A 57537-nucleotide genomic window follows, 5' to 3' on the forward strand; every position below is an offset into this window, starting at 1 on the left:
GTCCTCCCAGCCTCGGCCGGCGAACTGGACCTTCACGCTGCCGACTCCCCGCCTGACCTGGCGTCGGGGTCGATCAGGTCGTGCATCTCCCCACCCCCGTTACGCAGCTCCTCGACGGCTTCATTCAGACGGCGCGCGTTGGCGGGGCTGGCCATCAGGTAGGCCGTCTCCTTCAACGACTCGTACTCGCGCAGCGAGATGATGACCGCGGCCTCCCGGCCGGAGCGGGTGACCACCACTTCCTCGGCGTCGTCCACGACATGGTCGAGCATCTTGGCAAGGTTCTGCCGGACTTCTGAGTAGGGAACGGTGCGCATGCTGCTGCCTCCCAGACGTTACGTACAATAAATTGTACAAGTTTGCCGGGGGCTGTTCGTCAGATGGTCCGACGTCTGGCCTTGAACTGTCGATCAGGCTCAGGAGCGGCGTGGGCGTAGCGGGAGCGGAATACCGGTGATCGTGGCGAGGTGGTTCGCATGGTGGTACCTCCGGCCCACGCACGTCTCTGGCCTGCGGCTCTTGGCTGCTCGTCCGCCGTCACGCGAACCGGCTGGTCGATGATGGGCAGACACCCTGCCTTCGTTGGTCATCGACGAGGTTGGCGTCGCGATGCTGGTTGACCGGATGTGGCAGATGCGGGGCAATGTCACGGCGTACGACGCGGCTTACGTCGCGGCGGCGGAGCTGATGGCCTGCCCACTCGTGACCGGTGCTGGTCGGCTCGCCAAGGCCTGTTGTCACACCTTGAGGACGTCCACGTCGTACAGCGCTATCGACGCGTCACGGGAGGCGAGGGTCAGCCCTTCGGTGATTGCCTGGGCCACCAAACCCCTATCGGGCTGGCAAACCACTCGACGAGCCCTTCGACGGCTTCCACTCCGCCCGCCGCGGCACGTACCGAATCATCTACCGGATCAACGAAGCCAAACGCGTCGTGGAGATCCACTCGATCCGCCACCGGCGCGACGCCTACCGCTTCTAGGCCGCGATGGAATCGCGCTTCATTCGGGCCGGCCTGCCCATTCGCAGCGGTATAGGCGACCATCGAGGAGGTGGCGGCCGCGACCGGGCCCTCGCCGTCCGGCGGGCCACCGGCGATGGTCACCGACTGGTTCGCATGGTGATGCCTCCGGCCCACGCACGTCCTTGACCGCCGGTCGGGCCGACGGCTCGCCCGAGGTTGGGGAGCGTCCGGCGCAGCGCGTACCTCACGCGGGCGTCCATGTCAGCGAAGAAGCAGGTCCGCCGGGAGTGACTCCGCATCCGGCAGGCTTTCCGGATCGACGAGCCACTGGACGATCAAGCCACTGATCAGCGCGTAGCTGAGAGTGCCCTCGGCCCGTACCCGGTCAGGGTCCGCCTCCGGCTCGGTGCCGAGCACCAGGCGCGCCAGGGATGCTCGTGCGTGCTCGACAGCATGGCGTAGCCGCGCGCGCACCTCGACGTTGTCGTCGGCTCGGGAGCTGACGGGTTCGGCGAGGCCACCGCGTACGACAGTCGAGATCCTTCCTGGTCAACGTGGCGAGTCCGGGCGGAGATGGTCGCGCAGGAAGGCGAGGATCTCGCGGCGCGCCGCCCGGGCGGCCGGGACCAGGCCGGGGGTGCTGAGAAAGCTGTGCGTGGCCTTCGGATAGCCGGTCAGGCGGGCTTCGGTGCCGTGCTCACAGAGCCGCTCGACGTATCGGCGTCCGTGGTCCGCCACCGGGTCCAGGGCGGCGGTGACGACAAGTGCCGGAGGCAGGTCGGCGAGGTCCTCGAACGTCACCGGTGACACGGTGCGCGGATCGAGCGTCGACGGCGTGCTCAGTGTGCGGGCGGCCCGCAACCGCGAGAGCGGGAGCGCCGGATTGTCCGCGTTCTCCTCGATGGAGGGGTAGTCGAACATTGTCTCGGTCCAGTCCGTGGTCGGGTAGTTGAGCACCTGGGCACGGAGTGGTGGGCCAGCCTTGCGGGCACGCAGGGCGACGAGCGTGGCAATCATGCCGCCGACACTTTCGCCCATCAGCGCGACGGCGGTGGGATCGATGCCCCACCGTTGCGGGTCGCCGACGATCCGGTCGAGCGTGTCGTAGCCGTCCTCGATCGGCTTGGGCAGCACATGCTCCGGGGCGAGACGGTACTCCACCGCGACGACCACGGCCGGACAGCGGGCCGCGAGGTGGCTGTTGAGCCAGTCGTTCTGGGCCGCGGTGCCGCCGATGAAGCCTCCGCCATGGAACGAGACGATCAGCGGTAGGTCCCGTGCCACGGCTTTCGGCCGATGCACCCGCAACGTCAGGCGTCGCCCGGGAAGATCGATAGCGGTCTCGGTGATCCGGGCACCTCGATCCGGTGGACCGGTGATGATCCGTCCGACCCGAGACGACGCCGCGCGGTTGGTCTTCTCCCGGACGGCGATCACCTGATCGTCGGTCATGGCTTCCCAGTCGTGGCCGTCCCTGAGAAGTCGGGTGCCCAGTGGTGCCCTAGCTGTCATGTCGTCGTGGATCCAGGTGTGATCGCCACCGGCTGTCTCCTCATGTCTGTCGTCGGTTCGCGGGCCCGTGCGCGCCGGGTCCGCCTGCTCGCGGGTCAGCGCGCACAGGACTGCCACCATCGCCGGAGCGCGGCCGGAGCGTATTGGAGAAAGGTTCCGCCCGGGCGGCGTCAACCCCGGAGCGCCCGCTCCCGCGCGGGCCACGCCAGGTCGTCGACCGTGAGCCACGGCGCGTCCGCCACCTCCGTGGGTGTCATTCCGGTGAAGGACATGACGTCCCGGCAGAGGTGGGACTGATCGACGAAGCCGCTCTCCGCCGCCACCAGGGCGGCGCTGTGCCCCGCGGCGAGGCGGTGCGCCACGTGGTCGAAGCGGATCAGCATCGCGGCGCGCTTGGGTGTCAGGCCGACCTGGGATCGGAACCGGGACCACAGCCGCCGACGGCTCCATCCGACCTCGGCCGCCAGCCGCTCGACGCGAGCCCGCCCCCGGCTCCGCGCCATTTCCCCCCAGACAAAGGAGACCTCTGGATCCACCGCTGGACCCGCCTCCTGGCGTCGAGCGAGCGCGGCGTCCATGACGGTGAACCGCTCGTCCCACGACCCGGCGGCGCGCAGTCGTTCCCGGATCCGTTCGGCGTCCCGCCCCCACAGGTCGTCGAGGGCGATCAATGCCGAGCCCTGCTCGGCGGAGCCGCCCAGCGCCGCGTGCGCGACCACCGGCGAGAGCCGTACCTGCAGGTGGTCGACGTCGCGCCCGCCAGCTCGAACGCTGCCCGGGGCCATCCGGACAACGACGCTGTCCCGCTTCCGCGCACCGCTCGCGTCATCGACGAGTTCCACGTCGCCGAAATCGATGAAGACCGTGAACGCCGGGTACGGGACCACCCGGAGACTGACCGGATCGTCGGCTCGACCGCGGAACCCGGCCATACTGACGCCCGCCACGCGTCCCGGCCGCGACGGGACCGCGACGTCGAGCATGGCGTCGGCGACACGGACCAGACCCACGGGTGGCACGTCGCGGCAACCTCATTCGTCGTGGTGGCGGTGCCCGGGAAGCCTCCCGAACGTGGCGTGGAAATCGTATCGCCGCCCGGTCCGCGGTTTCGACGGTCACCACGAAACCGCGGATCCGCGGCAACCCCCACGAGCTATAATCCGTTGCCGCAAGGCGTTGATGGGGACCGGTAGCGCCGCACGCCGTCCCTTCGCCGGAGTCGAAGCAATGTCCGACGGAGGATTCGGTATGTACAACCCGGTGCCCAACCAGGTGGACCTCACGCGCCTGGAACACGGGATCCTGGATTTCTGGCAGGCACGTGGTGTCTTCGAGCGCAGCCTGCGGCAGTCGGCGGGCCGCCCGGAATGGGTGTTCTACGAGGGCCCGCCGACCGCCAACGGGATGCCCGGCGCGCACCACATCGAAGCCCGCGTGTTCAAGGACGTCTTCCCGCGCTACAAGACGATGAAGGGGTTCCACGTCGCCCGCAAGGCGGGCTGGGACTGCCACGGCCTGCCGGTCGAACTGGCGGTGGAGAAGGAACTCGGATTCTCCGGCAAGCAGGACATCGAGGCGTACGGGATCGAGAAGTTCAACGCCCGGTGCCGCGAGTCGGTCACCCGGCACACCGACGCGTTCGCCGCGCTTACCCGCCGGATGGGCTACTGGGTCGACATGGACGACGCCTACCGCACCATGGACCCGGCCTACATCGAGTCGGTGTGGTGGTCGCTGCGGCAGATCTTCGACAAGGGACTGCTCGTCCAGGACTTCCGGGTCGCCCCGTGGTGCCCGCGGTGCGGCACCGGGCTGTCCGACCACGAGCTGGCCCAAGGGTACGAGACGGTCACCGATCCGTCGGTGTACGTCCGGTTCCCGCTGACCTCCGGCCCGCTGGCCGGCCGGGCCTCGCTGCTGGTCTGGACGACGACTCCGTGGACGTTGGTGTCCAACGTCGCCGTCGCGGCCCATCCGGACGTGGTGTACGTGGTGGCCACCGACGGCGTGGAGCAGGTCGTGGTGGCGGAGCCGCTGCTGCCCAAGGCACTCGGCGAGGGGTTCACGGCCACCGGGGAGACGTTCACCGGGCGGCAACTGGAGCGGTGGACGTATCGCCGGCCGTTCGACCTGGTCGACGTCCGCGACGCCCACTTCGTGGTCAACGCCGAGTACGTCACGACCGCCGACGGCACCGGACTGGTCCACCAGGCGCCGGCGTTCGGCGCCGACGACCTGGCCACCGGCCGCGGGTACGACCTGCCCATGGTCAACCCGGTACGGCCCGACGGCACCTTCGAGGCGGACCTGCCGCTGGTCGGCGGGGTGTTCTTCAAGGAGGCTGACCGGGTGCTCGTGGCCGATCTGCGGGAACGCGGGTTGCTGCTGCGCTACCTGCCCTACGAGCACCCGTACCCGCACTGCTGGCGATGCCACACACCGCTGCTCTACTACGCCCAACCGTCGTGGTACATCCGTACCACCGCGATCAAGGATCAGCTCCTGCGGGAGAACGACGCCACGAACTGGCAGCCGGAAACCGTCAAGTACGGCCGCTTCGGGGACTGGCTCACCAACAACATCGACTGGGCGTTGTCGCGCAGCCGCTACTGGGGCACCCCGCTGCCGATCTGGCGGTGCGACGAGGGTCACCTCACGTGCGTCGGCTCGCTGGCCGAGCTTGGCCGGCTCGCGGGCCGGGACCTGGCCGCCCTCGACCCGCACCGGCCCTACATCGACGAGGTCACCTTCGCCTGTCACTGTGGCCGGACCGCCACCCGGGTGCCCGAGGTGATCGACGCCTGGTACGACTCGGGCGCCATGCCGTTCGCGCAGTTCGGCTACCCGCACCAGAACACCGAACTGTTCGCCAGGCGCTACCCGGCTCAGTTCATCTCCGAGGCCATCGACCAGACCCGCGGCTGGTTCTACACGCTCATGGCGGTCTGCACGCCCGTCTTCGGCAGGTCGTCGTACGAGAACGTGGTCTGCCTGGGCCACATCCTGGCCGAGGACGGACGGAAGATGTCCAAGCACCTCGGCAACGTCCTGGACCCGATGGCGCTCCTGGAGGAGCACGGGGCGGACGCCGTCCGGTGGTTCATGGCGGCGACCGGCTCGCCGTGGTCCGCGCGTCGCGTCGGGCACACCGCGATCCAGGAGGTGGTCCGCAAGATCCTGCTCACCTACTGGAACACCGTCGCCTTCCAGGCGTTGTACGCCCGCCTCGCCGGCTGGTCACCCTCGGCCGCCGACCCGCCGCCGGCCGACCGGCCGCTGCTGGACCGCTGGCTGTTGTCGGAACTCCACCTCCTCGTCGGTGAGGTCGACGCGGCGATGGACCAGTTCGACACCCAGCGGGTCGGTCGGCTGTTGTCGGTCTTCATCGACGACCTGTCCAACTGGTACGTGCGCCGGGGCCGCAAGCGCTTCTGGCGCGGCGACCCCGCCGCGCTGGCGACGCTGCACGAGGCGGTCAGCATGCTCACCCTGTTGCTGGCACCTGTCACTCCGTTCATCACCGAACGGGTGTGGCAGGACCTGGTCGTCCCGGTGTCGCCGGACGGACCCTCGTCGGTGCACCTGGCCGACTACCCGGTGGCCCGAGTGGAACTCGTGGACCCGGCGCTGTCGACGCGGATGACGCTGGTGCGTCGCCTCGTCGAATTGGGTCGGGCGGCCCGGTCCGAGGCGGGCGTGAAGACCCGCCAGCCGCTGTCGCGGGTCCTCGTCTCGGCACCGGGCTTCCAGGATCTGGACGAGGAACTCCGGGCGCAGGTCGCCGACGAACTCAACGTCGGGCAGGCACAGCCGCTGACCACCGTGGGCGGGTCGCTGGTGCGCACCACCGCCAAGGCGAACTTCCGTACCCTCGGAAGGCGCTTCGGCAGGCGGGTCCAGGCCGTCGCCACGGCGATCGCCGCGGCGGACGCGGCTGTACTCAACGCGGCATTGCGCGCGGACGGGTCGGCGACGCTCCTCGTGGACGGTGAGCAGGTCACCCTCGGTCCCGATGAGCTTGTCATCACCGAGACACCTCACGAGGGCTGGGCGATGGCCAGCGAGTCCGGTATGACGGTGGCGCTCGACCTGCGGCTGACGCCTCAGCTTCGCCGAGCCGGGGTGGCACGCGACGCGATCCGCCAGATCCAGGAGGCCCGCAAGTCGAGCGGTCTCGAGGTGGCGGACCGGATCGTGTTGCGCTTCCGCGGTGACGACGCCGACACGGTCGCGGCGCTCACCGAGCACGCTCCCCTGATCGCGGACGAGGTACTGGCGACGGACTTCGCCGAGGCCGAGCCCGACTGGCCGAACCCCGTTCCCGTTACGGACGAAGGGCTGGGGCTGACCTTCTGGCTGCGGAAGGCGTGATGTCGTCGGTTGAGCGGCCATCCACCCGTCGATCGGCCAGGTCGGCCAGGTCGGCCAGTTGATGGTCGCGCCGTGGGCCAGCCGATCACGGTAAGGGCCGAGATGCGTTCCGTGCGTTACGCTGCTGGCCTCTTCGAGGAGGTGCCATGACGAATCCGCTCGTGCGGCTCCGCCCTGCTCAGCTCGCCGACGCACCCGATGTCGCGGAGATCTGGCGGCTCGGCTGGGTCGATGCCCACCTCGGCCGGGTGCCCGCCGAATTGGTGGCGGCCCGGGACGAGGCCACGTTCCGAACCAGGGCCGAGCAACGGGTCGGGGACACCACAGTCGCCGTGGTCGGTGCGGCGGTCGCCGGCTTCGTCATGACCGACGGCGACGAGGTGGACCAGGTTTACGTGGCCGCGGAGCATCGCGGTGCCGGCGTCGCTGGCGCACTGCTGGCGGAGGCGGAGCGCCGGATCAGAGCCGCCGGCCACGGGATGGCGTGGTTGGCGGTGGTGCCGGACAACGCCCGTGCCCGGCGGTTCTACGAGCGGCACGGATGGCGGGACGCCGGCCCCTTCGCGCACGCCGCGCCGGGCCCCGACGGTCCGATCCCGGTGCCCTGTCACCGGTACGTAAAGCAGTTGTCTCGACCGGACGCCTGACGGCCAGCCACGAGCGGTACACGGTTCACTCGCCCGCGTCACGCGGGCGTGATCTCACCGAGAGCGGCGGGGCAGGCGGCCCCGGCCGGGCGTCGCGTGGTGCCGGTGTGGTGCTCAGGTCGGCGAGGACGACGCCGCGAACCCGGGACAGGGGCAGATAGCCGAAGTCGCGCGAGTCATGGCCGCCGTTGTCGCCGTAAACGACGAGGTGCCGGCGGGGGACCCGACCGCCGGGCACCCGCGCCGGCACCCCGTCCGGCGTACGGTCGCCGGGGCGCGCGACCACTCGCTTGATCAGCCAGCCGGGGGCGGCACCCGGCGCGGGGGCGAACACGACGACGGCGCCGGGGCGGCGCAGCGCCAACCGCGGTACGCGCAGCACCAGCACCCGGTCGCCGTGGTGGTAGGTGGGCTCCATGCTGATGCCCACCACGCGCACCACCACGAACATGGCTCGGCCCAGCAGGACGACAGCCACCACCGCGCATGCCACCGCCACGTACATCATGCGACCCTCCCCGCGTAACCTGCGGCCTGGAGACCGAACATTCGCGCGTATCGACCGCCCTCGGCCAGCAACGTGTCGTGGTTGCCGCACTCGACCACCCGGCCGTCGCCGAGCACCACGATCTGATCGATGTCCCGCACGGTGTTCAGCCGGTGCGAGACGACCAGGCTCGTCGTCCCGGACCGGTAGGTCCGCAGGCGGCGCTGCGCCTCGTATTCGGCCTCCGGATCCAGCCCGGTCGAGGGCTCGTCGAGGATCCGCAGGTCGGCGTCCTCGCGCAACGCCGCTCGGGCCAGGGCGATCCGCTGCCACTGACCCCCGGAGAGCGGCACCCCCACGGCGCCGTCGTCGCCGTCGCCGAAGGCGCGGGTAAGCAGCGTGTCGTAGCCGGATGGGAGTGCTGCGAGAACGTCGTCGACGTCGGCGTGCCGGGCGGCGGCTCGGATCCGTTCCATCGTGGGCGCGCGTCGCACGTCGCCGAGGGCGATGTTGTCGGCGGCGGTCAACTCGTACGTCATGTGGTCCTGGAACACCGTGCTGATCCGACGCCGCAGTTCCTCGACGGGCAACTCGCGCAGGTCGACGCCGTCCCAGAGGATGGTGCCGGCGACCGGATCGTACAGCCGGCAGAGCAGCTTGACCACTGTGGACTTCCCGGCGCCGTTAAGGCCGAGCAGCGCCGTGCTGCGGCCGGCCGGGATCGACATCGTGAGGCCACGCAGGATCCACGGATGCCCGACGTCGTACCGGAACCAGACGTCGCGCAACTCGATGCCGCGACGTAGGCGCGGCACGGTCCGGGCGGGCGGCCGGGGGTCGGGCAGGTCGACGGGCGCCGTCACCACCCGGTGGTAGCTGGCGAACAGCCGCAGCGCCTCGTGCCCGGACGCGATCTGGCTGGTCACCGAGGTCAGGGCGCTCTGGACACCGACCAGCGCCGCGGTGAGCACGGCGAGGCTGCCCAGCCCGGCGCCGCCGGTCACGATCCGGTGCACGCCCAGCCCCAGGGCCAGTCCGGAGACCAGCGCGGTGAGCAGTGACAGCCCGGCGGCGGTGCGTGCGGCGTAGCTGTCGACCACGCGCTCCTCGCGGTCCGCGGTGCCGATCTCGGAGTCCATTCTGGAACGGAGCGTGTCACCGGAGCCGAACAGCCGGATCTCCTTGGCCGCGCGCGGATCCGTCATCAGCGTGCCGTAGAAGATCTGCCGCCGCCAGCGCGGAGCGGTCCGCGTGACCACCTCGGTGCGTCGGCGGGCAACGGACAGCTGGGCGAGCAGGTTGGGGACTGCCGATACCGCCACCACGCCGGCGAGCAGCGGTCCGATGGTGGCGAGCGCGGCCAGGAACCCGCCGATCAACAGCACGTTCTGCACCAGGCTCAGGGCTGCGGTGAGTGCCTGGTACGGCACCGTCATCGCCGCGTGCGAGGCCACATGGACGCGGTCACGCTGGACGGGATCCTCCAGGGCGGCGAGCCCACGCATCCGGTTGATCCCGGCGAACAGGCCGTCGTGCATACGTCGACGCAGCTGGCGCGCGGCCTCCGCGTCGAGGTACTGGCTGACCGGTGGGATCAGGCCCATCGCCGCCCCGGTGGCCCCGACCAGGACGGCGGCGGTCAGCACCGACACCCCGCTCACGCCGGCCAGCCCGTCGAGCAGCAGCTTCGTCGCCCAGGCCACCGCCACGGGACCGAGGCCGGCGACGACCGCGAGCACCAGGCGCACCACGATCAACAGTCCAGCCGACCGCCAGATCAGCGTGACGAGCAGGCGGGCGCCGGCCATTCAGGCGGCACCTACGCGGGCCGGCGTCACCGATGCCGCGGGCGGCAGCTCCCGCGAGGTGACCGTGCCCGCCTCGTCGATCACGAAGAACGTCGGGAACGTCTCCACCGCGAAAGCCCGGGTCATCGGGCCGGTCCGGTCCACCGGCTCGTACACGGTGGTCGCGGGTCCGGCGGCGGCCGTCAGCGCGTCGACCGGGTCGGCGCCCTCGATGATGACCGCGATCGCCCGCCCACCGCGCTCGATGGTGGCGCGCGCCGCGGCGGCGAACGTCGGCGCCTGCTCCAGGCAGCTCGGGCAGTCGGAGGACAAGAATCCCACCACCGCCGGCCGACCCCGCAGGTCGCTGTCGGTCACCGTACCGCCGCCAGCCGCCCCGCCGGTGAAGGTCGGCAGCGCCGCGCCCTCCGGCAGGCCACCCAGCACGTCGTAACCCAGGCGGCTCGGCGGCGTCTGTTCGTACCCGCGCATCCGACGCACGATCGCGGTCGTCAGGATGAGGTTCAGCAGGCTGACGGCGCCCACCAGCGCCAGCGCCGCGACAAGGAAGGGCATCAAATCCTCCAGAAAGGACGTTTTCATAAGGGGTGCGGGCGCGGCACGTCGCCGCCAGGTCCTCGATCAGGGATCGCCAGTACGCCGACCAACGCGCCGCGGCGCCGGACGTGGCGCCAAGCGGATCGACCAGGGCGGTATCCCCCGTCGCCGTGCCCGCCGCGCCCTGCCGCCGAGGCGACGAGGAGCGCGACATCGCGGACGACATGCCGCCACCGGTACGCCGCCGGGCACCGGGCCGAGGCCGTAAACGCCGTGACCGTGGTCCGGCGCCGCGGCTCGCCGGCGGCGGCCGTCGGGAGACGACCGCCGCCGGTGGGTGACTAGCCGCAGCTGTTGACCCATTCGGTGCAACCGCAGCTCGGACCGCCGTAGTTGCAGCCGGTGCAGCCGGTCTTACAGTTCTTCCAGCACTGCGCGCCGACCCTCTTGCAGATGTGGCTCGCCCTGGCCTCGGCCTTGGGCAGCATCGCCTGGAGCATCCGGTCGCCGAACGCCCGCATCGATCGAGCCATGCGCAACTCCCTTCCCCGTCCGGGACAGGCGTCCCGGTCATCGACGATCATTCCTGGGACGGCAGTTACACCGGCTATTCGTCGGCTATACATTCGTTACGCGCGCGGGGGCGTGTGATCGAAAGATCCATGGGGGCAGGACCATGCGGTACATGATCCTGGGCACCGTCGAGGTGTCGGCGCACGGACGGCCGATGGTTGTCGCCCGCCCGCAACGGCGGGCCTTGCTCGCTCTGCTGCTGCTCAACGCCAACCGCACGGTGAGTCCTGACGCGGCAGCCGAGGCGCTGTGGGGGCCGGCGGCACCGAAGACCGCCCGGGCGCAGGTCCACTCCGCCGTCTACGCGCTGCGCGCCCAGCTGCGCGACACCGGATTCGATGATGCGATCCCGTGGCGCGCTGGCGGCTACACGATCCACGTCGGACCGGGCCAGCTCGACGCCGCCGTCCTCGCCAACCAGCTGGCCGAGGCGAAGGCGCACCTGGCCGCACGTCGATTCGCCGACGCCGTCGCCGCTGCCCGTGCCGGTCTGCGGCTGTGGCGGGGCGAGCCACTCGGCGACGCCAGGGGCGTTTTCGTCCCGGCAGCCCGCGAGCACCTGCACGAGCGTCGTCGAGCCACGCTGGAGACCCTGGCCGAGGCCGAGTTGGCGCTCGGAAACGATGCTGAGGTCCTCAGCGAGCTGGCACCACTGATGGACGAGTACCCGCTGCACGAGGCGTTCTGCGGCCTGCTCATGCGGGCGCTGCATCGTGCTGGGCGTACCGCCGAGGCGCTGGACCGGTTCCGGCGGCTGCGAACGGTGCTGGCCGAGCAGCACGGCCTGGATCCGGGGCCGGCGTTGACCGAGCTGGAGAGCGCTATCCTGCGCGGCGAGCTGCCGCCGTCGGCGGCGTCGGCGGCGACCGCGGCATCCGCGGCACCACGGGTCAAGGTCCCGGCCCAACTGCCGCCCGACGTGTACGGGTTCAGCGGCCGCGACGCCGAGATCGCGCGGCTGGACGCGCTCCTGACCGGTGCGGCGGGCCAACCCACAGCGGTGGCGATATCCGCCGTCTCCGGCGCCGCGGGCATCGGCAAGACCGCCCTCGCCGTGCACTGGTCCCATCGGATGACCGGTGCCTTCCCGGACGGTCAGCTCTACGTGAACCTGCGCGGCTACGACCAGGGTGGTGCCGCGGTCTCGCCGGAGGACGCGTTGCGTGGGTTCCTCGACGCGCTGGGGGTGTCACCGCGTCGCGTCCCGGCCGACCGCGAGGCTCGCACCGGGCTGTTCCGCAGCCTGCTGGCCGGCCGGCGGATGCTCGTGCTGCTGGACAACGCCCGCGACGCCGAGCAGGTGCGTCCGCTGCTTCCCGGGGCGCCGGGCTGCGCCGTGATAGTGACCAGTCGCAACCAACTGCCGAGTCTCGTCGCCGCCGAGGGCGTCCACCCGCTGGTGCTGGGCGTGATGACCGACGCGGAGGCGCGGGAGCTGCTGGCCCGGCGCCTCGGCGAGCAGCGGATCGCCGAACGTCGCGCCGTCGACATGATCATCGCAGGCTGTGCCCATCTGCCGCTGGCGCTCGCGGTGGTGGCGGCGCGCGCGGCGACGAGCACCCATCTGTCACTGGACAGCCTCGCCGCCGAGCTGCACACCGGCGACGCCCGCGACCGGCTCGACGCCCTGTCCGGTGACGACCGGGCGGTCGACGTACGCGAGGTCTTCTCCTGGTCGTATCACCTGCTCGGCGCCGAAGCGGCGCGGCTGTTCCGGCTGCTGGGACTGCATCCCGGTCCGCACGTCGGCCCGCACGCGGCGGCCAGCCTCGCCGGGTTGCCCGTCAGCCGGATCCGGCCGCTGCTGGCCGAGCTGACCACGGCCAACCTCGCCACCGCACACAACCATGGGCTGCACACGACACACGACCTGCTGCGCGTGTACGCCGTCGAGTTGACCCACAAGGAGGACACCGACGACGAGCGGCGGGCGGCGCTGCGCCGGCTGCTCGACCACTACCTGCACACGTCGCGCACCGCCGCGCTGCGGCTCAACCCGCCACGCGACCCGATCGACCTCGACCCGCCGGCGTCCGGTACGAGCCTCGACGCCCCGGCCGACCACGACGCGGCGCTCGCCTGGCTCACGGCCGAGCGACCGGCGTTGCTGGCGATGATTCGGCTGGCCGCGCGGACCGGCTTCGACACCCACGCCTGGCAACTCGCGTGGACCCTCGACGACTTCCTGGACCGCCGGGGCCACTGGGCCGACCAGGCCGCCAGCCAGGAGTTGGCACTCGCCGCCGCGCGCTCGCTCGCCGATCTGCCCGGCCAGGCCCAGGCACACACGAGCCTCGGCCGGGTCTACCAGAGGTTCGCCCGCTACGACGACGCCGACGCGCACCTGCGCCGAGCCCTCGACATCTTCGGCGATCTCCGCGACGACGCCGGCCGTGCGCGCGTGCACTACAACCGGGCCCAGGTGTCGGAACGTCGCGGCCGATACGTCGACGCACTACGGCACGCGCAGGCGTCGCTGGAACTGTGCCGGGCCAGTGGCCACCGCCTTGGCGAAGCCAACACGCTGACCACGATCGGCTGGTACCACTCCCGGCTGGGCCGGCATCGCGAGGCGCTCACGTACTGTGAGGTGGCGCTCGCCCTGCATCAGGAGATCGGCGACCCCCATGGCGAAGCGGCGTGCTGGGACAACCTCGGCCACGCCCACCAGCACCTTGGCCGGTACGACGAGGCTCTCGCCTGTTTCCGGCGGGCACTCGCCATGTGCCGCCAGGCCGGTGACCGCTACAACGAGGCGGGTGTCCTGACCAAGCTCGGCGACGCCCACCACGCCCATGGCGAGGCTCGCGACGCCAGGGTCGCCTGGTCGCAGGCCGTGGCGATCCTCGACGAGCTGGACCACCCGGACGCCGAGGCGCTCCGCCCTCGCCTCACCCGCTGACCACCCGGGCATCAATCCAAGCAGGTCGGCATGTTGGCGCGTTCGGTCGCGTGCGTCAAGGCTCGTGCGGTGGCCGTCGTGCTGGCGGGCAGCAGCGGTGGGCGCACCGCCGGTGTCGGGATGCGACCCTGGGCGTGTAGGACCGCCTTGATCACTGCTGGGTTCGGCTCGGCGAACAGCGTCGCCGCCAGGGTGGCGAGCCGGTGACCGAGTGACCGTGCCCGGACCACGTCGCCGGCGCCCCAGGCCCGCACCAGCGCGGCGTGGTCGGCGGTGGCGACGTGCGCGGAGGCGACGATGCCGCCGTGCGCGCCGAGCGCGAGCAGCGGCGAGAGGTACGCGTCCTCGCCGCAGAGCACCGTGAAGCCGGGCGGCGGGTCGGCGAGGAGGGCGATGGTGTCCGCGTCGACGCCGCCGACCGCGTGCTTGATCCCCACCACGCCGGGCAGGTCGGCGAGGCGGCGCAGCGTCTGGACGGACAGCGGCTGCCCGGTGCGGTACGGGACGTGGTAGGCGACCAGCGGCACGGCGGATGCCGCGGCGAGCCGGGCGAAGTGCGCGAGCACCGCCTCCTCGCCCGGTCGCAGAAACGGTGGCACCAGGCAGAGGGCGGCCGTGACCTCGGGCTGTCCGGTGTGGGCGCGGAGCTCTTCGACGGTGTGCGCGCCGACCAGGAGGCCCGCCCGGTGTTCCCCGCAGGCCGCGACGGCCGCCTCGATGACCGCCCGTCGCTCGGCGTCGGTGAGTGCGTGCGGCTCGGCGGTGGTGCCGAGCGCCACCAGGCCGTCCGCCCCGGCGGCCAGCGTTTCGCGGGCGAGGGCGGTCAGCGCGTCGAGCGCGACGTCGCCCCGCTCGTCGAACGGGGTGATCAGGGGTACGTACAGCCCGGTCGGTGTCATGCCGTCAGCCTGCGGCCGAGGACCGTGAAGGACCAGCACTGATTACTGAACGAATACGTAAGCTGAGCTGATGCTTGATGTCCGCCGCCTGCGCCTGCTGCGGGACCTGGCCCGACTCGGCACCATCGCCGCCGTCGCCGAGGCGCACACGTACACGCCGTCCGCCGTCTCCCAGCAGCTCGCCGCCCTCCAGCAGGAGGCCGGTGCCACCCTCCTGGAACGCGTCGGCCGACGGGTCGCGCTCACCCCGACCGGAGAGGCGCTGGTCCGGCACGCCGAGGTGGTCCTGGCCGCCCTGGAGGCGGCCGACGCCACCCTCGCGGCCGCCCGGGGCGGGCTCTCCGGTCGGGTACGCCTCGGCGCGTACCCCAGTGCCGTGCGACCACTGCTGCTGCCCGCCCTGGTCGCGCTGGCTCGCGACCACCCGGCGCTGGACCTTCTGGTCACCGAACTGGACCCGGTCGCGGTGCCGGCCGCGCTGCGCGACCGCAGCCTCGACGTGGCGCTCGCGCACGACTACGACATCGTGCCGGTCGAGCCGGATCCGGCGCTGGACTCGACGCCGCTGCTCGACGAGACGGTGTTCCTCGCCGTTCCCGCGACATGGGAGCGGGATCCGACCGGCGACCCGATGTGGTCGGTGCGGGACGCCGACTGGATCGTGGGCAGCGCGGGGACGTTGTGCCACTCGCTCGCTCTGCACGCCTGCGAGCTGGCCGGATTCCGTCCGGCCGTGCGCCACCACGCGGACGACTTCGCCGCCATGCTCGCCCTGGTCGGTGCCGGCCACGGCGTCGGTCTGGTGCCCCATCTCGCCGTCGGGCAACCGCCCGCAGGAGTACGTCTCGTGCCGCTCACCGTCAAGCGGCGAACCCGGATCGCGTACCGGAGGGGCGCGGGCGACCATCCGGCGGTGGCCGCGAGTGTCGCGGCCCTGCGGGCCGCCGCCCGCGCGGACACCCGACCCGGGGGCGTCATCGCGAGCCTGTCCACCGGTCTGCGACCCTGCTCGGTCGACACCGTCTGAACCGGGCGGTCATCGTCATGGACCGGGCCGATCGCCGTCGCCCACGGAACCTGCCAGGTCACCGGCTCGGCAGGCGTGATCTGTTGTGGTGAGGACGCCATCGCGACATCCGCTTCGGCTGTCGGGATGGCGACCGGACCTGCCCGTTAACCGAGCGCGGTCTGGCGGGGGGCGGTCGCCTCCGGCGTCCAGTTCGGGTCGCGGCCGGCGCGACCCAACAGGCGGGTGAAGGGGTCCGCGTCCGGGCCGACGGGCACCTCCTCGCCGAAGACCCCCATCTTCCGGGGCATCGGCCCCAACTCGTCGACAAGCGTGTGCAACTCGGCGACAGCGGCCGGGTCCGGCGTGAACGGCACCTCGGTGGCGGCGGCCAGGTCCCACGGGTGAACGACGAGATCGAGCAGCACCATCCGGCCCACCGTCAGCTGCGGCAGGCCCATGCCCGGGGAGACGCCCTCCAGCGCCGAATCGGGCGTCCACGCCGCGACCAGGGTGTCGAACTCGGTGCGGAATCGCGCGCGCCAGTCGGTGTCGAGCACGTCCGGCCTGCTGGAGAAGTCGGCCGGTGTCCGGCGCGCCAGGGCCTGGAAGTTGACGACGACCTGGAACAGGTGATTGATCACATCGCCGACACGGTACTCGGCGCACGGCGTGACCGCGCTCAACTGCTCATCGCGGATGGCGTCGAGGACGGGTACCGCCCGGTCGGCCGAGCCGCGCAGTAGGTTCGAGATGGTCGACATACGGTCACGTTAACCAGCAGGCCGCGGGGGGTCTTGAAGAAATGCGACAGCCACGCCGGGACACCCGGGGCATCGTCGACCCGGGCGGCCTGCTGCGCCGGGTCCGGTTCCGGCGGCACGCGCCCGCGGCGGAGCTGGCCGGTCTCCTGGAGCACTACTGGTTCATCGACTGGGACCTGACCGAACCGTTCGAGCAGAGCGTGATCGGCCATCCGTCGGTGAACCTGGTGGTCATGCGGGCGACGGGGGACGACCCGGTGACCGCCGAGATCGCCGGTGTCTCCCGGACCCTGTTCTCGATCAAATTGACCGGCACCGGCTGGGTGCGCGGCGTGAAGTTCCGACCGGGCGGCTTCCGGCCCTTCTTCGGCACCTCCCCGGCGGCGTTCACCGATCGGCGGGTGCCGCTCGGCCAGGTGCTCGCCGACGACGAATTCGCCGACCGGGTCGCCGCCGCGACGGAGATCGCACGATCCACGGAGGCCGCGAGTGACGCGGCGGAGGCCACGAGTGCGGCGACGGAGGCCGCGGACGCCGCGGCGGTCGCGGTTCTCGACAACCGCCTGCTGGCGCTGCGACCCCAGCCCGACGAGCCAGCCCGGCTCGCGATGGAGCTGGTGGACCGCGTCCGCGCCGACCGTTCGATCCGGCGGGTCGACGAGTTCGCCCGTGCCGTGGGGATGTCCACCCGGTCCCTGCAGCGGTTGTTCATCGACCATGTCGGCGTGACGCCGAAATGGGTGATCCTGCGCTACCGCATCCACGAGGTGATCGAACGGGCCGCCGGCGACGTGGACTGGAACGCGGTCGTCGCCGAGCTGGGCTACAGCGACCAGGCCCACCTGGTACGCGACGTCACCGCCACGATCGGTGTCTCACCGACCGCGTACGCCGCCTCGATCCGCTGACCGGGCGATGAGGAGGTGCCCCTGGCGAACCTCGCCCGGCTCGTCGAGTCCGGTGGCCCGGGCACACCCGCGACGGCTGACCGCCGTTCCGGCTACCGTTCGGCGGGCCAGTCGAACGGCACACCGAGTTGGACACTCGTCCATTTGCCCCAGGCGGACAGCTGGCGGAACACCGGCTGCGAGGCGCGTCCCACGGCGGTGAGTTCGTAGCCGGGTCGCGGCGCGTCCGGTTCCGCCGGCAGCCTCCGCACCAGGCCGAGGTCGGCCAACTCACGCAGCTCCCGGGCGAGCACCTGCTTGCCGATCGGGGCGAGGACCCGCTGGAGGTCGCCGAACCGCCGGGCGTCGTCGAACAGGGCGTAGACGATCCGTACCTTCCACCGGCCACCCAGACTCACCAACCAGTCGACGTCCCGTCCGACCTGGTCCCCGTACCACTCACCCCAGTCGTGCAGCTGACGCAGGATCGGCTCCGAGTCTCGGCCGAACGGGGTGAGCGAGTACTCGACCCGCGGCGGCACGTGCAGCGAGACGCTCCGGCGTACCGCACCCGCGCGCTCGAGGAGGCGCAACTGGGTCACGAGGGTCTGCCGGGTGGCCCGCGGCATGCGACGACGCAACTCGGAGAACCGCTTCGTGCCGTCGAGCAGGTGATACATGCTCCAGAACATCCACTTGCCCCCGACGCCGGCGGCGCCGTACGGGCATACCAGGGTCGCCTTGACCCGCGGCATCGAGACGCGGACCCCCTTTCCGGGCGCACCGGTCGCATATTTTTGCGTTCTTCTCCGCTCCCAGCTGGCCGCCTAGCGTCAACCGTACCGGCCGGCTGGATGCCGCCGACCGGACAGGTGTGTCGATCGAACAGGACGGGCGGACGAGTGACGGAGCGGACACCACGACGGCGGGCACGCCGGGCGATCGTGATCATTGTGAGTGTGCTCCTGGGTCTTCCGTTGCTACTCGCCGCCGGACTGGCCGGGTGGGACGGCGGGGCCGACCTGGACCCGCGCCGGCAACTGCTGCCCGGCGTCGACCTCGACCTGCGGGTCGCGGAGACGGACCGGGGGCCCGTCGAGTACGACCTGCATGGTGCCGACGGCCCGGTGGTGCTGTCCGTGCACGCCGGTCTGGGTGGGGCGGACCAGGGTCGCCTGTTCGCCAGTTGGCTTCAGGACGACGGGTACCGACTGCTCAGTCCGTCCCGGCCCGGCTATCTGGGGACCCCGCTGAGCGGCGGGCGGAGCCCGAACGAGCAGGCGGACCTGCTGGCGGCCCTGCTCGACGAACTGGGCATCGACCGCGTCGGGGTCTTCGCGGTGTCGGCGGGTGGGCCGGTCGCGTACACCTTCGCCGCCCGGTACCCGCAGCTGGTGTGGGGACTGGTCGTGGTCGGCGGCGTGAGCCAGCCCGACCCCGACGCCGCCTCGGGTAGCTCCGCGCTGCGGTCCGCGTTCGTCAACCTGATCGGGCAGAAGCTCGCGAAGCTGACGGCGGAGGTGTCCCTGGCGTCGATCGTGTCGGGGACCCTCGACGAGACCAGCACCTTCTCCGCCGCCGAAAAGGCGGAACGTGTCGACTACATCACGGGTACGGAGAATGTCCGGACCTTCTTCGCCGCGATGTTCGACAGCACCTTTCCCTACGAGAAGCGCATGCCGGGCACACGCAACGACTCCGCCCAGCGGCGCCAGCTGGATCTGCCGTTCGACTCCATCACCGCGCCGGTCCTCGTCATGCACGGCACCCGGGACGGCGACGTACCGTTCTCGCACGGCGAGTTCGCCGCCGCCCGGATCCCCGGCGCCCGGCACCACTGGCTGCCGGAGGAGGACCACCTGGCGTTCTGGCTGAGCCCGCGCGCCGGCGAGGCGCAGCAGGTCGCCGCGGACTTCCTGCGCGAACATGCCCCCCGGCGGTAGCCCGCCACGGCCCCGGCGGCGAGTACGCCCATGGCGGTAGCCCGCCACGGCCCCGGCGGCGAGTACGCCCCCCGGTCGTGGCGGGCACCTCGTCGTGGCGGGCACCTCCAGGCCGGTGTCTCAGCGAGTTCACAGCGGGGGAGCGATTGCCGTGCCCGGTCGGGTGGGTAACGACAACCCGTGCAGGCAGACCAGAACTGGCGGGTCCGACGGAGCGGGGTCGATCTCGACCGGCTGGGGGAGAACGAGTCGATCTTCGCGTTGAGCAACGGTTGGATCGGTTGGCGGGCAACCCTCGACGAGGGCCGGCCGGGCGAGATGCCTGGCACCTATCTCAACGGCTTCCACGAGCAGCGGACGCTGACCTACCCCGAGGACGGGTACGCCTTCCCGCAACACAGCGACACCGTGATCAGCGCACCGAACGCCACCCTCATCCGGCTCTACGTCGGCGGCGAGCCGCTGGACCTGAGGACTGGGACGGTGCGCGGCCACGAACAGGAACTGGACCTGCGGTCCGGACTGCTCCACCGGCACACCGAGTGGATCTCGCCGGCCGGGCACGCGGTGCGGGTGCGCAGCACCCGACTGGTCTCGCTGCCCCGCCGTCCGGTCGCCGCCGTCGACTACCGAGTCGAGCCGCTCGGGGACGACCCGATCGAGGTGCGGGTCTGCTCGGACGTGCAGGCGAACGAGCGGGTGCCGGAACGCGACGACGATCCCCGGGCGGCGTCGATCATCGACGACCCGCTCACCGCCGAACTGCACCGCCAGGACGGCGGCTCCGGGGTGCTGGTCCACCGTACCGACCGCAGCGCGCAGCGGGTCGCCGTCGCCGTGACCCACCACATCGAGGCGCCGGACGGCTTCGACAGCGGCGGGGACCGCACCCCGGACCGGCTGCGGACCACCGTCGAGGGCCGGCTGCGCCCCGGCGAGCGGTTGCGGATCACGAAATTCGCCGGGTACGAGTGCGCACCGGTCGACGGCACGCCGGCGGACGAACTGGCCGACCAGGTGCTGGCCGAGGCCACCGCCGCCCGGGAGGACGGCTTCGACGCCCTCGTCGCCGAGCAGCGCGACGCGCTGGAGGGGCTGTGGCGGGTCGCCGACATCGAACTCGACGGCGACGGGGAACTCCAGCCGGCGATCCGGTTCGCCGTCTTCCACCTGCTCCAGGCGGGCCGGGCGGACGGCGACCGGACCATTCCGGCGAAGGGACTGACCGGCAACGGATACGACGGCCATGTGCTCTGGGACACCGAAAGCTACGTGCTTCCGGTGCTGACGTACCTCGCGCCGGACGTCACGCGTGGCGCGCTGCGCTGGCGGCACGCGCACCTGACCGAGGCCCGGGAGCGCGCGGCGGAGCTGCGGCTGCCCGGCGCCACGTTCCCGTGGCGCACCATCGGCGGCCGGGAATGCTCCGGCTACTGGCCGGCCGGCACAGCCGCGCTGCACGTCAACGCCGACATCGCCGACACGGTGCTCAGGCACGTCGCGGCCACCGGTGACGACGACCTGCTCGCCGGGCCCGGGGTGGAGTTGCTTGTCGAGACGGCCCGGCTGTGGGCCGGCTTCGGGCACTGGACCGACGACGGGACATTCCACCTCACCGGCGTCACCGGGCCGGACGAGTACGCGGCCCTGGTCGACGACAACATCTTCACCAACCTGATGGCCCGGCGTAACCTGCGGGGCGCCGCCGACGCCGCGGAACGCCATCCTGACCGGGCCACGGCGCTCGGGGTCGAACCGGCCGAGGTCGCCGGCTGGCGTGCCGCCGCCGACGCCATGCACGTGCCGTACGACCGCAAGCGCGGGGTGCACCAGCAGGCCACCGGGTTCACCGAGCAACCCGACTGGGACTTCGCGGCGATGAAGTCCGACGACTATCCGCTGCTGCTGCGCTTTCCGTACCTGGAGCTCTATCGCAAGCAGGTGGTCAAACAGGCCGATCTGGTGCTGGCCATGCAGCGCTGCCCCGGCGAGTTCACCGCCGAGGAGAAGACCCGCAACTTCGCCTACTACGAGGCACGGACCGTCCGCGACTCGTCGCTGTCGGCCGGCCCGCAGGCGGTGCTCGCCGCCGAGGTCGGTCACCTGGACCTGGCGTACGACCTGTTCGCCGAGGCCGCCCTGCACGACCTGGCGGACCTCGGTGACAAGACCACCGACGGGTTGCACCTGGCGGCGCTCGCGGGGGCGTGGAGCGCGCTGGTGGCGGGCTTCGGCGGGCTGCGCGACGACCGGGGCGTGCTGGACTTCGACCCGCGCCTGCCGGCGAAGATCCGCCGGCTGGCGTTCGGCCTGCGCTGGCGGGGTGAACTGCTGCGCGTGACGCTGACCCCGGACGAGGCGCGCTACGAGCTGCCGGACGCGGGCCCGTCGGTCACCGTGGAGCTGACCCACCGCAGCGAGCTGGTCCGGCTCACGGGCAGCGAGCCGGCCGTACTCCCGATACCGCCGGTGCCCGATCCGGGCCCGGAGCCGTCGTCGCCGCACGGCCGCCGGCCGGCCCGCCGCAGCCGCGAGTCCTGACCCCGCAACCGGACGATCAGCGCAGGTCGAAGCGCTCCACCCAGGACATCACGTCCGCCATGGTGGCGTTGCCGCCGCAGAGCACCAGGCCCAGGCGGGCCCCGGGGCCGACGGTGTCGAGCACCCGCCGGGCGGCCGGCAGCACGCAGCCGGCCGCCGGCTCGGCCCAGACCTTCGCGTGCTGCGCGAGGTCGAGGGTTCCTCGCACGGCCTCGGCGTCGGACACCACGAGCACCTCGGTGACCAGGTCCTTGACGTGTTCGTGGGTGAGCTTCGAGGCGGTCGGCGCGCCGAGCGTGGTGACGATGGAGGAGACCGGCACCTGGACCGGACCGCCGGCCTTCAACGCCCGCGACATCGCCTCGGCGCCCTCGGTCTCGACACCCCAGATCCGGACCCCGGGTCGACGGGCCCGCAGTGCGGTGGCGACGCCGGAGATGAGCGCGCCACCGCCGATGCTGACCAGGACGTCGGTCAGCTCGCCGGCGTCGTCGGCCAGTTCCAGTCCGACCGTGCCCTGGCCGGCGACGACGACGGGGTCGTCGAACGGGTGGACCAGGGTCAGACCCTCGGCCCGCAACCGGGACATGAGCGCGAAGGCGCCGGCCATGTCGTCGGTCAGGCGTACCGTCGCGCCAGCGGCCCGGGCGGCCTCGACCGCCCGTGCGGGCGCCGAGCGGGCCATCACCACGGTCGCCCGTACGCCCAGTGCCTCGGCCATGACCGCGACGGCGATGGCGTGGTTGCCGCCGCTGACCGCCACCACGCCGGCCGCCCGCTCCGCCTCGTTGAGGGTGAGCAGCTTGGCCGTCGCACCGCGCGCCTTGAACGAGCCGGTGCGCTGCAACAGCTCCAGCTTGGCGGTGACCGGCACGCCGAGCAGGTCGGTCAGGCCGGGACTCGGCACCGTCGGGGTGCGGATCACGTGGCCGGCGATGCGTCGGGCCGCCCGCTCGATGTCCGACAGCTCGATCAGCACGCTGCTCATACCGGCATGGTGGCATACGTCCCCGACACCACCGGACGGGCGTGCCGGGATCGGCTCACCGCCTCCGGGGGTGGTCGAACTGGTCGGCGGCGCGGCAGTCCTTGGGACCGCCGATCGCCTGCGGCCCGAGGCGGTCCAGCACCCGGCGGGCCCGCTCGCGACCGAGATTCCAGGCGTTCCACGGATCCGGCTCGGCCAGGTCGTCGGCGACCCAGCTCAACGTGCAGCGGCGCACCGGATCGGGAAGGGTGGACAGCGCCGGCGTCGCGTCGGCTGACAGCGCCCGCAGGTACCAGGCGTCGATGCGTCCGGTCTCCTCGTAGCGGGCGATGTTGCGGCGGGCCGCGTAGTCCTCAGGGTTGAGCACGGCGAGGCTCAACAGCATCGCCACGGCGAGCCCGACGGTCACGCCCGGGATCCAGGCACCACGCCATTTCACGCCGGCCAGCATGATCATGATGAAGATGGTGCCGAGCAGCAGTTCGAAGGCCATCACGAAGATGCGCTCCCCGGTGAAGCTGTAGACCTTCTGGTACGCGTACATCCGGGACAGCGCCGAGATGACGATGACGATGCTCAGCGCGCTGAGCACACCGAGCAGGCCGCGGAGCAGGATCCGTTCGATCGGCCGGTCGCGCCGCGCCCAGCGGGTCACGCCGGCCAGGATGGCCAACGTCAGGATGGTGACGATCAGCAGCTGCCAGAAGCCGCTGCGTGCGTACTCGGCGTAGCTGAGGCCGGTGGTCCGCAGCACGTGGCGCTGCCCGCCGAACAGCACCGTGAACTGCACCGCCACGAACCCGGCGAAGAGCAGGGTCAGCGCGCCGATCGGCAGGGCCCATTCGGCCACCCCCAGGCGACGCTCGCCCGGCTTGTCGACGGTGGACAGGTCGGGCGGTGCGGCAATCGTGTACACGGCGGCGGTCGCGATCAGCCCACCGACGGCGAGCAGGAAGATCCACTGGAAGACCGACGCCACGTCGATCTCTGGCACCAGCGCGTCGAGCACCGCCGAGAACGCGACGTCCGCCGACGAGAGCAGCGCGCCGAACACGACAAGCACGACGATCGTGGCGGCCACGGACCAGCCGATCCGCCGGGTCGGCTGCCCGGCGGACCGCAGGTGGTCGCGCATCCACGGCAACCCGCGGAACGCCGCGAACGGCGCCGCCACCAGGCTGAACAGGATCGAGCGCACCAGCCGCCCGCCCACGATCGCCAGGGCCGCGCAGCCCAACGCGCCGAGTACACAGAATGTCACGAGCCACCACGCGTTGCGGAACGCGAGCGCGGACAGCAGTGCCAAGGCGGCCACGCCCCATCCGGCGCGGGCCCATCGCGGCACGGGCGGTAGCTTCGCGGCGGTCGGCCGCACCGCGACCAGGATTCCGGCGGTCAGCACGAGCCAGCCCAGGAACCAGCCGATGCCGGTACGCCCCAGCGGGACGAACGTCGCCAGCCCGAGCCCACCGACGAATACCGCCGCCGGGACCGCTCGCCCCCGAGCCGTCGCCGGTCCCGGCCACCGCGTCTCCAGGAACGGCTGCCGCCGCACCGCTGGCGTGAACCCGCGATATCCGTATCCGGACCCCGGCGAGGCCGCCCACGGAGCGGAAGCCGGGGCTGGTGCCGCTGGGGTGGCCGCGGGCCGTGGGTCGGCCGGCTGGCGTTGCGGCGGCGCCACCGGATGGGCGGCGAGGGCGCCCGAATCGTCGGTCCTGGCGGTTGGCTCGGCCCCTTCGGACTTCGCCGGTTCTCCGGCCTCGGGGGTCGGCTCGGCCGTGGGCAGTCCGGTCGTCGCGGCCGGCTCGGCCCCGGCCGGCACCACTGGGAGGAACACCGCGAGACCCCGCGTGCCGGCCGGGATGGAGACCGGGATCGCCCACGCCGGCTGGCCGTCGGCACCCGGCCACGGCACGCCGGCCGGTGTCCCGTCCCCGGTGGGCAGGACCAGCACGTACGGTGTCGCGCCGTCGCGAGCGGTGGCGGCGTCGCTTCCGGGCGGTGGTGAACCGGCGGCCGGTGACGGCTCCGACAAGGCAGTCTCCTCGATTGAATGGTGCGGACACTCTACGGCGCGGTCGTCGCCCTCCGTGGTCCCTCGGACGATCATGGAGGCTAGCCCGCGGATGCGCGGAAGCGGCGCGGACACTGTGGAGGTCCGGTGTGGAGGGACGCGGCCGGAGGTCAGCAGTCGACCCGTTCCTTCGCTGAGCAGTCCGGAGCGAACGGAACGGATCCGGCTGGACCGGGTGGATCCCCGATGGGGTGTCGGGTGTTCGCCGCCGGCACGAGTGTCCGGCACCCGGTCGACGAGCCGGAGCCGGTGGTCGACCCGGACGCGCCGCGCCCCCCGCCGGCGGGTCCGCCGCCCGCCGACCTGAGTCCGACGCCGGTGGTCACTACCCCGCGCGCGGCTCAGGCTGTTGAGCCGCTTGTGCGGGGTCCAGGATCGTTCACCGGGTTCGTCAGCGTAGGCGGGCAGGTCGGCGGTGGCTGCGGAACGTGATAACGGTCGGTGGCCTCCTGCTGTCTACCGTGTGTGATGTCTCGTGGGAGTGACGGCGGTGGTGTCGGCAGCCTTTGCGCTGCTGTAGCCCACGCAACACCGCAGACCACTTGGCGCGATAGCTAACCGTCGATGTGTGGTGGCTGGCCGGCGTGGTTACCGTGGGTTGCTGTTGCGTGGGCTACAGCAGCGCAAAGGCCGTAGTCGGGTCGTCTCACGGACCTGTCCTCGGTGACTGTGGGTGTCTCCCTCCGCCAGGCCCGGTTACACGCCGGAGCCCGCGAACGTTCATGGATACCTCGTCAACCCGCTTGCTGGCTGCTCATCCTTCTTGCCCAATCATGGCCCCTTAGGGCGTCTTGATGGCTAAAAATTCTGTTTCGGGCGATAGAAGCCATTTCCGTTCATACGATGACTTCCGGCCCTTGGAGCGAAGATTTTGCGATCTTGCGGGTTCAACGAGAGGTAACGGGGATGAGAAAACCGCTACGCAGCCTGAAGCACGTGAAGGCGGCATCAGGCCTCAGTTCAATGCTGTTGCTGGCCAGCATGACCGGCACTGCGGCGCCGGCGACCGCGGCGGAAGCCGCCAGCGTCAATGTGCCGGAACGGGTGCAGACCGGCACCCCAGGCCCCCATGGGCAGGCGCGCGCATGGGCGCCGCCGGCTCAGCGGATGGACGGGGAACCGGGATCGTGGACCGGCGACTCGGACAACTGGCGGGACCGGTCCGGTCCGCAGGGCTGGCAGTGGCAGGACCGTGACTGGCGCAGTCACAAGAGCTACGGGAAGGAAGGCCCCCAGGGTCCGCAGGGCGCCCAAGGTGCTCAGGGCGCTCAGGGCGAGGAAGGGCCTCGCGGGCCTCGAGGATTCCGCGGCCCGAGGGGTTACCAGGGTCCACAGGGCTACCAGGGCGCCCAAGGTGCGCAAGGTGCCCAAGGTGCTCAGGGTGCGCAAGGTGCTCAGGGTGCGCAAGGTGCTCAGGGTGCGCAAGGTGCTCAGGGTGCGCAAGGTGCTCAGGGTGCGCAAGGTGCGCAAGGTGCGCAAGGTGCTCAGGGTCCGCAGGGCTTCCAGGGTCCGCAGGGCGTTCCTGGCCAGAATGGGCAGCCAGGCGTCCAGGGACCGCAGGGTGCTCAGGGGGCCCAGGGCGCTCAGGGGGCCCAGGGGGCTCAGGGTGCTGAGGGTCCGCAGGGTCCGCAGGGCTTCCAGGGTGACACCGGTCCGCAGGGTCCGCAGGGTGCGCAAGGTGCTCAGGGGGCGCAAGGTGCTCAGGGTGCTGAGGGTCCGCAGGGTCCGCAGGGCTTCCAGGGAGACACCGGTCCGCAGGGTCCGCAGGGTGCGCAAGGTGCTCAGGGTGCCCAGGGTGCTGAGGGTCCGCAGGGTCCGCAGGGCTTCCAGGGTGACACCGGTCCGCAGGGCCCGCAGGGTGCGCAAGGCGCTCAGGGTGCCCAGGGTGCTGAGGGTCCGCAGGGTCCGCAGGGCTTCCAGGGTGACACCGGTCCGCAGGGCCCGCAGGGTGCGCAAGGTGCTCAGGGTCCGCAGGGTGACACGGGCGCTCAGGGTCCGCAGGGCTTCCAGGGCGCCCAGGGTGCCGCTGGACTGAACGGCCTCAATGGGCTCAACGGGCTCAATGGCGCGCAGGGCGCCCAGGGTCCGCAGGGCTTCCAGGGTGACACCGGTCCGCAGGGTCCGCAGGGTGCTCAGGGTCCGCAGGGTGACACCGGCGCGACGGGTGCCCAGGGCTTCCAGGGCGCAACGGGTGACACCGGTCCGCAGGGCCCGCAGGGTGACACCGGTGCCCAGGGTCCGCAGGGTGACACCGGTGCTCAGGGTCCGCAGGGCGACACCGGTGCCCAGGGCCCGCAGGGGGACACGGGTGCTCAGGGGGCCGGCGTGTCCGACGCCTACATCCGCGCGACGACGGCGGACACCGGCGTGCAGGAACTCGACTGTGACACGGGCGACGTCGCGCTGAGCGGCGGTTACCAGTCCACGAGCCCAGTGCTCATGGACCGGCCGTTGCCACCGACGGATGGCTCGACGCCCACCGGCTGGCAGTGGGAGTTCCAGGCGGCCGGCAACAACATCTACGTGGTCTGCGCGAACGTCACGCCGTAACCCATCGCCGACAACCGAGACGATCATGAGAAGGAAGAACATGAGGATGAAGCAGATACTGGGATCCATCGCCTGTGGTGCGGTCCTGCTGGCCGGAGTGGCGGCGTGCAGCGACGAGCCGGACCCGGCGCCGGCGGGCAACGAGGCAAGCGAGGCTCCTCAGGCCGCTCCAGAAGACCCGGTGGCGTTGCTCAAGACGGGCATCGAGCAGGGTCAGGCGGGCAGGGTCGACGAGGCGAAGGGCACCTTCGAGCGGGTCATCGCGATCGACGGCAACAACAAGTTCGCCTGGTTCAACCTGGGCTACATCGCCCACACCCGCAACGATGTCGGCGCGGCGGTGGCGAACTACGACCGGGCCCTGGGGGTCGACACGTCGTACCGCCCGGCGCTCTACAACAAGGCGCTGCTGCTGGAGGAGAGCAACGCGACCGAGTCCATGGCGTTGTACGAGCGGATTCTCGCCGACGACGACACGGCGGCCGGGGTGCACCTTCGGTTGGGTCTGCTGCGGGTCAAGGAGGGCGACAAGGACGGCGCGCGTAGTGCCTTCCGGCACGCCGTCGAGTTGGACTCGGAGCTGACCTCGGCGGTGCCGAAGGAGTTCCGGTCCGCTCTCAAGACCGCCGAGTCGGGTAGGTGACCGATAAGTGAGTAGTCCACGCGTGACGGTATTCACCGGTAGCAACCGCACCCGGTTCCTCGACGAGTGCCTCCAGTCCCTGCTCGCCCAGACGTACACCGACTGGGAGTGGGTGGTGGTGCTCAACCAGGGGACGCGGTGGCGGCCCGAGGTGGACGACCGGCGAATTCGCCTCCTGGTGCAGGACGGACTGTCCGGCGTCGGTGCGGTGAAGCGGCGGGCGTGTGCGGAGGCGTACGGCGAGATCCTCGTCGAATTCGATGACGACGACCTGCTGAGCAGCGACTGCCTGGCCGAAGTCGTCGCGGCCTTCGACGCCAACCCGGGAGTCGGGTTCGTCTACAGCGACACGGCCCAGATCCGTGAGGACGGTGGCCGGGACGAGACGCGGTTCGCCGCCGCGCACGGCTGGCGATACCGGGACGAACGCGTGGACGGGCGGGAGGTCCTCGCTTGCGAGGCCCTCCCGCCCACCCCCCACAACGTCAGCTACATCTGGTACGCCCCGAACCATGTGCGGGCGTTCCGCCGGGACGTGTACGAGAAGGTCGGCGGCTACGACGAGTCGCTCGACGTGGCCGACGACGCCGATCTGATGAGCCGGCTCTACCAGCTGACCGAGTTCCACCACATCCGTCGGTGCCTGTACCTGCAACGGATGCACGCCAGGAACACGCAGCGGGATCCCGCGTACAACGCCCGGATCCAGCAGCGCACGGTCGAGATCTACGACCGCAACATCCAGTTCAACGCGTTGGCCTGGGCGAAGCGGCAGGAATTGAAGGCACTCGACATGGGTGCGGCGCACAACAAACCGGAGGGCTTCCTGGGGCTGGACTGCCGTTCCGGTCCCGGCGTGGACATTGTCTGCGACGTGACGAAGGGCATTGACCTGCCGGACAACAGCGTCGGGGTCATCCGGGCGGTCGACTTCCTGGAGCACATTCCGGACAAGATCGCCATCTTCAACGAGCTGTACCGCATTCTCGCCCCGAACGGGATGCTGCTTTCGCTGACGCCGAGCACCGACGGGCGCGGGGCCTACCAGGACCCCACCCACGTGGCGTTCTACAACGAGAACTCGTTCTGGTATTTCACCGACTCGGCGTACTCGCGGTTCGTCCCCGAGATCGAATGCCGATTCCAGGTGTCCAGGCTGGTCACGTACTACCCGACCGACTGGCACAAGGCGCACAACATCTCGTACGTATCGGCCAACCTCATCGCGGTCAAGAACGACGAGATGCGGAACGGGGGAGTGCTGGCGATCTGACCGTCGTACTTCCTGTGCGTCCCCGGCCCGGTCGTGTTTTCCGACCGGGCCGGGATGGGTAATCCGATGATCAACGACGGACCCGACTCTGGAGGACCCAGTCATGCCCGACCGCAGTCCCGCCCGTACCAACGGATCCGACGGCATCTGGGAGGTGCGGCGATGAGCGCCCCGGCGAGCCCCGCCACCGTCGCCGACTGCCTGCGCGTCGGAGCCGGCTTCTCGCAGGGCGACCGGAACTGGATCGTCGAGCAGTTCGCCACCCTGGACGCCCGGCTTGCCAGCTTTCCCGCCGACGGAACCGAACTCGAGGTCATCGTGAAGGACCGGGAGGCCAAGGGCCAGAAGGTCACCCTGGAGTGCTGGATCGCCGGCCAGTCGAAGATCGTCACCACCTCGGCGGAGGAGGACCTGCACGCCGCCCTCAACGACGTGCGTGACGACCTGCGTCGCCGGCTCAACGACGCCAAGACGAAGCGGGAGCCCCGCAACAACCGGCACCTGCGTGACCGCCCGGTGCCAACCCCCGAAGCCGACGAGGCCGACCCGGTCGCGGTGGACCGGCCCGCCGACACCGAGCGCGGCTGACACGATCCGCGGTGCCGCCCGGTGCCGGGCGGCACCGCGGAGTGTCCGATCCCCCACCCGATGGTCTACGTTCGACACATCGGCCGCGACCACGGAGCCGATGACCCGGGGGAGGTCCATGGTGGGGAACGTTCTGCTCGCCGCGCGCATCCTGATCGCGCTGGTTTTCGTCGCGTCCGCGGTCAGCAAACTGCGCGGCGTCGCCGCCTTCCAGTCGTTCGAGACGGCAACCAGGGGGATGGGTGTGCCCGCCCGCCTGGTCCGGCCGGCCGCCATCGCCGTGCTGGCCGGTGAGGTGCTCACCGTACCGCTGCTGGCCCTGCCGCCCGGCGGGCTCGCCGGCTTCGCGGTCGCGGCCGTCCTGCTGGTGGCCTTCAGCGTGGGGATCGCCCTGGCCGTCCGCCGGGGGACCCGGCAGTCGTGCAACTGCTTCGGCTCGTCGACCACCCCGATGGGCGTACGCCATCTGGTGCGCAACGGTTTCCTGCTCGCCGTCGTGGCGGCGGGCGTGGCCGGCGCAGTGACCGGGGCCGCCGCGCCGAGCCACCCCGCCGCGATCGCGATCGTGGCCGTGGCCGCCGCCGTCGGTGCCCTGCTGGTGATCCGGTACGACGACCTGGCCGCGCTGTTCGTCCCGGACCGCCCGGCCGCCTCTCGTTCGACGGTCAGCCCTCGGGTCGGCCGCCCCTGACCCCCGCGTCCTCGCGCGGTCCCCCTCACCCCGCCGATCTTGCAGTTGTGGTTGCCGATTCGCGCCTTTGGGTCGGTTTTGTCGCAGCCCAAAACGCAAGATCAACGCGGGAGAAGGGGGCGGCGGCGGGGCGCCCGCCGGGTCGCCGCACCTGCCCCGGTACGGCGACCCGGCCCCCCCGCGGGCTGGAGTGGTGGCTTCTGGCGGTCAGCGCACGCCGAGCGCGTCCCACGTCGGGACCCGCGGCGTCATCCGCAACCGCAGACCCGCCTCGGCGGGGGTGCGGTCACCCTTGCGCTGGTTGCAGCCGTAGCAGGCCGCGACGGTGTTCAGCCAACTGTTGGTCCCACCGCGCGAGCGGGGCAGGACGTGATCGACCGTGGTGGCCGTGGCCGGGCAGTAGCCGCACCGGTGCCCGTCGCGGCGCAGCACACCAGACTTCGACCACGCCGGGCCGCGGGTGTACCGCCACCTGGTGACGACGTAGCGGACCAGTCGGACCACCCTCGGCATCGGGAACACCCCGATGAGCCGGTCGGGATCGGCCTCATGTATCTCCGCGACCTGCCGACAGAGCATCCGGATGGCGTGTTGCACCGGGACCCGGTGCAACGGACCGAGGTCAGCGTTGATGACGAGTACGGCGCCCACCGGATCCCTCCCTTCGTTAGTCCTGATCCGATTCCGCTCTCAGAATTGCGTTCCGGGCGAACGCGAAGAAGCCGCCCGACCCGATCGTGGGTGGGCGGCTTCCGCGTCGCGATACGCGGCGTCAGCAGCGCCACCCGTCCAACAGGTAGCTGTCGAGGAACCGTTCGGCGGCGGGCGCGCACCAGCCACCGCGCGACATGTGTCGCCGCGATTCTGGCTGGCGCCTGCTCGTCATGGTGACCGCTCCCTCGGTGGTTCGTTGCGGAAACCGTAAATGGCGCCCGGAATCCGGGCAACGCTATTTCGATCACCCGTTGTACGGGTCGATCAGAGTCCCCAGAATGGCCCCGACAGTCCCACGCCACGCAGGTACTCCTTGGCGGCGGCCGGTTCCCGACGGACGTAGCCGCGGTCGAGTCGCCCGGAGTACCAGCCGGAGGCGAACCTCCACAGCGTCGCCAGGTCCATCACGTAGCCACGGTCGACACCGGCGGCCCGGCACCAGGCGTCGACGCAGTCCTCGGCACAGAACAGGCGCTGGTGGCCGCAGGTGTGCAGCACGTCGTCCCACATCCGTTCCGCCGGCACGAGGAAGTGCGCGACCTGCTCGCCGGCAGGTGGTTGGTCGGTACCGACGTTCCAGGCGTGCGGGCGGGCGCAGGCCGGGCAGCGGGTGGACACCAGCACCTCGCCCTCGTCCGGCAGCAGGTGCGGCAGGGCGAAGGAATCCCAGGCGCAGCCGCCCCACCAGAGCGTCCGGCGGCCCATCACGGCGAAACCCAGCGGTACGGCGGAGAACGGATGGGCCATGACGATCCGGTCGCCGTCCAGCACGAGATGGCGGGCGCCGGCCAACTCGGCCAGTCCGGTCCGTACCTCGTCCACGTCGCTCCCGCCGGCCAACTCGACGACCGTCGGTGCCCGTCCGGTTTCGGCGAACGACCGGTAGACGGCGAGGCGCAACTCTTCGAGATCCATCCCGGCATCCTGCCAAGCTCCGGCAGCAATGGCCCCATGTCTCGTGACATCGAACGGTTCTCCGTGGATGTCCGAACGCGGCGTCCGAACGCAGCCAGACCTGGAAGGTGATCCTGGCGATGCTGTTTCCATGAACGACATCAAGGACAAGGTCGCCCTGATCATCGGCGGCCGTCGGGGGCGGCTCGGCCGTCCGGGACCGTGAGGAGGGGCACCGGCGCGTTCGTGGCGTCCGGTGAGCCGGCTGTCTACGGTGGTCGCGATGGACATCGTACAAATCACCGTGAACCTGTTCTTCCTTCGTTTTCCGATCGGGCACGTCTACCTGTGGCGGGATCCCGACGGGCTGACCATCGTCGACGCCGGCGCACCGGGCAGCGGGCCGCGGATCGCGGAGGCGATCCGCGGCCTCGGGCACGACCTGCGGGAGGTCCGGCGGCTGGTGCTCACCCACGGTCACCAGGACCATGTGGGGGGTGCCGCCGACATCGCCTCCTGGGGCGACATCGAGGTCATCGCGCACCGGGCCGACGCGCCCGTCATTCGCGGCGAGGTGGTTCCCCCGGCGCCGGACCTGGCGGACTTCGAACGGCCCATCTTCGACGCGGTGAGCGTCCAGCTGCCGGCCGAGCCGCCGGCGCCGGTCCGGGTGGACCGGGAGGTGGACCAGGGAGACGTACTGGACGTCGGGGAGGGTGCGGTGGTGCTCGCCGTCCCGGGGCACACCGCAGGCGGCATCGCGCTGCATCTGCCCGACTGGAAGGTGGTGTTCACCGGGGACATCGCCGCCCGCAACCCGCGATCACGGGACCCGGAAGCGCCGGTCTTCCCCGGGTTGTTCAACGTGGACCGGGCCGAGGCGTTGGCGTCGTACCGCCGACTGGCCGCGCTGGATGTGGAGATCGCCTGCTTCGGCCACGGCGAGCCGTTGACGGCGGCAGCCGGGGAACGGATGCGCGCCGCCGGCGACCGGATGCCGTAGCCCGACGGTGACCTGGACCACGACGCTTGACTTCAACAATTGTTCAACTCCGAACCTGGATGCGACAGGAACCGGGCGACCGGTTCCCTGGTCCGGTCTGGTCGACAGGTCCCGCGACCGTCGCCGACTTCCGTTGAGGAGGCCCGGGTGGTCGAGCAGGGTCGGGATTCCGGTGCTGGTTGTCGAGCCGGCCGGCTGACCGGCGGTTCACTCGGGAGGCGCCGGTGATCCGGTGTACGCGCTGAGGAACACGTCGACCGCGGCGCGGGCGATCCCGTCCTGTTCGCCGGTCGTCATCGATCGACCGGCGTACCCGGACCGAAGGTCGACCGGGCCGGTGAGCAGGGCCAGGAACTGCTCGGCGGCCCGGTCGGGGTCGGTGAGGCGCAGCCGGCCGGTGACACACAGCCGGGCCAACCGGTCGGCGAGCGCCGTGGCGAGCGTCCGCGGGTCGACGGAGGGGAGACCGAGCAGATCGGGAAACCGGGTGCCCTCGGCGTGCAGCAGCCGGCGCAGCGCCGTCGACCGTTCGGAACAGTGGTGACGCAGCAGCCGACGACCGGTGTCTTCGAGCGCCGCCCGCAGGTCGTCGCCCGGCCTGGTCAGTCCGTCGAGGGCGGCCAGGTTCTCGGCGTGTAGGGCGTCGGCGGCGGCCTCGACGGCCTGTCGGAACAGGTTCGCCTTGTCGGTCAGGTGGTTGTAGACGGTGGGCTTGGCCACGCTGGCCTCAGCGGCGATCTCCTTGACGCACGCCTGGGCGTACCCCTGTCGAGCGAAGACCGTGATGGCGGCGTCCAGGATCGCGTGGCGCTTGTCGATACGCCCGCGTGAGGCGGCGTGGGCGGATGCGGCGGTCACCCGGGCAGCCTACCTCCGTCCGCGACGTTCCATGAACCAAGCGGTCCATTTTCATGTACGCGCTTGCCCACTGGGAGGATCCATCCCTAGATTGAACCCGTGAGTACAACTAGCGAGACTCGTGAGCATGGAACTGATCGATTGGAGCCGGCCCTACGTCGCCTGATCGCGGTGGTCCTGCTGGGCGGGATCATGGGAATCCTGGACGGCACGATGGTGGTCGTCGCCGTGGACACCCTCACCGCCAGCTTCGACACCGCAGTACGGACCGTGGGCTGGGTTTCCACCGCCTACCTGCTGGCCCTCACGGTCACCATTCCCGTCACCACCTGGGCGGTCGACCGGTGGGGAGCGCGCCGGTTGTGGCTGGCCGGCCTGGCCCTGTTCCTGCTCGCTTCCCTCGCCAGCGGGCTGGCCTGGGACATGGCGAGCCTGATCGGGTTCCGGGTGCTCCAGGGGGTCGGCGCGGGCATACTCGACCCGCTCGTGCTCGTCCTGCTCGCCCGGGGCGCCGGACCGGCGCGCGCCGGCCGCGTCATGGGGCTCATGGGTGCGGTGCTGCCGCTGGGGCCGGTGCTCGGTCCGGTGCTGGGTGGGGTCCTTGTCGACGGTCTGGGCTGGCGGTGGATGTTCCTGGTCAACCTGCCCATCGGTGCCGTCGCCTTCCTGCTCGCGCTGCGAGTGGTTCCGCGTGACCGGCCGGCCGGAACCGCGAACCGTCTCGACCTCCTCGGGGTGGCGCTGAGCGGGCCGGGCGTCGCCGCACTGGTCCTGGCGCTCACCCGGGTCGGCGAGAACGGCGGACTCTCCAGCGCCGCCGTCGGTCTTCCGCTCGCGGTCGGGGTGACGCTGCTGATCGGGTACGGCGTACACGCGCTCCGTGGCCGGCACGCCGCACCGCTTGTCGATCTGCGGCTGTTCGCCAGCCGACCCTTCTCGGCCAGCGTCACCGTGCAGGGGCTCGTCGGGGTGGCGACGTTCTCCGCGCTGTTCGCGTTCCCGCTGTATCTCTTACGGGCCGGTGGCTCGACGGGCGGCCCGGCCGAAGCCGGTCTGCTGGTGGCGCCGATCGGTCTCGGGTCGGTGCTCAGCATGCCGGTCGCGGGGCGGCTGAGCGACCGGATCGGCACCCGCGGACTCGCGCTGGCCGGGTCGGTGTGCGCGGCGCTGGCCGCGCTGGCCCTCACTCGACTTGGCGCGGATTCCCATCCGCTATGGCCCGCACTTGTCGGGTTCGCCATTGGCGCCGCCCTCGGCTTCGTGGCCGCGCCCACGATGGGGTCGTTGTACCGGACCCTGCCGGCGCCGCTCGTGCCGCAGGGCAGTTCCGTGCTCTACATGCTCAACCAGCTCGGTGCGGCGGTCGGCATCGCGGTCACCGCCGAGATCGCCGACTCCGCCGCCGATCCAGGTGCGATGGCGCGGGCCGTCGGTTTGTGGATTCTCGGGACGGTGCTCGTCATGGCGGTTGTGGCCAGTCAGCTTCCCGGCCGCCCGGACAAGCGTCCATCTATGTAGCTATCCTTCCTTGACCTCACGCCAAGCCGTAGCTAAGTTTCAGACATCCGGTCCGGTCGCCACTGGAGGAGGCATCCCCTTGCAGCGCAGAACCTTCCTCACCACCGCCGGGGCCGTCACCGCGGGAGCCGCCGCCGGCACCGTCACCACCCGGGCCGGCGCCGCCGCCTCGCCGGCCGGCCCCGGCATCCGCCGGATCGAGACCGGCCTGGACGTCCTGGTGCGCTCCGGGTTCGCCGAACTGCGCGGCCAGCGGGTCGGCGTCATCTCCAACCCGACCGGGGTGGACGCCGCGTACCGGCATCTCGTCGACCTCATGCACGGCTCGGGCCGGGTCCAGGTGGTGGCGGCGTTCGGCCCGGAGCACGGCTTCCGCGGTTCCGCCCAGGCCGGCGGCAGCGAGGGCACCGGCATCGACGCGCGGACCGGCATCACGGTGTACGACGCGTACGGCGCCACGCTCAGCCGCTGGGAGACGATGTACCAGCAGTCCGGTGTGGACACCGTGGTGTTCGACATCCAGGACGTGGGCGCCCGCTTCTACACGTACATCTGGACGATGTACACGTCAATGGTGGCCGCGGCCCGGACCGGCAAGCGATATGTGGTGCTGGACCGGCCGAACCCGATCGGCGGGCGGGCCTACGGCCCGATGATGACCACCCCGTACACCTCGGGGGTCGGCCTCAAGGAGATCGTCCAGCAGCACGGCATGACGGTCGGTGAGCTGGCCCGATTCTTCGCCGCCGAGTTCCTGCCCACGGAGGCCGGTCGGCCGGTCGACCTCGACGTGGTGCGGTGCCGGCGGTGGCGGCGAAGCGACCTTGCCGCCGACACCGACCTGCCGTGGGTCCTGCCCAGCCCCAACATGCCGACCCCGGACACCGCGCTTGTCTATCCCGGCACCTGCCTGTTCGAGGGCGTTGCGTCGATCACCGAGGGGCGCGGCACCTGCCGGCCGTTCGAGCTGATCGGCGGCCTGGCCACCGATTTCGACTACCACTGGGGGGACCGGCTCAACGCCCGTGACCTGCCCGGCGTCGAGTTCCGGGAGGCGTACTTCTCACCGACCTCGGCCGGCCAGAAGCCGGCCCTGCTGAACAAGATGTGTGCAGGGGTCGAGGTCAAGGTCGTCGACCGGGCGGTGTACGACCCGATCCGGACCGGGGTCGCCATGCTCGTCGAGGCGCACAGGTACCCGGCGTTCGCCTGGCGCCAGGACGCCTGGGACCCCGCCCGGCCGTACTGGATCGACAAGCTCACCGGCTCGCCGCGACTGCGTACCCAGATCGACGCCGGGGCCGACGTGGACGAGGTGGTCGGTGCCTGGGCGGACGAGTTGGCCGACTGGAACCGGCGCCGCCGACCGCACCTGCTCTACTGACGGGCGCGACCGCCGTATGGTGGAGTGGCGCGACAGGGGAGGCGCCATGATCGGTCTGGTGATGCTCGGCTCGTTGGCGGCGGCGCTTGTGGTCGGCGTCCTCGTCCTGGTCCGCCGCCCCGCCGATCCCCGGCGGGTGCTCCGCGGGTCCGCTCTGGCGATCATGCTGCTGGTGGTCGCGGCGCTCACGCCGTACACGGTGGACGACTCCGGGACCGCCGCCGCGTACCTGCTCGGGGTGCCCCTGGCCGCCGCCCTGCTGCCGGTGCTCGCCCAGCGGGTCGGTCGGTTGACAGGCATCGCCGACGCGGTCGCCGCGATGGTCATCGTTGCCTGGGGACTGTTGCTCGGCCTGGGCATCGGCGGGGCGTTCCTGCCGGTGGCGATGCTGCTCATCGGCAGTGCGGTCGGACCGGGTCGCCACGCCCGCCCGGCCTGATCGCCGCCTAACTACTTCTGTAGTGAATACTGTCACCATGCGAATCCTGTTCGTCGCGGTGCCGCTCGCCGGGCACCTCTATCCGATGGCGCCGCTGGCCAGCGCACTGCGGGAGACCGGACACGAGGTGCTGCTCGCCGCCGGTGGCGATGCCATCGCACCCCCACCGGCCGGACACGCGGTGGCCGACATCGCCCCGGGCATCGACATGAAACGGATAGCCCTGCGACTGGCGCTGCGCCACCCGGCGCTCGCCCGGGCGGAACTCGCCGGCCGGGCGGGCACGCGGGCCGCGCGGCTGTTCTTCGGAGCGGTAAACGACAGGCTTGCCGGGCCGGTGCTCGACCTCGCCGAGCGGTGGAAGCCCGACCTGGTGGTGCACGAGCCGCTGGCCCCGGTCGGTGGGCTGGTCGCCGCCCGGCTGGGCGTCGCGGCGGTGCTGCACGGCAACGTCCTGTTCGACGAGCGGGCGCTCACCGAGGACGTCGCCGGTGCCAGCCGGGAAATCGGCGACCTCCCCCCGAGCGGAGCCGTCCTCACCCTCACCCCAGCCAGCCTCGTCGGGCCCCGCGCCGCCCAGCCGCTGCGGCCGGTTCCGCACGGCGTCGGCGGCGAGGTTCCGGACTGGCTCGCCACCCCAACCACGCGCCCCCGGATCCTGGTCACCCGGAGCACCGTGGCCGGCCCGCCGATCGGTGACCCGATGCCGGCCACGCTGGCCGCCGCGGCGGACGTGGACGCCGAATTCGTCATGGTCCGCCCCCCGGAGCGGCTCGTCCGCAGACGTGGACTGCCGGCCAACGTCCGCACCGTCGACTGGCTCCCGTTCGCCGCGGCGCTGCCGTACTTCGCCGCGGTGGTCCACCACGGCGGCGCCGGCACCCTGCTCGCCGCGCTGGCGGCCGGGGTGCCGCAGCTCGTCGTCCCGGGTGCCGGCGACCGCCGGCGGCACGCCGAGCTGGTGGCGGCACGAGGCGCCGGCCTGGCGGTGCCGGCCCGGAAGATCACTGCGGACCGCCTGCGCCGACTTGCCACGGACCCGGCGCTGGGTGCGGCCGCCGCCCAGGTCCGCGACGAGATCGCCGCGATGCCGGCGCCCGCCGATGTGGTTCCGCTGCTGGAACGGCTGGCTCGCCGGTGAACCGAGCCTGTTGATCGTTTGCTTCCGGCACCCGGCCGGTGGCAGGATGGCGGCATGTCGCACCGCGCGCTCCGATTTAGTCGCCCCCGGGTCACCGGTGGGCTGCGCGCGCTGAGCTGAGACGTCTCTCCACTTACGGCGCGGGGGCATCGTCCGCCGGCCGTCCCGGGGGTTCCGCATGCCGATCCCCGAGGAGAACGGACAACTCTCGATGAGCGACACCGCTGAGCGACTGCGGCGGGACATCACCGTACTGAACGAGCAGACCCTGGACCGGATCCGCGCCGCCGCCTCGATCTCCGACGTGGATGCCATCCGCCGGGACGTGCTGGGCCGGTCCGGCCGGCTGCCGGCCATCCGCCGGGAGATCGGCGCGCTGCCCGCCGAGGACCGCCGGGTGGTCGGCGCGGCGCTGCACGAGGCGCAGACCCTGATCACCGGCGACCTCGACGCGCGGCAGCGGCACCTGCTGGACACCGAGCCCGCGCTGCCTCGACCGCTGGACGTCACGCTGCCCGGCCTGCCCGTCGGCCCCGGCCGTCTGCACCCCACCACCCAGCTCATGTACGACCTCAACGACGCCTTCGCGGCGCTGAACTTCGAGGTGTACGAGAGCCCGGAGGTCAGCTCCGAACTGGTCGAGTTCGACGAGCTGAACTTCCCGGCCGACCACCCGGCGCGGGAGAGCATGGACACGTTCTGGCTCGCCGGCGCCGAGGGACGCCGGGGCGCCGACCGGCTCTGCCTGCGACCGCACCTGACCGGGGCGAGCCTGCACTACATGCGGGAGCACGAGCCACCGTTCCGTCTGGCCTATCCCGGACGGGTGTACCGCAACGAAAGCACCGACCCCCGGCACGAACGGGCCTTCTTCCAGTACGAGGTGCTGCTGGTGGACGAGGACGTCCCGCTGTCCGCCGCCCGGTTCCTTGTCGACACGATCCTGGACACCGTGTTCGGTCGACCGGTGCGGACCCGGATGCGGACCGGCTTCTTCCCGTTCGTCGAACCGGGCTTCGAGATCGACATGGAGTGCCAGGTCTGCGCGGGGCGGGGCTGCCGGACCTGCCGCCACGTCGGCTGGTTGGAGGTGATGCCCGGCGGTAGCCCGCACCCGAACGTGCTGCGCGCCGGCGGCCTCGACCCCGACCGGTGGACCGGCTGCTATCTCAACGTCGGCCTGGACCGGCTCGTCATGATGCGGTACGGCATCGACGACGTCCGGCTCATGCACGCCGCCGACCTTCGTTTCCTCACCCAGTTCGCCTAGGAGGCCGCGATGAAGGTGTCCCTGGAGTGGATCTCCGATTACGTGGACCTGCCGGCCGGCGAGCCGCCGGAGGAGCTGGCCCACCGGTTGACCCTGCACACCGTCGAGGTGGAGGACGTGCACCGGGTCGCCGACGACGCGATCCTGGAGATCGACAACAAGTCCCTCACGAACCGCCCCGACCTGTGGGGCCACCACGGCATCGCCCGCGAACTCGCCGCCATCTACGGCGTACCGCTGCGGGAGCTGCCGCGTGCCAACCGGCCGGCGGTCACCGACGGCCTGGTCGGCGACGTGGATCCGGCGGTGTGCGCGCGGTTCGCTGCCGTTTCGATAAGCGACGACGGCTCAGCCGCCACGCCGGGCTGGCTGGGCGAGCGCCTGGCCCGCATCGGCGAGACACCGGTGAGCCCGCTGGTTGACCTGAGCAACTACGTGATGTTCACGGTGGGGCAGCCCAGTCATGTCTACGAAGCGGACCGGTCGCCGCTGTCCGCCCACCTTGGCGAGGTGTTGGGTGCGGCCGGTCCGGCGGTCACCGCCGGCGCCCGCGACGTCCTGCTGGCGGTGGCGACCTTCCGGCCCGGCCCGGTCCGGCAGGCGGCGCTGCGGCTGGGCCTGCGCACCGAGGCATCGGTCCGGTTCGAGAAGGGACTGGACACCCAGCGGGTCGACGCGGCCGTGGACCTGTTCCTCCACCTGCTGCCACGGGTCGCGCCGGGCGCCGTGGTGCGCGGCTGGCAGAACCAGACGGGCGCGGCCACCGAACCGGTCCAGATCACCGTCGACCGGGCCTTCCTGGACCGCCGGATCGGGGAGTCGCTGCCCGACGCCGAGGTGCTCGGCACGTTGCGGGCGCTCGGGTTCGCGGTGACCGTCGCCGGCACCGAGCTGCGGATCACCGTACCCACCTGGCGGTCCACCGGGGACGTGACGCTGCCGCACGACATCGTCGAGGAGGTCGCGCGGATCCACGGGTACGACCGGCTGACCGCCGACCCGGTCCGGGTGGACCTGACATCGGTCCGTGACCTGCGGAACAGGCCACTGGACCGGGTGGTACGCGAGCAGCTCGCCGGCCGGGGCGGGCTGCAGGAGGTGATCACCTATCCGTGGACGGCGGACCGGTTGCTCACCGCGACCGGCGGCGTCAAGGACCGGACCGTACGCTTCCTCGGAGCGCCGGCACCGGACCGTGACTCGCTGCGCCCGTCGCTGGTGCCGAACCTGCTGGCGGCGGTGGCCGGGAACCTCCGGTACCGGCCGGAGGTCGACATCTTCGAGGTCGGCACCGTGTTCGAGACGGAATCCGGTGCTGGCGCCGCCGGGCCGGGTGCGGCGGTGCCGCCCGTCGAGCGGCGGATGCTCGGCGTGGCGCTGGCCGGTGACGACGGGGTGACGCTGTTCCGAAGGGCCAAGGGCCTGCTGGACATGCTGCGCCGGCATGCCCATGTGCGGGAGGTGACCCTGGTGCCGGACGGTGGCGACGACCCGACGGTGCCCGGCTGGGCCGACGGGTCGGCGCGGGTGGCGATTCACACCGGCGGGCGACCGGTCGGCACCCTCGCGCTTGTCACGCCGCGCGCCCGCCGGCTGGCCGGTGTCGACGCCGCTCAAGTCGCCTGCGTCGAACTCGACCTCGACCGGCTGACCCGGCACGAGTCGCGGGAGAACCGGTTCCGTCCCGTACCCGACCTGCCCGGGGCCGATTTCGACCTGTCGGTGGTGGTCCCCGACGCCGTGCCGTGGGCGCGGGTCGAAGCCGTGGCCCGGGCGGCGGATCCGCTTGTCGACGAGGTGTCCTACCTGGACGAGTACCGGGGATCGTGGGTGCCGGCGGAGCACCGGTCGGTGAGCCTGCGGCTGACGCTGCGGCCCACTGACCGCACGCTCACCGCCGAGGTCGTCGGCGCGGCCCGGGAGGCGGTGCTGCGACGGCTCGGCGCGGAGGTGGGAGCCCGGCTGCGTTAATCTCCGTCGTTCCGTTGTTCCGTTGTTCCGTTGTTCCGTCGTTCCGTCGTTCCGTTGTTCCGTCGATCCGCCGCTCTGGCGGCCCGGCCGGCGCTCAGGACGGAATGCCGAGATCTTGGACAGTTTCCGTCCCCATGCGACGGAAACTGTCCAAGATCGCCAGTGGAGGCGGTGTCGTCGGCGGCGATTGCCAGTGGAGGCGGACATCACCGGCGGCGATCGCCAGTGGGGGCGGGCGTCACCGACGGCAGGCGGCAGGCGGATGGTCAGTCGGGTCGTCGCGGGTCTCGATCGCCGGCACGAGCAGCCGGCACAACCGGCGTACCGCCTCGTCCGGGTCGAGCTGCCACACCCCGACCGAGGTGTCATATGAACCTGTGAACAGCAGGCCGTCGGGGGCGAACACGATCGCGTTGATCTCGTCGCGGTGGCCGGTGAGATGGGCAGTCAGCAGGCCGGAGCCGGTGTCCCAGAGCCGGACGGCATAGTCGCTCACCGTCGCGGTCGCCACGGTTCGGCCATCCGGGGCGAACGACACCTGCCGGACTGCCGTCGGGTGGGAAAGCTCCCGGACCAGGCGGCCGGAGGGCAGCTCCCGCAGCTCCACCAGACGATTGGTTCCGGCGACGGCAACCAGTCGACCATCCGGGCTGACGGCCATGTCGGTAGCAAGATACGGCCCCAGGTCGTATTGCCCGGCGGGGGTCAGGCCGGTGGTGCGCCAGGTGTAGATGGTCGCCCGGCGATCGACCGTAAGGGTCTCGTTGTTGGCCCCGTTCACCGCCGCGACCAGCGTGTCGCCGGTCGAGGTGAAGGCCAGCGCGTCGGCCTCGCCCGATGGGAAATCCGGTACGCGGGCGGGCAGCTCCAACAGCGTCGGAGCCCCGCCCGCCGGGATGCGCCACACGGCCACCCGGTGCCGTCGCTTCTCGGGATCTTCCGGATCGGGGAGCGCCACGGCCGCGGCCAGCAGCGAACCGTCGGGGGAGAAGACCGGTGTGTCGACCGCGGTGCCCGGTGGCCCGGCGTCCGGCAGCGGAGCTAGCCGGCCGCCGTCCGCGCCGTACAGGTCCACGGACCCCCGCCCGGTGCTCACCGCGAGGATGCCGTCGGGGGCGTAGGCGACGCCGGTTGGCTCGTCCGGGCGCAGGTCCCGCACCCAGGTGCGACGATTCCGGTCCCATACCCGCACCGACCCGTTCTGGACAGCCGCGGCCAGGTGCGGGCCAGCGGGGTCGGCGGCCAGGTAGCTGACCGGGGTTGACTGGCTGAGCCAGTCGGTGAGCCTGCGATACACGATCGAGGGCCTGTCAGTCCCGGTCACCACAAGCGTCCGGCCGTCGGCGGACAGGCCGAGGCTCGCGAGCGTGCCGGTGATTCCACCGAACGCGTACGACTCCCCAGTCCCGGACAGCGGCCAGCCGCTGACGAAAGCGGCGCTTTCGCCACTGGAGAAGACCATGCCGTCCGGCGACACCACGGGCTGTGTCGGTGCCCCACCAGGTTCGGCCAGCGTCCGGACCGCCTTGCCCGACGGCATCGCCCAGACAGCCAGCCGGCCGTCGCGACTCCGCGTCACCAGGGAGTTGTCCGCAGCGAAGGCCAACCGCCAAGAATGGGGCACGGTGGACACCTCGCGGCGATCCGCCACTCGCCACACGGTGGTTTCCCTCCTGGAGTCCGCCATCGCGAGGTACGCGCCGTCCCGACTCACCGCGAGGTCGAAACCCAACTTGTCGCCGGTAGGGATGTCCAACATCTGCCGGCCCGTCGTGACGTCCCAGCCGCCGAGGCGTAGCGGCTGAGCGGCATCGCTGCGGGAAGCCACCACGATGTTCGTGTCCGGGAGCCAGGCCATCGCCGCCGTGCCAGGCAGCGTGCGCACCGGCGCCCCCGTGGCGACGTCCCAGATACGCAGGCCGTCGCGCATCACCGAGCCGGTGGCGAGGAACTGCCCGTTTGGCGAGAAGGCGAGCCAGCTCACTGCGGAGGCGCCGACCTGCGTCCCGGCCGAGACCTCGGCATGCACCAGGTCGGCACCCCGCTGGCGCAGTGTGGCGATGTCCCACAGCCGTACCCGGCCGTCCGGGTGGCCGATCGCCGCCAGCCGGCCGTCCGGGCTGACCGCCACCGAGTTGCCGCCGTTGTCGCTGCCCAGCGTCCCGACCGTGTTGGTCATCTGGGCGGAGAGCAGCGCCCCGCGGGCCTCCACGGTCGGCGCCTGGTCCCACCCGTCGACCGCCCGGCGCATCGCCAGCAGCTCGTCGTTCGGCAACGCCGCAACCGCCTCGGCCGCGTACTGCCGGGAGGTGGCCTGCCGGCGCTGCTCGTCGGCGGTGTTCTGTCGATCCACCGCGGCCAGCCCTCCGGTGACGGCGAGCAGCAGGGCCACGCCGAGACCCACCGCCAGCCGGCGCAACCGGCGTACACCCCGGCGGCGGGCCGCCTCGGCCAGCTCCGCCGCCACGGCGCTCGCCTCGACGTACCGCCGCTCGGTGTCGGTCAGCTCGGCCCGCACGGCGGCCCGCTCGCGGGCGGCGGCCAGCCGGGCGCCGCGCAGCAGCAGGTCCGGATCCTCGCCGGCCGCCGTCCAGTCCCGGGCCGCGTCGGTGATCCGCTGCCGCAGCAGGATCTCCTCGCGTGCCTCGACCAGCCACCCGGTGAGCCGCGGCCAGTTGGCGAGCAGCGCCTCGTGGCTGATCTCGACCCGGTCGTCGCCGACGGTGACCAACCGGTCGGCCACCAGCCGGGTCAGCACGGCGGCATCGATGCCGGCCCGCGCCCGGGGGCGGCGGACCACCGCCCCGTTGTCGGCGATGGTGACCAGATTGAGCAGCGCCGTCCGGAGAGCCGCCCGCCCGTCGGCGTCGAGGTCCAGGAAGATCCGTTCCGCGGACTCCGCGATGGCCCGGCCGATGCCGCCGGTGTCCCGGTAGCCGGCGACGGTGAGCCGTCCGTCGGTCCGGCGTTCCCAGGTGGCTCGCAGCGCGTGGCCCAGCAGCGGCAGCGTGCCGGGCTGGTAGCCGCCGGGCGCGTCGGCGCCGAGGTCACGCAGCAGCACCTCCACAAGCCCCGGTTCGATCGTCAGACCGGCCAGCTCGGCGGGCTCCCGGATGACCCGGCGCAGCTCGCCGTCGGTAAGCGGGCCGAGCACCACGTGCCCGGCGGCCAGCACCCGGGCCAGTGGCGGCAGCTCGGCGCAGGACGCGTAGAAGTCCGCCCGGACCGCGAGCACCACGAGGGCCGGGGCGGCGTTGGTCAACGCGGTGACGAAGGCGAGCCGCCGGTCCGGATCGGCGCACCGGGTGAACAGCTCCTCGAACTGGTCGACCACGATGACCGGCCGGGCACCCGCCTCGTCCAGCCGTCGGATCAGGTCGCCGAGCCGGTCCGGCCGGTCACGTACCGTCGCTGCCACGGCGGTCAGGTCGTGTCCCGGGGCGAGCGCCGTGAGCTGACCGATCAGGTCGTCGAGCGGATCGTCGCCGGGGGTGAGCAGCACCCATGGCCAGCTCGCCGCGTCGGCCCCGAGTCCACCCGCGCCGATGGCGGGCAGCAGCCCGGCGCGCAGCAGCGACGACTTGCCGACCCCGGAGACGCCGGTGACGATAAGCGGTGGGCCACCGACGAGCTGCTCGATGAGCCGGCTGAGCAGCAGCGCGACCTGCGGCTCGCGGCCGCGGTACCAGGCGGCGTCCGTGGGTTGGAAGCTGGCCAGTCCGGGGTACGGGCAGACGTCGTCACCGTCCGGAGGAACCCGAGCCGGTCGGGGCTCGGTGGTCGGGGCCGCTCCACGACTGTCCCGGGCACTGAGCACGGCGATGGTCACCAGATCCTGCCGGATCGCGGTGAGTTGCCGCCGTTGCCGCGCACTCTCCTCCGCCAGTCGGTGCCGGAGGTCGTCGATGCCGCGGCGGGTCTCGGCGAGCATCCAGTGCAGTTCACCGATGTCGGTGCCGAGGGACTCGAACGTCTCGGTCAATTCCCGGTGGAGCATCCCGTCCGCCGTCATCGAGGCGGCCAGCGCGGTGCCGACCGCGTCCACCGAGCGGAGCAGCCGGCCGACATCCGCGCGCAGCGCCCGCCCGCGTTCGTCGTCCGTGGCGAGCAGCGGCTGCAGCGCCTCCGCGACCGCGTCCCGCCACTGCTCCTCGGTCGGCGCGTCGCCGGTCCGCGCGTCGCCGGGCTGCTCGCGAAGGCGGGTGGCGGTTCCAGCCAGCACGTCGGCGAGGTAGTTGCTGCCCATGCCGCCGAGCTGGCCGAGGGCGGCGGCGAACTCCCCGGTGGCGCCGAGGCCGGCGCCCGCGACGGGGGCCACCGCCGAGGCCGTCAGGAAGGCCAGGATGCCGTACGGGGTGGCGGCCCGCACTCCGCCGCGGGCGCGCCGTCCGGTGGCGCGCACCCAGGCGCGTACGCCTCGCCGGGCCCGCTCCGCCGCCGCACCATCGGTTGCGTGGGTCTCCGCGTCGTCAATCGCGCCGGTCTCCGCGCCGTCTGCCATCTCGACCCCGCCATGTGTGCACCGAACCACGTCCGTCCAGTGTGGCAAGCCCGCGCACTCCGCGTCAGCCCGCCTCCACCGAGGGTCAACGAGGGGCCTTCCGATGCCGAGAGCCCTGGGTGCGAGGGAATCGTTGCGGCACCCGACCTGGTCAGGGGTCGCCGGGGTGCGGTTGGATCGGTGGCATGACGGACCTGCTGCGGGTCGCGGCTCTGGCGGCCAGCACCCTCACCACCGGCCTCGTCGCCGGCCTGTTCTACGCGTTCTCGTGCTCGGTGATGCTCGGCCTGGCCGGCGCCAGCGACCGGACCTTCGTCGAGACCATGCGACTGATCAACCGGCGGATCATCAACGGCTGGTTCCTGACCGCCTTCGTCGGCTCGATCCCGTTGCTGCTGCTGACGGTGGCGCTGCACCTGCCGGCCGGCAGCCGGGAGCCGCTGCCCTGGTCGGTCGCCGCACTCGCGCTGTACCTGGCCACCATCGTGATCACCGGACGAGTCAACGTGCCGCTGAACAACCAACTCGACGCCGCCGGACCGGTGGACGAGACCGATCCGGCGCCCGTCCGGGCCCGCTTCGAGGCCCGCTGGGTGCGGTGGAACCTGGTCCGCACGGTGACGTCGGTGGCCGCGTTCGGATGCCTGATCGGAGCGCTGCTGGCCGGCCAGTGAGCGGCCGGTGCCGCGTCCGGCGCGCCACGCTAGGACACGGCGACGGCGACCTTGCCGAGGGAGCCGGTGCCGAAGGCGCCCAGCGCCGCCGGAACGTCGTCGAGCCGGAGGGTGCGGGAAATGGGCACCCGCAGGCGGCCGGTGGTGGCTTCGGTGGCGAGCCGGTCCAGCACCGGTCGGCTGGGCGTGGCCATCACCGCGGTCGCCGTGATGGCCCGGCCGGCGGCCAGGTCGGAACCGGCGTGCAGGAGGGACACGACGCGCCCGCCGTCGGTCAGCAGACCGGCCAGCTCGAACCAGTCGCCGGCGAGGTGCACCGCCGCGGTCACGCCGTCGGGCGCAAGCTCCCGGACCCGGGCGGGCAGGTCGTCGTGATAGTCGACGACGTGCCGCGCCCCCAGGTCGCGTACGTGGTCGGTCGCTGCCCCGGGTGTGGCCGTGGCGATCACCGAGGCGCCGGCCCGGGCCGCCAACTGCACGACGAAGGCTCCCACGCCGCCGCTGGCGCCGCTGACCACAACCGTCTCGCCGGACGCGAGTGCCAACGCGTCCATGGCGGCGACCGCCGCGGATCCGGCGAGGCCGAGCGCGCCGGCCGTCCGGTGGTCGAGGCCGGCGGGCAGCCGGGCGATGCCGGCGTGCGCGTCGGTGATCAGGTATTCGCCGAACCCGCCGCCGTCGGTGGGAAGCGGCCGGCTGACGACCCCGAAGACCTCGTCGCCCACCGTCAGGTCGGTCACTCCGGCGCCGACGTCCACCACGGTGCCGGCGAAGTCCTTGCCGAGCGCCAGCGGGAACCGGTGCTCGTACATGTTCTTCAACGTCCCGGCGGCGAGCAGGGCGTCGAATCCGTTGAGCGAGGAGGCCCGCACCCGGACCTTGACCTCGCCCGGTCCCGGCGCGGGCTCGGGCGTTTCCGCCAGCCGGGGGCCGGTCGAGTCGTCGATCATCACAACGGCACGCATGGCTGTGCTCCTTGAGTGGATTCGGAACGGCCCTCGGAATCTCGGGCACGGTGAGAGGGCGGGAAGCCGCCCGCGCACTCGGTGGCGACTTCCCGGTAGCCCGAGTTTGGGCGATGCTGGCGGCATGACGGAAGACGGCACATTGCTGGGCGTAGCGCACACGGGTGTGCCCCCGCAGGTCGATCGGGACGACTGCGGCCTGCGTGAGGTGCTCGACCGGGTCGGCGACAGGTGGAGCGTGCTGGTGTTGTCGCTCCTTGAGGACGGGCCGCGCCGCTACTCGGACCTGCGCCGCGCCATCGACGAGATCTCGCAGCGGATGCTCACGCTGACCCTGCGCGGCCTGCAACGGGACGGCCTGGTCACCCGGACGGTGACGCCCAGCACGCCGCCGAGCGTGCACTACGCGTTGACCGGGCCGGGCCGGACGTTGTCCACCGAGGTGGGGGCGTTGCTTCACTGGGCGCGGCAGCATCGGGACTACATCGAGGAGCATCGGATGCGGTACGACGGGGCCCTGGCGACCCACCGCGGCCCGGGATAACCGGCGGGCAGCGGCAGGGGCACCGACGGCCAGCGGCGCCATCAGGTTGCCTGCCGTGACCAAGGAGACAATTCGCACCGCCGGCTGGCCGGACCCGGACCCGCCCGGTCAGTCTTGGGGATGCGCTCGCGGTCCCTGCTCTCTCGTTGGTTGACTGTCCTGCTCGCCGGGTCGCTCGCCGGGCTGGCCCTGGCCGCCGCGGCGCTGCCCGCCAACATGCTTGTCGGGTTGAGCGCCAAGGCGTTCAGCGACAGCTTCGCCGAACTGCCGGCCAGCCTGCGGACGCCGCCGACGGCGCAGCGCAGTTACCTGTACGCCAACGACGGCAAGACGTTGATCACCTCGTTCTACGACGTGAACCGCGTCGACCTGTCGCTGGACCGGATCGCTCCGAGGCTTCGGCAGGCGGTGGTGGCCGCCGAGGACACCCGGTTCTACGAGCATGACGGGGTCGATCCGCGTGGCCTGCTCCGTTCGTTGGTGGCCAACGGTGGCGACGGCCAGGTGCGGCAGGGCGGCTCCACGCTGACCATGCAGTACGTCCGGAACGTACTGAAGACCGACCCCGACCTGACCGAGCAGCAGCGGTTGGCGGCCACGGAGGTCAGCGCCGGGCGCAAGCTCCAGGAGATCCGGTACGCCGAGGCGATCGAGGAACGGCTGTCCAAGGACGAGATCCTCAACCGGTACCTGAACATCGCCTACTTCGGTGCCGGCGCCTACGGGGTGGGTGCCGCGAGTGAGCGCTACTTCGGTAAGTCGGCGGCCGAGTTGACGCTTGCCGAATCGGCGTTGCTGGCGGGGCTGGTGCAGTCGCCCGACGAGTACAACCCGATCGACGGTGACCGGCAGGCCGCGCTGGACCGCCGGGGATATGTGCTTGACGCCATGGTGGGCACCGGCGACATCACGGCCGAGCAGGCCAGCCAGGCCAAGGCGGAGCCGCTCACCCTGCGCCCCACCGCCCAGCCCAACGGTTGTACGGCGGCCCCGGCCGGTCACGACGACTGGGGTTTCTTCTGTGACTATCTGCGACAGTGGTGGCTGCGCCAGCCCGCGTTCGGTGCCACTCCGGACGAGCGGGAGCGGGCACTCCGCCAGGGCGGCTACCGGATCGTCTCCACGCTGGACCCGGACATCCAGGCCACCGCGCTGCGCGAGTCGCTGAAGGTCTACGGCTACGGCAACAAGCGGGCACTGCCGATGGCCGTGGTGGAGCCGGGCACGGGCCGGGTGCTGGCGATGGCGGTGAACCGGCACTACAGCCTCGCCGACAATCCACGCGGACAGCAGAACTATCCGAACACGGTGAACCAGTTGATCGCCGGCGGCGGGACGATCACGGGCTACCAGGCCGGCTCGACGTTCAAGATCTTCACGATGATCGCCGCGCTGGAGGCGGGGTTGCCGCTGGACACCGACTTCGACTCGCCGAGCCGGTTCAAGTCGCGGTATCCCGGCGACGGGCCGACAAGTTGTGACGGGTTCTGGTGCCCGGGCAACGACAATCCGGCCTGGATGGACGGGCAGCGCACCATGTGGACGGGGTTCGGCCGGTCGGTGAACACCTACTTCGTCTGGCTGGCCCAGCGGGTGGGTGCCGAGAAGGTCGTCGAGGTGGCGCAGCGGATGGGCATCATCCTGCGGGCCGGCTCGGACGCGGAACTGGCCAGGAACGGTGCCGAGGGTTGGGGGTCGTTCACGCTGGGGGTGGCGGCCACCACGCCGCTGGACGTCGCCACCGCGTACGCCACCGTCGCGGCCGAGGGCCGGCGCTGCGCGCCGCTGCCGGTGGTCTCGGTGACCGGGCGGGACGGGGCGCCGGTCGAGGTCGGCCAGCCCACCTGCGAGCAGGTGCTCGATCCGGACGTGGCCCGGGCGGCCACCGACGCGGCCCGCTGTCCGGTGGGTCAGCAGTCGGCGTACCAGCGGTGTGACGGAGGCACCGCCACCCAGGTGAGTCAGATCCTGGATGGCCGGCCGGTGGCGGGCAAGACGGGTAGTTCCGAGCTGAACGCGACCGAGACGTTCGCCGGGTTCACCCCGCAGATCGCGGCGGTGGGCATCGCCACCAACCCGGACGATCCGACCGATCTGGTCGGTGGGCCGGTGCAGCGCGAGGTGATCAACGCGGTGGCCCGGACGATGGCGGTGGCGCTGAAGGGCGTACCGGCGAAGGACTTCGCCGCGCCCAGTGGAGCCCGGGCGTTCGGTGGCGGCTGACATCGGCGTCGCTACGCTGTGGTGTCGGGTTCATTCGGCCGGTGACATCCCCAGGCCGGAACCGGTTCGCCGGTCGAGTGAACCGGATGGCGCGGCCATCCGTTAACGGGGTTGGCGACCAATCTCGCCAGCCGGCGGAAAAAGATCCGGCTGGGTTCATCCGTGGCGCCCGGGCATCCGTACCAACCGACGGCATCGGGCGACCGCGCTTCGGCGCGAGCGGCGGAGATCGAGGAGCGGATGGCGCGCAAAAAGCAAACCCAGCGGCCGGAACCACAGAGCGTGGCCACCAGTCGGGACGGCCGTCCAGTGCCCCGTGTCGCGATCGCGGCGCTTGTCGTCTCGATGCTGACCGCGGTCTGGGCGGGGATGATGCTGACCCCGATCGGGCAGGTCGTCTACATCACGCTGTTCATTGTCAGCGAGTTCTACGGCGGCGTGTTGACGCTCGTGACGCTGACGCTGACGGTGATGGCGGGGGTGCTGGCGACGGACCGCACCGTACTGATGATCAAGAACCGGGTGATGCTCCAGTCCACCCACCGGGCACTGGGCATCGTGGCCGTCGGCGCGCTCGGCCTGCACGTGCTCACGAAGGTCGGGGCTGGCAAGGCCAGCGTCCTCGACTCGGTGGTGCCGTTCGTCTCGGGCGCGGGGGTCTGGATCGGCCTCGGCACCGTCGCCGCGTTCGGCATGGTGAGCGTGCTCTGGACCGGCATCATCCGGCTCAGGTTCGCCGGCCGGGGCAAGCCCTGGATGTGGCGGACGATGCACAGCACCGCGTACGTGTCGTGGCCGGTCGCCCTGCTGCACGGCCTCAACGCTGGTCGGACGCCGGCCACCTGGGTGAGCCTCAGCTATCTGCTCTGTGTGCTGCTCGTGGTGGGGGCGCTGCTGGTCCGGCTTTCGACGAGCCTGGGCCGCAAGCGGCGGGAGAGCGTGGCCAAGCCGGCTACCGCGGCGGTCGCCGCGGCGGCCGAGGAGACGGCGAGCGACCGCGGCCGGGCCGGTGCCTGGGTGCCCGGTCGGCGCCCGGTGGCCAACCTGCGCGTGTCCCGGACCGTGGCGGTCGAAACGGGCGACGGGCCAGGGGACGTGCTCGACTCCTGGGCGCCGGCGGCCGGCTACCGGAATGTGGAATCGCCGCGGCGCCGGTCCAACCGGTTCGCCGTCCCGCAGGTGCCGGTCCCGGCCGCGGAGGAGGTTCCGGCATGGCGCGCCGCGGAGAGCACGCCGTCGTGGCGTTCCGAGGAGCGGCCGTCGCGGCGTTCCGAGGAGCGGCCGTCGTGGCGTTCCGACGAGCGCCCGGCCGCGGCGTCGTCGACGCTGCTGTCGGACGACGTTCCGGAGGAGCCGTGGACCAGCCCACGCCGGTGGTCCAGCCCTCCGCCGAGCGTCCCCGAGCCGGCCGACAACTACTGGGAGGCTCCGGCCACCAGCCGGCGGCGGTACGCGGAGGCGGCCACCGGCACCAGCCGGCCGGTCAGCGGTCCCCGGCACAGCCGGGACGACGACGAGGAAGCGGCGGCATACCCACCTCCGCTGCCGGAGGACGACACGCCCACCCTTGTCGACCTCGCCTCCCGGCGGGCCCGCAAGGAGGCCGAGCGGAGTTCGTCGAGCAGCTCCCGGCGCCGGCGTCGCGCCGAGGCCGACGTGGTGGACAGCGCGTACTTCGCCCAGTTGCGAGGTGAGGCACAGTGAGCGCCAGGACCGCGGTCCTGCCTCCGGTCGCGTGCTTCGGTGAGCCGCGGCTGACCGCCGGCTTCGACGAGTTCGGTTCCCTGGACCTGGCCGCGCACGAGGAGGTGCACGGACCGCTCGAACCGCTGACCATCAACACGCTGCTGCGCCTGGCCGAGGAGATCCGGCTGACCGGCCGGGGCGGCGCCGGCTTCCCGTTCGCCCGCAAGCTGAAAGCGGTGCTCGAGTCGGCGCGCCGACAGCAGTTGCCGCCGGTGGTGGTGGTGAACGCGACCGAGGGCGAGCCGGCCAGTCGCAAGGACAAGGCGCTGCTCACCCGGGCGCCGCACCTGATCCTCGACGGCGCGGCGCTGGTTGCGTACGCGCTCGACGCCGACGAAATCGTCATCGGCGTGGCCGACGACGGGGTGGGGGAGGAGCCGCTGGCGGCGGCGCTGCGCGAGCGGGAGATGCCGGTGGAGACCGGAATCGTCACCGTGCCGCACCGGTTCATCTCCGGCGAGGGGGGCGCGCTCGTACGCGGTATCAACGGCGAGGCACACATCCCCCCGGGGGTCAAGAAGCGGGCCAGCGACAGCGGCGTGTCCGGGTTGCCCACCCTGCTCTCCAACGCGGAGACGTTCGCCCAGTTGGCGCTGGCCGCCCGGGTCGGTCCGGCGGGGTACGCGTCCGTCGGCACCGAGAAGGAGCCCGGCACGGTCCTGCTCACCATCGGCGGCGCGGCGGGTCAGCCGGCGGTCGTCGAGTGCCCGACCGGCACCCCGCTGGCCGACGTGCTGCAGCTCTGCGACGCGCCAGCCGGCCCAGGCGTGCTGGTCGGCGGGTACCACGGAAAGTGGATCACCCCCGAGGCGGCGGCCGAGGCCGAGGTTTCCCGCGCGGGTCTCGCGAAGGTGGGCGGCACGCTCGGCGCCGGGATCATCCTGCCGCTCGGGCCGAACACCTGCCCGTTGGGCGAGGTGGCTCAGGTGGTGCGCTATCTCGCCGGAGAGTCGGCGGGCCAGTGTGGACCGTGCCGGCTGGGGCTGCCCGAGCTGGCGCGGGCAGCCGACCTGGTGGTCACCGGCGCCACCGACGCGGACACCGTGCGGAACGCGGCCGGGGTGGTCAAGGGTCGGGGGGCGTGCAGCCATCCGGACGGCACCGGCCGGTTCGCCACCTCCGCCATGGAGGTGTTCGCCGCGGACGTGGTGGCGCACGCCAAGCGGGACGGCTGTGGTCGCAAGGTGGTGGGGCAGCTCGGCCTGCCCGCCGCGGCGCAGGAGATCAAGCGCCGGCTGGCGGTGGACTGGTCGCGGTGCGACGGGCACGGCCTGTGCGCCCATGTGGTGCCCGAGTTCATCCGGCTCGACGGCAACGGTTTCCCGAGCTTCCCGCCCACTCCCGTGCCGGGCTGGCTGGAGCGAGGGGCCCAGAAGGCGGTGCGGATGTGCCCCGCCCTGGCGTTGTCGCTCAGCGACGAATGACCGGAAGCGGACGCGGTGTGGCCAGCGCGCTCGCCCTGGCCACGGTGCTGGCGCTGGTCGCCGGCTGCGGTGGGGAGCCGGCGGGGCGGTCGACCCCCGACCAGGTGACCGGCTCGGCGACGGGCACGCCAGGCGGTGCCCCGTCCGCCGGCGCCTCGGGACCGGCCACCGGTACGCCGGCAGCCGTCCCGGAGGCGTTGACCTTCACCGGCCGTACCCTGGACGGCAAGCCTTTCCGCGGTGCCGACCTGGCCGGTCGGCCGGTGGTGCTGTGGTTCTGGGCGCCCTGGTGCGCGACCTGCGCCGGCCAGGCCGCCTCGGTGGCCGACATGGCGGCGGCACACGGTGACCGGGTGGGCATCGTCGGCGTGGCCGGTCTCGGCGCCGCTCCCGCGATGCGCGACTTCGTCACGGAGTTCGAGTTGGGTGGCGTACCGCAGCTCGACGACCGGGCCGGTGAGGTGTGGCGGAAGTTCGAGGTCACCGAGCAGAGCACCTATGTGATCCTCGACGAGACCGGTCGCGAGGTGCACCGCGGTTGGCTGGACAGCCTGCGGTTCGAGGAAACGGTCGCCAGCCTCGCGGCGGCCTGACCGAGGGCTACCGCAGCACCATGTCGATCTCGGCGAGTTCGTCGACGGAGAGTTCCGGGTTGTCCAGGGCGGCCACGTTCGCCTCGAGCTGGGTGACGCTGCTCGCCCCGATGATCAGGCTGGTCATCCGGGGGTCGCGCAGCGCCCAGGCGAGGGCCAACTGGGCCATCGACTGCCCGCGTCGCTCGGCGATGGCGCTCAGCGCCCGGACCCGGTCGAGGGTGGCCTCGGTCAGGTCCCGCTCGTCGAGGAAGTCGCTGGTCCGGGCCCGCGAGTCGGCCGGGACACCGGCCAGGTAGCGGTCGGTGAGCACGCCTTGGGCCAACGGGCTGAAGGCGACACAACCGGCACCGGCCCGCTCCACCTCGTCCAGCAGGCCGTCGTCCTCGATCCACCGGTTCACCATCGAGTAGGAGGGCTGGTTGAGTAGCAGCGGGGTGCCCAGGTCCCGCAGGATCGCCGCCGCCCGGGCGGTCTGCTTCGCGGAGTAGTTGGAGATGCCGACGTACAACGCCTTGCCGGCGCGGACCGCGGCGTCCAGCGCCGCCATCGTCTCCTCCAGCGGGGTGTCCGGGTCGGGCCGGTGGTGGTAGAAGACGTCGACGTAGTCCAGGCCCATCCGGCGCAGCGACGCGTCGAGCGAGGCGCGCAGGTACTTGCGGGAGCCCCACTCGCCGTACGGGCCGGGCCACATGAGGTATCCGGCCTTTGTGGAGATGAACAGTTCGTCGCGGTAGCGGCCGAGGTCGGTGGTGAGGACGCGACCGAAGTGCTCCTCCGCCGTCCCGGGTGGCGGGCCGTAGTTGTTGGCCAGGTCCAGGTGGGTGATGCCCAGGTCGAACGCGCGGAGCAGGATCGTCCGTTGGTCGTCCAGCGGCCGGCCGTGGCCGAAGTTGTGCCAGAGTCCGAGGGACACCGCCGGCAACCGGACGCCGCTACGTCCGGCCCTGCGGTAGGTCATCGTGTCGTAGCGGCCGGCGGCGGCGAGGTATGTCACCGGGCGAGACTATGGTGTCGACTCACCGTTCCGCTAGCGTGGCGCGTGGTCACCATGGCGCGTCCGCCACCGGGCCGGGTCTGGCAAACCCGTAGCATGTTGACGGTGAGTAGCGGTGACGGTCCGGGTGCGCCGGTCCGCAAGTCGGAACGGACCAGGCAGGCGATCCTTCGCGCGGCTCGCCGACAGTTCACCGCCTCCGGGTACGCCAAGGCCAGCGTCCGTTCCATCGCGGCCGAGGCCGGCATCGACGCCGCCATGGTGATCCGCTACTTCGGCAGCAAGGACGGTCTGTTCTCGGCCGCCGTCTCGGCCAACCTGGCGCTGCCCGATTTGACCGCCGTACCGCCGGGGGAGCGCGGCCGGACGCTGGCCGACCACTTCGTCCGGCGATGGGAGGGCGACCTCGCCGACGACGCCCTGATCCTGCTGCTCCGCTCGGCGGCGACCCACGAGGAGGCCGCCGTGCGGGCCCGGGAGGTCTTCCGGGGGCAGTTGGTCGCGATGCTTGAGGCGGTGGTGCCGGCCGGCGAGGCGGCCCCGCGGGCCGGTCTGGTCGCCACCCAGGTGCTGGGACTGGCGTTGTGCCGCTACGTGCTCCGGCTGCCGCCGGTGGTGGCGATGACCGCGGCTGAGGTCGGCCGGCACCTCGGCCCGACCCTCCAGCGCTACCTGACCGACCCGCTCGGCTGAGATCTCATCCCTCGAACGGGGGCCGAGCGGACGCCGGTCTCCTGCGCACGTTTCCCCGCGCCTGACCGCGGGACGGCATCAACGGGAAATGGGCCGTGGCGTCCGGGCGGAGCCCGGACACCACGGACGTCATCCGCGGGTGGTCGCCTCGACGGACGCCTCGCCGCCGTACGCCGACAGCGCGTTCGCCAGGTGGACCGGGTCGGCGGTGGGCATGTCGGCGGCCCAGGCCAGATAGCCGTCCGGGCGCACCAGCAGGCTGGTCGGCACGTCGTCGGCCCGTACCACGGTGGTGAGCCGGTCCACCCACCAGGCCGGCGGTTCCGGCTGTGGTTCGGCGGTGACCAGGACGAACCGGCCGGCGCGCAACGCCTCGTACAACCGGGTGGGGGCCGCCGGGTCGGCCGGGGCCGAGGCCAGCGGCAGGTCCGGCGCGCGGGTGCCGACCAGTCGGTGGGCGCCCTCGGGGCGCGGGTAGCCGACGCCGATCCCGGACACCTCCATCGTGATGCGCCGGCTGGCCGGCCGCACCCGGCCCAACGCCCGGACGATCAGGTCCCGGAGCGTCCGCGTGACCGGCGAGCGCAGCGTGGCCAGCCGGAGTAGCCGGCCGCTGGTGCCCAGCACCCGGTGCCCGACCGGATGCCTTTCCGCATGGTAGGTGTCGAGCAGCCGGTCGGGGGCGCCGTCCCGGATCACCGCGGCGAGCTTCCAGCTCAGGTTGATGGCGTCCTGGAGGCCGGTGTTCATACCCTGGGCGCCGGCCGGGGAGTGGACGTGCGCGGCGTCGCCGGCGAGGAACACCCGACCCGACCGGTACGCGGTGGCCTGGCGTTCCTCGCTGTGGAACCGGGACAGCCAACGGGCCTCCCGCATGCCGTGGTCGGTGCCGAGGGCGTCGCGGGTGACGGCGGCGAGTTCGGCGAGGTCGACGGGCGCGTCGTCGGGGAGCTGCCGGGTGCGGTTCCAGGCGATGGCCCGATACCACCCGTCGCCGAACGGCACCACGAAGGCGAAGGCGTTCCGGGTGCCGCCGATGCTCAGCACGTCGGCGGGCGGGTTGGTGAGCCGGACGTCGCCGAGCATCACCGAGCGCAGCACGGCGTGTCCCGGAAAGTCGATGCCCAGGGCGGCGCGTACGGCGCTGCGTACCCCGTCGGTGCCCACGACGTACCGGGCGCGGCGGGTCCGGCTGGCGCCGTCGATCTCGTACTCGACGTCCACGCCGTCGGCGTCCTGTTCCAGGCCGGTCATCCGGGCACCGCGCACGATCTGCACCCCGAGCGCCGCCGCCCGACGTTCGAGGATCCGCTCGGTGTGGTACTGCGGCGTGA

At 71.8% G+C, this 57537-nt stretch carries 47 protein-coding genes and 4 pseudogenes (2 of these 51 running past the window's edge); 28 read left to right on the forward strand and 23 right to left on the reverse strand.

The features are described 5' to 3' along the window. Positions 1–36 carry the start of a Txe/YoeB family addiction module toxin gene (locus ACFQUZ_RS06745; RefSeq protein ID WP_377438962.1) on the reverse strand. The gene continues 219 nt to the left of window position 1, outside the view, so 36 of the gene's 255 nt are visible here — the first part of the coding sequence; its start codon is at positions 34–36; its stop codon lies off the left edge, out of view. Further along, positions 33–317 carry a type II toxin-antitoxin system Phd/YefM family antitoxin gene (locus tag ACFQUZ_RS06750; RefSeq protein ID WP_377438964.1) on the reverse strand — a complete coding sequence of 95 codons (285 nt, stop codon included), beginning with the start codon at positions 315–317 and terminating at the stop codon, positions 33–35. Before ACFQUZ_RS06750 ends, ACFQUZ_RS06745 begins: the two co-directional genes overlap by 4 nt. Positions 318–567: 250 nt before the next feature. Here ACFQUZ_RS06750 and ACFQUZ_RS06755 point away from each other — a divergent pair. Beyond that, positions 568–732, forward strand: a pseudogene (locus ACFQUZ_RS06755) (VapC toxin family PIN domain ribonuclease); the annotation flags it as partial. Between the two features lie 5 nt (positions 733–737). Here the strand turns inward: ACFQUZ_RS06755 and ACFQUZ_RS06760 are convergent. After that, a pseudogene (locus ACFQUZ_RS06760) lies at positions 738–836 on the reverse strand (PIN domain nuclease); the annotation flags it as partial. Between ACFQUZ_RS06760 and ACFQUZ_RS06765 the strand changes: the two are divergent. Beyond that, positions 827–982: pseudogene (locus ACFQUZ_RS06765) on the forward strand (type II toxin-antitoxin system RelE/ParE family toxin); the annotation flags it as partial. The pseudogenes ACFQUZ_RS06760 and ACFQUZ_RS06765 sit on opposite strands and share 10 nt — an antisense overlap. Before the next feature lie 243 nt (positions 983–1225). On the opposite strand, the gene ACFQUZ_RS06770 reads toward ACFQUZ_RS06765, so the two are convergent. The 3 genes from ACFQUZ_RS06770 to ACFQUZ_RS06780 form a co-directional block, all read right to left on the reverse strand. Beyond that, a complete protein-coding gene (locus ACFQUZ_RS06770) occupies positions 1226–1438 on the reverse strand; it encodes a hypothetical protein (protein WP_377438966.1) in 213 nt (70 codons plus the stop codon). 75 nt (positions 1439–1513) lie between these two features. After that, on the reverse strand, positions 1514–2416 hold the full coding sequence (locus ACFQUZ_RS06775; RefSeq protein ID WP_377439428.1) for an alpha/beta hydrolase: 903 nt from the start codon (positions 2414–2416) through the stop codon (positions 1514–1516). 230 nt (positions 2417–2646) lie between these two features. Next, positions 2647–3495: a helix-turn-helix domain-containing protein gene (locus ACFQUZ_RS06780; RefSeq protein ID WP_377438969.1), complete on the reverse strand. Its 849-nt coding sequence runs from the start codon at positions 3493–3495 to the stop codon at positions 2647–2649. A 229-nt stretch (positions 3496–3724) separates the two neighbouring features. On the opposite strand from ACFQUZ_RS06780, the gene ileS reads away from it, so the two are divergent. Together ileS and ACFQUZ_RS06790 are read left to right on the forward strand one after the other, a co-directional pair. Then, complete coding sequence (gene ileS / locus ACFQUZ_RS06785) at positions 3725–6847, forward strand: isoleucine--tRNA ligase (protein WP_377438971.1); 3123 nt, start codon at positions 3725–3727, stop codon at positions 6845–6847. Positions 6848–6993: 146 nt separating this feature from the next. Continuing rightward, positions 6994–7494, forward strand: a complete 501-nt coding sequence (locus ACFQUZ_RS06790; RefSeq protein WP_377438974.1) for a GNAT family N-acetyltransferase — start codon at positions 6994–6996, stop codon at positions 7492–7494. Between the two features lie 25 nt (positions 7495–7519). On the opposite strand, the gene ACFQUZ_RS06795 is transcribed toward ACFQUZ_RS06790, so the two are convergent. From ACFQUZ_RS06795 to ACFQUZ_RS06810, 4 genes are all read right to left on the reverse strand, one after another. Next, a complete protein-coding gene (locus ACFQUZ_RS06795) occupies positions 7520–8002 on the reverse strand; it encodes a S26 family signal peptidase (protein WP_377438977.1) in 483 nt (160 codons plus the stop codon). Continuing rightward, positions 7999–9789 carry an ABC transporter ATP-binding protein gene (locus ACFQUZ_RS06800; RefSeq protein WP_377438980.1) on the reverse strand — a complete coding sequence of 597 codons (1791 nt, stop codon included), beginning with the start codon at positions 9787–9789 and terminating at the stop codon, positions 7999–8001. The genes ACFQUZ_RS06795 and ACFQUZ_RS06800 overlap by 4 nt, the downstream gene beginning before the upstream one ends. Then, on the reverse strand, positions 9790–10344 hold the full coding sequence (locus ACFQUZ_RS06805; RefSeq protein ID WP_377438983.1) for a TlpA family protein disulfide reductase: 555 nt from the start codon (positions 10342–10344) through the stop codon (positions 9790–9792). Positions 10345–10667: 323 nt separating this feature from the next. Continuing rightward, entirely contained in the window at positions 10668–10859 is a 192-nt protein-coding gene (locus tag ACFQUZ_RS06810) for a hypothetical protein (RefSeq protein ID WP_377438986.1), read from the reverse strand. A gap of 152 nt (positions 10860–11011) precedes the next feature. On the opposite strand from ACFQUZ_RS06810, the gene ACFQUZ_RS06815 reads away from it, so the two are divergent. Next, complete coding sequence (locus tag ACFQUZ_RS06815) at positions 11012–13801, forward strand: BTAD domain-containing putative transcriptional regulator (protein ID WP_377438989.1); 2790 nt, start codon at positions 11012–11014, stop codon at positions 13799–13801. An 11-nt stretch (positions 13802–13812) separates the two neighbouring features. Here ACFQUZ_RS06815 and ACFQUZ_RS06820 read toward each other — a convergent pair whose 3' ends face one another. After that, positions 13813–14700: a dihydrodipicolinate synthase family protein gene (locus ACFQUZ_RS06820; protein WP_377438992.1), complete on the reverse strand. Its 888-nt coding sequence runs from the start codon at positions 14698–14700 to the stop codon at positions 13813–13815. Positions 14701–14770: 70 nt separating this feature from the next. Between ACFQUZ_RS06820 and ACFQUZ_RS06825 the strand changes: the two genes are divergently transcribed. Beyond that, positions 14771–15727 (forward strand): LysR family transcriptional regulator, encoded by a 957-nt coding sequence (locus tag ACFQUZ_RS06825; RefSeq protein ID WP_377438995.1) that lies wholly within the window; start codon positions 14771–14773, stop codon positions 15725–15727. Between the two features lie 146 nt (positions 15728–15873). Here the strand turns inward: ACFQUZ_RS06825 and ACFQUZ_RS06830 are convergent, their stop codons facing one another. Next, positions 15874–16470, reverse strand: coding sequence for a TIGR03086 family metal-binding protein (locus tag ACFQUZ_RS06830; protein ID WP_377438998.1), 597 nt, complete (start codon positions 16468–16470; stop codon positions 15874–15876). 41 nt (positions 16471–16511) lie between these two features. On the opposite strand from ACFQUZ_RS06830, the gene ACFQUZ_RS06835 reads away from it, so the two are divergent. Continuing rightward, entirely contained in the window at positions 16512–17378 is an 867-nt protein-coding gene (locus ACFQUZ_RS06835) for a DUF6597 domain-containing transcriptional factor (RefSeq protein ID WP_377439001.1), read from the forward strand. A 92-nt stretch (positions 17379–17470) separates the two neighbouring features. On the opposite strand, the gene ACFQUZ_RS06840 is transcribed toward ACFQUZ_RS06835, so the two are convergent. Continuing rightward, the gene (locus tag ACFQUZ_RS06840) at positions 17471–18112 is read right to left on the reverse strand and encodes a winged helix-turn-helix transcriptional regulator (protein WP_377439004.1); all 642 of its coding nucleotides are present in this window, start codon (positions 18110–18112) and stop codon (positions 17471–17473) included. A 198-nt stretch (positions 18113–18310) separates the two neighbouring features. Between ACFQUZ_RS06840 and ACFQUZ_RS06845 the strand changes: the two genes are divergently transcribed. Both ACFQUZ_RS06845 and ACFQUZ_RS06850 read left to right on the forward strand, forming a co-directional pair. After that, positions 18311–19300: an alpha/beta fold hydrolase gene (locus ACFQUZ_RS06845; protein WP_377439007.1), complete on the forward strand. Its 990-nt coding sequence runs from the start codon at positions 18311–18313 to the stop codon at positions 19298–19300. 180 nt (positions 19301–19480) lie between these two features. Beyond that, on the forward strand, positions 19481–21841 hold the full coding sequence (locus ACFQUZ_RS06850) for a glycoside hydrolase family 65 protein (RefSeq protein WP_377439010.1): 2361 nt from the start codon (positions 19481–19483) through the stop codon (positions 21839–21841). A 16-nt stretch (positions 21842–21857) separates the two neighbouring features. Here the strand turns inward: ACFQUZ_RS06850 and ACFQUZ_RS06855 are convergent, their stop codons facing one another. From ACFQUZ_RS06855 to ACFQUZ_RS06865, 3 genes are all read right to left on the reverse strand, one after another. Then, positions 21858–22829: a threonine/serine dehydratase gene (locus ACFQUZ_RS06855; protein WP_377439012.1), complete on the reverse strand. Its 972-nt coding sequence runs from the start codon at positions 22827–22829 to the stop codon at positions 21858–21860. A gap of 55 nt (positions 22830–22884) precedes the next feature. Beyond that, positions 22885–24867 (reverse strand): DUF4153 domain-containing protein, encoded by a 1983-nt coding sequence (locus ACFQUZ_RS06860; RefSeq protein ID WP_377439015.1) that lies wholly within the window; start codon positions 24865–24867, stop codon positions 22885–22887. Between the two features lie 999 nt (positions 24868–25866). Further along, a complete protein-coding gene (locus tag ACFQUZ_RS06865; protein ID WP_377439017.1) occupies positions 25867–26862 on the reverse strand; it encodes a hypothetical protein in 996 nt (331 codons plus the stop codon). Positions 26863–27231: 369 nt separating this feature from the next. Between ACFQUZ_RS06865 and ACFQUZ_RS06870 the strand changes: the two genes are divergently transcribed. The 5 genes from ACFQUZ_RS06870 to ACFQUZ_RS06890 all read left to right on the forward strand — a co-directional run bounded on the left by ACFQUZ_RS06870 (position 27232) and on the right by ACFQUZ_RS06890 (position 30651). Then, the gene (locus ACFQUZ_RS06870) at positions 27232–27456 is read left to right on the forward strand and encodes a hypothetical protein (RefSeq protein ID WP_377439020.1); all 225 of its coding nucleotides are present in this window, start codon (positions 27232–27234) and stop codon (positions 27454–27456) included. Between the two features lie 46 nt (positions 27457–27502). After that, entirely contained in the window at positions 27503–28099 is a 597-nt protein-coding gene (locus ACFQUZ_RS06875; RefSeq protein WP_377439023.1) for a tetratricopeptide repeat protein, read from the forward strand. A gap of 7 nt (positions 28100–28106) precedes the next feature. Then, positions 28107–29372, forward strand: a complete 1266-nt coding sequence (locus tag ACFQUZ_RS06880) for a glycosyltransferase (RefSeq protein ID WP_377439026.1) — start codon at positions 28107–28109, stop codon at positions 29370–29372. Between the two features lie 162 nt (positions 29373–29534). After that, the gene (locus ACFQUZ_RS06885; protein WP_377439028.1) at positions 29535–29960 is read left to right on the forward strand and encodes an HPF/RaiA family ribosome-associated protein; all 426 of its coding nucleotides are present in this window, start codon (positions 29535–29537) and stop codon (positions 29958–29960) included. Positions 29961–30078: 118 nt separating this feature from the next. Further along, entirely contained in the window at positions 30079–30651 is a 573-nt protein-coding gene (locus ACFQUZ_RS06890; RefSeq protein WP_377439030.1) for a MauE/DoxX family redox-associated membrane protein, read from the forward strand. Positions 30652–30858: 207 nt separating this feature from the next. Here ACFQUZ_RS06890 and ACFQUZ_RS06895 read toward each other — a convergent pair whose 3' ends face one another. Both ACFQUZ_RS06895 and merB read right to left on the reverse strand, forming a co-directional pair. Next, entirely contained in the window at positions 30859–31302 is a 444-nt protein-coding gene (locus ACFQUZ_RS06895) for an HNH endonuclease (RefSeq protein ID WP_377439033.1), read from the reverse strand. A 327-nt stretch (positions 31303–31629) separates the two neighbouring features. Continuing rightward, positions 31630–32280 (reverse strand): organomercurial lyase, encoded by a 651-nt coding sequence (gene merB / locus ACFQUZ_RS06900; RefSeq protein WP_377439036.1) that lies wholly within the window; start codon positions 32278–32280, stop codon positions 31630–31632. 262 nt (positions 32281–32542) lie between these two features. On the opposite strand from merB, the gene ACFQUZ_RS06905 reads away from it, so the two are divergent. After that, positions 32543–33262, forward strand: coding sequence for an MBL fold metallo-hydrolase (locus ACFQUZ_RS06905; RefSeq protein WP_377439038.1), 720 nt, complete (start codon positions 32543–32545; stop codon positions 33260–33262). Positions 33263–33469: 207 nt separating this feature from the next. On the opposite strand, the gene ACFQUZ_RS06910 is transcribed toward ACFQUZ_RS06905, so the two are convergent. Next, on the reverse strand, positions 33470–34120 hold the full coding sequence (locus ACFQUZ_RS06910; protein ID WP_377439041.1) for a TetR/AcrR family transcriptional regulator: 651 nt from the start codon (positions 34118–34120) through the stop codon (positions 33470–33472). A 99-nt stretch (positions 34121–34219) separates the two neighbouring features. Between ACFQUZ_RS06910 and ACFQUZ_RS06915 the strand changes: the two genes are divergently transcribed. From ACFQUZ_RS06915 to ACFQUZ_RS06940, 6 genes are all read left to right on the forward strand, one after another. After that, complete coding sequence (locus tag ACFQUZ_RS06915) at positions 34220–35638, forward strand: DHA2 family efflux MFS transporter permease subunit (protein ID WP_377439043.1); 1419 nt, start codon at positions 34220–34222, stop codon at positions 35636–35638. A 79-nt stretch (positions 35639–35717) separates the two neighbouring features. Then, positions 35718–37022, forward strand: coding sequence for an exo-beta-N-acetylmuramidase NamZ domain-containing protein (locus ACFQUZ_RS06920; protein WP_377439046.1), 1305 nt, complete (start codon positions 35718–35720; stop codon positions 37020–37022). Between the two features lie 46 nt (positions 37023–37068). Next, positions 37069–37461 carry a hypothetical protein gene (locus ACFQUZ_RS06925; protein WP_377439049.1) on the forward strand — a complete coding sequence of 131 codons (393 nt, stop codon included), beginning with the start codon at positions 37069–37071 and terminating at the stop codon, positions 37459–37461. A gap of 37 nt (positions 37462–37498) precedes the next feature. After that, the gene (locus ACFQUZ_RS06930; RefSeq protein WP_377439052.1) at positions 37499–38602 is read left to right on the forward strand and encodes a glycosyltransferase; all 1104 of its coding nucleotides are present in this window, start codon (positions 37499–37501) and stop codon (positions 38600–38602) included. A gap of 211 nt (positions 38603–38813) precedes the next feature. Further along, a complete protein-coding gene (locus ACFQUZ_RS06935) occupies positions 38814–39872 on the forward strand; it encodes a phenylalanine--tRNA ligase subunit alpha (protein ID WP_377439054.1) in 1059 nt (352 codons plus the stop codon). A gap of 9 nt (positions 39873–39881) precedes the next feature. Next, positions 39882–41843: a phenylalanine--tRNA ligase subunit beta gene (locus ACFQUZ_RS06940; RefSeq protein WP_377439057.1), complete on the forward strand. Its 1962-nt coding sequence runs from the start codon at positions 39882–39884 to the stop codon at positions 41841–41843. A 238-nt stretch (positions 41844–42081) separates the two neighbouring features. Here ACFQUZ_RS06940 and ACFQUZ_RS06945 read toward each other — a convergent pair whose 3' ends face one another. Beyond that, complete coding sequence (locus tag ACFQUZ_RS06945) at positions 42082–46344, reverse strand: NACHT and WD repeat domain-containing protein (protein ID WP_377439060.1); 4263 nt, start codon at positions 46342–46344, stop codon at positions 42082–42084. A gap of 185 nt (positions 46345–46529) precedes the next feature. Here ACFQUZ_RS06945 and ACFQUZ_RS06950 point away from each other — a divergent pair, with 185 nt between their 5' ends. Continuing rightward, on the forward strand, positions 46530–47018 hold the full coding sequence (locus ACFQUZ_RS06950; protein ID WP_377439063.1) for a DUF1772 domain-containing protein: 489 nt from the start codon (positions 46530–46532) through the stop codon (positions 47016–47018). A gap of 29 nt (positions 47019–47047) precedes the next feature. Here ACFQUZ_RS06950 and ACFQUZ_RS06955 read toward each other — a convergent pair whose 3' ends face one another. Beyond that, on the reverse strand, positions 47048–47983 hold the full coding sequence (locus ACFQUZ_RS06955; protein WP_377439066.1) for an NADP-dependent oxidoreductase: 936 nt from the start codon (positions 47981–47983) through the stop codon (positions 47048–47050). 124 nt (positions 47984–48107) lie between these two features. On the opposite strand from ACFQUZ_RS06955, the gene ACFQUZ_RS06960 reads away from it, so the two are divergent. From ACFQUZ_RS06960 to ACFQUZ_RS06980, 5 genes and pseudogenes are all read left to right on the forward strand, one after another. Further along, the gene (locus ACFQUZ_RS06960) at positions 48108–48527 is read left to right on the forward strand and encodes a winged helix-turn-helix transcriptional regulator (RefSeq protein WP_377439069.1); all 420 of its coding nucleotides are present in this window, start codon (positions 48108–48110) and stop codon (positions 48525–48527) included. A 120-nt stretch (positions 48528–48647) separates the two neighbouring features. After that, positions 48648–50723, forward strand: a pseudogene (locus tag ACFQUZ_RS06965) (transglycosylase domain-containing protein); the annotation flags it as partial. A gap of 336 nt (positions 50724–51059) precedes the next feature. Next, positions 51060–52454 carry a hypothetical protein gene (locus ACFQUZ_RS06970; protein WP_377439072.1) on the forward strand — a complete coding sequence of 465 codons (1395 nt, stop codon included), beginning with the start codon at positions 51060–51062 and terminating at the stop codon, positions 52452–52454. Next, positions 52451–53920 carry an NADH-ubiquinone oxidoreductase-F iron-sulfur binding region domain-containing protein gene (locus ACFQUZ_RS06975; RefSeq protein WP_377439074.1) on the forward strand — a complete coding sequence of 490 codons (1470 nt, stop codon included), beginning with the start codon at positions 52451–52453 and terminating at the stop codon, positions 53918–53920. Before ACFQUZ_RS06970 ends, ACFQUZ_RS06975 begins: the two co-directional genes overlap by 4 nt. Then, positions 53917–54513 (forward strand): TlpA family protein disulfide reductase, encoded by a 597-nt coding sequence (locus tag ACFQUZ_RS06980; RefSeq protein ID WP_377439076.1) that lies wholly within the window; start codon positions 53917–53919, stop codon positions 54511–54513. The genes ACFQUZ_RS06975 and ACFQUZ_RS06980 overlap by 4 nt, the downstream gene beginning before the upstream one ends. 7 nt (positions 54514–54520) lie before the next feature. Here ACFQUZ_RS06980 and mgrA read toward each other — a convergent pair whose 3' ends face one another. Further along, positions 54521–55510, reverse strand: coding sequence for an L-glyceraldehyde 3-phosphate reductase (gene mgrA / locus ACFQUZ_RS06985; protein WP_377439079.1), 990 nt, complete (start codon positions 55508–55510; stop codon positions 54521–54523). 105 nt (positions 55511–55615) lie between these two features. On the opposite strand from mgrA, the gene ACFQUZ_RS06990 reads away from it, so the two are divergent. After that, positions 55616–56203 carry a TetR family transcriptional regulator gene (locus ACFQUZ_RS06990; protein ID WP_377439081.1) on the forward strand — a complete coding sequence of 196 codons (588 nt, stop codon included), beginning with the start codon at positions 55616–55618 and terminating at the stop codon, positions 56201–56203. A gap of 129 nt (positions 56204–56332) precedes the next feature. On the opposite strand, the gene ACFQUZ_RS06995 is transcribed toward ACFQUZ_RS06990, so the two are convergent. Beyond that, a protein-coding gene (locus tag ACFQUZ_RS06995) for an FAD-dependent monooxygenase (RefSeq protein ID WP_377439084.1) crosses the window boundary here: on the reverse strand, positions 56333–57537 show its 3' portion. 289 nt of this gene lie beyond the right edge of the window; only the last 1205 of its 1494 coding nucleotides appear in the window; its start codon lies off the right edge, out of view; it ends in the stop codon at positions 56333–56335.

This window comes from Plantactinospora sp. GCM10030261 (genome assembly GCF_042666615.1).
Taxonomy (GTDB): domain Bacteria; phylum Actinomycetota; class Actinomycetes; order Mycobacteriales; family Micromonosporaceae; genus KBS50.

Coding starts and splice junctions, on each gene's coding strand:
- ACFQUZ_RS06750 (WP_377438964.1), bottom strand. CDS start 317: ATGCGCACCGTTCCCTACTCAGAAGTCCGGCAGAACCTTGCCAAGATG.
- ACFQUZ_RS06775 (WP_377439428.1), bottom strand. CDS start 2,416: ATGACCGACGATCAGGTGATCGCCGTCCGGGAGAAGACCAACCGCGCG.
- ileS (WP_377438971.1), top strand. CDS start 3,725: ATGTACAACCCGGTGCCCAACCAGGTGGACCTCACGCGCCTGGAACAC.
- ACFQUZ_RS06790 (WP_377438974.1), top strand. CDS start 6,994: ATGACGAATCCGCTCGTGCGGCTCCGCCCTGCTCAGCTCGCCGACGCA.
- ACFQUZ_RS06795 (WP_377438977.1), bottom strand. CDS start 8,002: ATGATGTACGTGGCGGTGGCATGCGCGGTGGTGGCTGTCGTCCTGCTG.
- ACFQUZ_RS06800 (WP_377438980.1), bottom strand. CDS start 9,789: ATGGCCGGCGCCCGCCTGCTCGTCACGCTGATCTGGCGGTCGGCTGGA.
- ACFQUZ_RS06805 (WP_377438983.1), bottom strand. CDS start 10,344: ATGCCCTTCCTTGTCGCGGCGCTGGCGCTGGTGGGCGCCGTCAGCCTG.
- ACFQUZ_RS06810 (WP_377438986.1), bottom strand. CDS start 10,859: ATGGCTCGATCGATGCGGGCGTTCGGCGACCGGATGCTCCAGGCGATG.
- ACFQUZ_RS06815 (WP_377438989.1), top strand. CDS start 11,012: ATGATCCTGGGCACCGTCGAGGTGTCGGCGCACGGACGGCCGATGGTT.
- ACFQUZ_RS06820 (WP_377438992.1), bottom strand. CDS start 14,700: ATGACACCGACCGGGCTGTACGTACCCCTGATCACCCCGTTCGACGAG.
- ACFQUZ_RS06825 (WP_377438995.1), top strand. CDS start 14,771: ATGCTTGATGTCCGCCGCCTGCGCCTGCTGCGGGACCTGGCCCGACTC.
- ACFQUZ_RS06830 (WP_377438998.1), bottom strand. CDS start 16,470: ATGTCGACCATCTCGAACCTACTGCGCGGCTCGGCCGACCGGGCGGTA.
- ACFQUZ_RS06835 (WP_377439001.1), top strand. CDS start 16,512: ATGCGACAGCCACGCCGGGACACCCGGGGCATCGTCGACCCGGGCGGC.
- ACFQUZ_RS06840 (WP_377439004.1), bottom strand. CDS start 18,112: ATGCCGCGGGTCAAGGCGACCCTGGTATGCCCGTACGGCGCCGCCGGC.
- ACFQUZ_RS06855 (WP_377439012.1), bottom strand. CDS start 22,829: ATGAGCAGCGTGCTGATCGAGCTGTCGGACATCGAGCGGGCGGCCCGA.
- ACFQUZ_RS06875 (WP_377439023.1), top strand. CDS start 27,503: ATGAAGCAGATACTGGGATCCATCGCCTGTGGTGCGGTCCTGCTGGCC.
- ACFQUZ_RS06885 (WP_377439028.1), top strand. CDS start 29,535: ATGAGCGCCCCGGCGAGCCCCGCCACCGTCGCCGACTGCCTGCGCGTC.
- ACFQUZ_RS06890 (WP_377439030.1), top strand. CDS start 30,079: ATGGTGGGGAACGTTCTGCTCGCCGCGCGCATCCTGATCGCGCTGGTT.
- merB (WP_377439036.1), bottom strand. CDS start 32,280: ATGGATCTCGAAGAGTTGCGCCTCGCCGTCTACCGGTCGTTCGCCGAA.
- ACFQUZ_RS06905 (WP_377439038.1), top strand. CDS start 32,543: ATGGACATCGTACAAATCACCGTGAACCTGTTCTTCCTTCGTTTTCCG.
- ACFQUZ_RS06925 (WP_377439049.1), top strand. CDS start 37,069: ATGATCGGTCTGGTGATGCTCGGCTCGTTGGCGGCGGCGCTTGTGGTC.
- ACFQUZ_RS06930 (WP_377439052.1), top strand. CDS start 37,499: ATGCGAATCCTGTTCGTCGCGGTGCCGCTCGCCGGGCACCTCTATCCG.
- ACFQUZ_RS06935 (WP_377439054.1), top strand. CDS start 38,814: ATGAGCGACACCGCTGAGCGACTGCGGCGGGACATCACCGTACTGAAC.
- ACFQUZ_RS06940 (WP_377439057.1), top strand. CDS start 39,882: ATGAAGGTGTCCCTGGAGTGGATCTCCGATTACGTGGACCTGCCGGCC.
- ACFQUZ_RS06945 (WP_377439060.1), bottom strand. CDS start 46,344: ATGGCAGACGGCGCGGAGACCGGCGCGATTGACGACGCGGAGACCCAC.
- ACFQUZ_RS06950 (WP_377439063.1), top strand. CDS start 46,530: ATGACGGACCTGCTGCGGGTCGCGGCTCTGGCGGCCAGCACCCTCACC.
- ACFQUZ_RS06955 (WP_377439066.1), bottom strand. CDS start 47,983: ATGCGTGCCGTTGTGATGATCGACGACTCGACCGGCCCCCGGCTGGCG.
- ACFQUZ_RS06960 (WP_377439069.1), top strand. CDS start 48,108: ATGACGGAAGACGGCACATTGCTGGGCGTAGCGCACACGGGTGTGCCC.
- ACFQUZ_RS06980 (WP_377439076.1), top strand. CDS start 53,917: ATGACCGGAAGCGGACGCGGTGTGGCCAGCGCGCTCGCCCTGGCCACG.